The organism is Chloracidobacterium sp. (assembly GCA_025057975.1).
Classification (GTDB): domain Bacteria; phylum Acidobacteriota; class Blastocatellia; order Chloracidobacteriales; family Chloracidobacteriaceae; genus Chloracidobacterium.
Genome location: JANWUV010000016.1, coordinates 1 through 57,671 on the forward strand (window position 1 = coordinate 1; position 57,671 = coordinate 57,671).

The 57,671-nt window shown below is 60.1% G+C and carries 48 protein-coding genes (1 of these 48 running past the window's edge); 32 read left to right on the forward strand and 16 right to left on the reverse strand.

Features of this window, described 5'->3' with window-relative positions:
• Nucleotides 1–166: 166 nt before the first annotated feature.
• The 3 genes from NZ585_13050 to NZ585_13060 are packed head-to-tail and all read right to left on the reverse strand — an operon-like array spanning nt 167 to nt 2,019.
• On the reverse strand, nt 167–391 hold the full coding sequence (locus tag NZ585_13050) for a hypothetical protein (protein ID MCS7080961.1): 225 nt from the start codon (nt 389–391) through the stop codon (nt 167–169).
• Between the two features lie 45 nt (nt 392–436).
• Entirely contained in the window at nt 437–1,507 is a 1,071-nt protein-coding gene (locus NZ585_13055; GenBank protein ID MCS7080962.1) for an SPFH/Band 7/PHB domain protein, read from the reverse strand.
• A 56-nt stretch (nt 1,508–1,563) separates the two neighbouring features.
• Nucleotides 1,564–2,019 carry an NfeD family protein gene (locus NZ585_13060; protein MCS7080963.1) on the reverse strand — a complete coding sequence of 152 codons (456 nt, stop codon included), beginning with the start codon at nt 2,017–2,019 and terminating at the stop codon, nt 1,564–1,566.
• 285 nt (nt 2,020–2,304) lie between these two features.
• On the opposite strand from NZ585_13060, the gene NZ585_13065 reads away from it, so the two are divergent.
• The 3 genes from NZ585_13065 to NZ585_13075 all read left to right on the forward strand — a co-directional run bounded on the left by NZ585_13065 (nt 2,305) and on the right by NZ585_13075 (nt 6,657).
• Entirely contained in the window at nt 2,305–4,170 is a 1,866-nt protein-coding gene (locus NZ585_13065; protein ID MCS7080964.1) for a TolC family protein, read from the forward strand.
• Complete coding sequence (locus NZ585_13070) at nt 4,167–5,477, forward strand: MFS transporter (protein MCS7080965.1); 1,311 nt, start codon at nt 4,167–4,169, stop codon at nt 5,475–5,477. Before NZ585_13065 ends, NZ585_13070 begins: the two co-directional genes overlap by 4 nt.
• Before the next feature lie 358 nt (nt 5,478–5,835).
• Nucleotides 5,836–6,657, forward strand: coding sequence for a CerR family C-terminal domain-containing protein (locus NZ585_13075; protein ID MCS7080966.1), 822 nt, complete (start codon nt 5,836–5,838; stop codon nt 6,655–6,657).
• Here the strand turns inward: NZ585_13075 and lysS are convergent.
• The 3 genes from lysS to NZ585_13090 form a co-directional block, all read right to left on the reverse strand.
• Nucleotides 6,554–8,077, reverse strand: a complete 1,524-nt coding sequence (gene lysS / locus NZ585_13080; GenBank protein ID MCS7080967.1) for a lysine--tRNA ligase — start codon at nt 8,075–8,077, stop codon at nt 6,554–6,556. The genes NZ585_13075 and lysS overlap by 104 nt on opposite strands.
• Nucleotides 8,078–8,105: 28 nt before the next feature.
• Complete coding sequence (locus NZ585_13085) at nt 8,106–8,822, reverse strand: sigma-70 family RNA polymerase sigma factor (GenBank protein ID MCS7080968.1); 717 nt, start codon at nt 8,820–8,822, stop codon at nt 8,106–8,108.
• 160 nt (nt 8,823–8,982) lie between these two features.
• Nucleotides 8,983–12,777: a carboxypeptidase-like regulatory domain-containing protein gene (locus NZ585_13090; GenBank protein ID MCS7080969.1), complete on the reverse strand. Its 3,795-nt coding sequence runs from the start codon at nt 12,775–12,777 to the stop codon at nt 8,983–8,985.
• A gap of 192 nt (nt 12,778–12,969) precedes the next feature.
• Between NZ585_13090 and NZ585_13095 the strand changes: the two genes are divergently transcribed.
• The 5 genes from NZ585_13095 to NZ585_13115 all read left to right on the forward strand — a co-directional run bounded on the left by NZ585_13095 (nt 12,970) and on the right by NZ585_13115 (nt 19,286).
• Nucleotides 12,970–13,374, forward strand: coding sequence for a PASTA domain-containing protein (locus NZ585_13095; protein ID MCS7080970.1), 405 nt, complete (start codon nt 12,970–12,972; stop codon nt 13,372–13,374).
• A gap of 56 nt (nt 13,375–13,430) precedes the next feature.
• Entirely contained in the window at nt 13,431–14,129 is a 699-nt protein-coding gene (gene rpe / locus NZ585_13100) for a ribulose-phosphate 3-epimerase (protein MCS7080971.1), read from the forward strand.
• Between the two features lie 62 nt (nt 14,130–14,191).
• The gene (gene bamD, locus NZ585_13105) at nt 14,192–15,394 is read left to right on the forward strand and encodes an outer membrane protein assembly factor BamD (protein MCS7080972.1); all 1,203 of its coding nucleotides are present in this window, start codon (nt 14,192–14,194) and stop codon (nt 15,392–15,394) included.
• Between the two features lie 40 nt (nt 15,395–15,434).
• On the forward strand, nt 15,435–18,347 hold the full coding sequence (locus NZ585_13110) for a M14 family zinc carboxypeptidase (protein ID MCS7080973.1): 2,913 nt from the start codon (nt 15,435–15,437) through the stop codon (nt 18,345–18,347).
• Between the two features lie 198 nt (nt 18,348–18,545).
• Nucleotides 18,546–19,286, forward strand: coding sequence for an RNA polymerase sigma factor (locus NZ585_13115; GenBank protein ID MCS7080974.1), 741 nt, complete (start codon nt 18,546–18,548; stop codon nt 19,284–19,286).
• On the opposite strand, the gene NZ585_13120 is transcribed toward NZ585_13115, so the two are convergent.
• From NZ585_13120 to guaA, 3 genes are read right to left on the reverse strand one after another with little or no spacing between them, the layout of a single operon-like run.
• Nucleotides 19,283–21,172, reverse strand: a complete 1,890-nt coding sequence (locus NZ585_13120) for a hypothetical protein (protein MCS7080975.1) — start codon at nt 21,170–21,172, stop codon at nt 19,283–19,285. The genes NZ585_13115 and NZ585_13120 overlap by 4 nt on opposite strands.
• Entirely contained in the window at nt 21,169–21,984 is an 816-nt protein-coding gene (locus tag NZ585_13125) for a TatD family hydrolase (protein MCS7080976.1), read from the reverse strand. The genes NZ585_13120 and NZ585_13125 overlap by 4 nt, the downstream gene beginning before the upstream one ends.
• Before the next feature lie 9 nt (nt 21,985–21,993).
• Complete coding sequence (guaA, locus tag NZ585_13130) at nt 21,994–23,532, reverse strand: glutamine-hydrolyzing GMP synthase (GenBank protein ID MCS7080977.1); 1,539 nt, start codon at nt 23,530–23,532, stop codon at nt 21,994–21,996.
• 167 nt (nt 23,533–23,699) lie between these two features.
• On the opposite strand from guaA, the gene NZ585_13135 reads away from it, so the two are divergent.
• The 11 genes from NZ585_13135 to NZ585_13185 all read left to right on the forward strand — a co-directional run bounded on the left by NZ585_13135 (nt 23,700) and on the right by NZ585_13185 (nt 33,794).
• Nucleotides 23,700–24,530: a hypothetical protein gene (locus NZ585_13135; protein MCS7080978.1), complete on the forward strand. Its 831-nt coding sequence runs from the start codon at nt 23,700–23,702 to the stop codon at nt 24,528–24,530.
• A gap of 50 nt (nt 24,531–24,580) precedes the next feature.
• Complete coding sequence (locus NZ585_13140) at nt 24,581–26,572, forward strand: VWA domain-containing protein (GenBank protein MCS7080979.1); 1,992 nt, start codon at nt 24,581–24,583, stop codon at nt 26,570–26,572.
• A 108-nt stretch (nt 26,573–26,680) separates the two neighbouring features.
• A complete protein-coding gene (locus tag NZ585_13145; GenBank protein MCS7080980.1) occupies nt 26,681–27,718 on the forward strand; it encodes a flippase-like domain-containing protein in 1,038 nt (345 codons plus the stop codon).
• 121 nt (nt 27,719–27,839) lie between these two features.
• Nucleotides 27,840–28,103, forward strand: coding sequence for an integration host factor subunit beta (locus NZ585_13150; protein ID MCS7080981.1), 264 nt, complete (start codon nt 27,840–27,842; stop codon nt 28,101–28,103).
• A gap of 31 nt (nt 28,104–28,134) precedes the next feature.
• Entirely contained in the window at nt 28,135–28,875 is a 741-nt protein-coding gene (locus NZ585_13155; protein ID MCS7080982.1) for a serine/threonine protein phosphatase, read from the forward strand.
• 63 nt (nt 28,876–28,938) lie between these two features.
• Nucleotides 28,939–29,940, forward strand: coding sequence for an FHA domain-containing protein (locus tag NZ585_13160; protein MCS7080983.1), 1,002 nt, complete (start codon nt 28,939–28,941; stop codon nt 29,938–29,940).
• 65 nt (nt 29,941–30,005) lie between these two features.
• A complete protein-coding gene (locus tag NZ585_13165) occupies nt 30,006–30,296 on the forward strand; it encodes a hypothetical protein (GenBank protein MCS7080984.1) in 291 nt (96 codons plus the stop codon).
• 176 nt (nt 30,297–30,472) lie between these two features.
• Entirely contained in the window at nt 30,473–31,048 is a 576-nt protein-coding gene (locus tag NZ585_13170) for a methyltransferase domain-containing protein (protein MCS7080985.1), read from the forward strand.
• Nucleotides 31,049–31,126: 78 nt separating this feature from the next.
• The gene (locus NZ585_13175; GenBank protein MCS7080986.1) at nt 31,127–31,945 is read left to right on the forward strand and encodes an SAM-dependent chlorinase/fluorinase; all 819 of its coding nucleotides are present in this window, start codon (nt 31,127–31,129) and stop codon (nt 31,943–31,945) included.
• Between the two features lie 386 nt (nt 31,946–32,331).
• On the forward strand, nt 32,332–33,471 hold the full coding sequence (locus tag NZ585_13180; protein MCS7080987.1) for a hypothetical protein: 1,140 nt from the start codon (nt 32,332–32,334) through the stop codon (nt 33,469–33,471).
• Nucleotides 33,468–33,794 (forward strand): hypothetical protein, encoded by a 327-nt coding sequence (locus NZ585_13185; GenBank protein MCS7080988.1) that lies wholly within the window; start codon nt 33,468–33,470, stop codon nt 33,792–33,794. Before NZ585_13180 ends, NZ585_13185 begins: the two co-directional genes overlap by 4 nt.
• A 10-nt stretch (nt 33,795–33,804) precedes the next feature.
• Here the strand turns inward: NZ585_13185 and mqnE are convergent, their stop codons facing one another.
• On the reverse strand, nt 33,805–34,914 hold the full coding sequence (gene mqnE / locus NZ585_13190; GenBank protein MCS7080989.1) for an aminofutalosine synthase MqnE: 1,110 nt from the start codon (nt 34,912–34,914) through the stop codon (nt 33,805–33,807).
• 208 nt (nt 34,915–35,122) lie between these two features.
• Between mqnE and NZ585_13195 the strand changes: the two genes are divergently transcribed.
• Complete coding sequence (locus NZ585_13195) at nt 35,123–36,154, forward strand: hypothetical protein (GenBank protein ID MCS7080990.1); 1,032 nt, start codon at nt 35,123–35,125, stop codon at nt 36,152–36,154.
• Nucleotides 36,155–36,220: 66 nt separating this feature from the next.
• Nucleotides 36,221–37,717, forward strand: a complete 1,497-nt coding sequence (locus NZ585_13200) for a magnesium chelatase (protein MCS7080991.1) — start codon at nt 36,221–36,223, stop codon at nt 37,715–37,717.
• A 276-nt stretch (nt 37,718–37,993) separates the two neighbouring features.
• Here the strand turns inward: NZ585_13200 and NZ585_13205 are convergent, their stop codons facing one another.
• The 3 genes from NZ585_13205 to NZ585_13215 form a co-directional block, all read right to left on the reverse strand.
• A complete protein-coding gene (locus tag NZ585_13205; GenBank protein MCS7080992.1) occupies nt 37,994–38,770 on the reverse strand; it encodes a formylglycine-generating enzyme family protein in 777 nt (258 codons plus the stop codon).
• A gap of 375 nt (nt 38,771–39,145) precedes the next feature.
• Nucleotides 39,146–40,177 (reverse strand): glycosyltransferase family 2 protein, encoded by a 1,032-nt coding sequence (locus NZ585_13210; protein MCS7080993.1) that lies wholly within the window; start codon nt 40,175–40,177, stop codon nt 39,146–39,148.
• A gap of 16 nt (nt 40,178–40,193) precedes the next feature.
• Entirely contained in the window at nt 40,194–41,987 is a 1,794-nt protein-coding gene (locus NZ585_13215; GenBank protein ID MCS7080994.1) for a tetratricopeptide repeat protein, read from the reverse strand.
• 182 nt (nt 41,988–42,169) lie between these two features.
• On the opposite strand from NZ585_13215, the gene tig reads away from it, so the two are divergent.
• The 8 genes from tig to NZ585_13255 all read left to right on the forward strand — a co-directional run bounded on the left by tig (nt 42,170) and on the right by NZ585_13255 (nt 52,721).
• Nucleotides 42,170–43,561: a trigger factor gene (tig, locus tag NZ585_13220; GenBank protein ID MCS7080995.1), complete on the forward strand. Its 1,392-nt coding sequence runs from the start codon at nt 42,170–42,172 to the stop codon at nt 43,559–43,561.
• A gap of 73 nt (nt 43,562–43,634) precedes the next feature.
• Nucleotides 43,635–44,234: an ATP-dependent Clp endopeptidase proteolytic subunit ClpP gene (gene clpP / locus NZ585_13225; GenBank protein MCS7080996.1), complete on the forward strand. Its 600-nt coding sequence runs from the start codon at nt 43,635–43,637 to the stop codon at nt 44,232–44,234.
• 58 nt (nt 44,235–44,292) lie between these two features.
• Nucleotides 44,293–45,528 (forward strand): ATP-dependent Clp protease ATP-binding subunit ClpX, encoded by a 1,236-nt coding sequence (gene clpX / locus NZ585_13230; GenBank protein ID MCS7080997.1) that lies wholly within the window; start codon nt 44,293–44,295, stop codon nt 45,526–45,528.
• A 64-nt stretch (nt 45,529–45,592) separates the two neighbouring features.
• Nucleotides 45,593–48,052 carry an endopeptidase La gene (lon, locus tag NZ585_13235; protein MCS7080998.1) on the forward strand — a complete coding sequence of 820 codons (2,460 nt, stop codon included), beginning with the start codon at nt 45,593–45,595 and terminating at the stop codon, nt 48,050–48,052.
• Nucleotides 48,049–48,648, forward strand: a complete 600-nt coding sequence (gene yihA / locus NZ585_13240; protein ID MCS7080999.1) for a ribosome biogenesis GTP-binding protein YihA/YsxC — start codon at nt 48,049–48,051, stop codon at nt 48,646–48,648. Before lon ends, yihA begins: the two co-directional genes overlap by 4 nt.
• 116 nt (nt 48,649–48,764) lie before the next feature.
• Nucleotides 48,765–50,099 carry a transcription termination factor Rho gene (gene rho, locus NZ585_13245; protein MCS7081000.1) on the forward strand — a complete coding sequence of 445 codons (1,335 nt, stop codon included), beginning with the start codon at nt 48,765–48,767 and terminating at the stop codon, nt 50,097–50,099.
• A 30-nt stretch (nt 50,100–50,129) separates the two neighbouring features.
• Nucleotides 50,130–51,551, forward strand: a complete 1,422-nt coding sequence (gene glgA / locus NZ585_13250) for a glycogen synthase GlgA (protein MCS7081001.1) — start codon at nt 50,130–50,132, stop codon at nt 51,549–51,551.
• A 57-nt stretch (nt 51,552–51,608) separates the two neighbouring features.
• Entirely contained in the window at nt 51,609–52,721 is a 1,113-nt protein-coding gene (locus NZ585_13255; GenBank protein ID MCS7081002.1) for a DNA adenine methylase, read from the forward strand.
• Nucleotides 52,722–52,747: 26 nt separating this feature from the next.
• On the opposite strand, the gene NZ585_13260 is transcribed toward NZ585_13255, so the two are convergent.
• A complete protein-coding gene (locus NZ585_13260; protein MCS7081003.1) occupies nt 52,748–53,776 on the reverse strand; it encodes an NAD(P)-dependent glycerol-3-phosphate dehydrogenase in 1,029 nt (342 codons plus the stop codon).
• A gap of 407 nt (nt 53,777–54,183) precedes the next feature.
• On the opposite strand from NZ585_13260, the gene NZ585_13265 reads away from it, so the two are divergent.
• Nucleotides 54,184–55,026, forward strand: a complete 843-nt coding sequence (locus NZ585_13265; protein ID MCS7081004.1) for an ABC transporter permease — start codon at nt 54,184–54,186, stop codon at nt 55,024–55,026.
• Here NZ585_13265 and NZ585_13270 read toward each other — a convergent pair.
• Nucleotides 55,016–55,375 (reverse strand): hypothetical protein, encoded by a 360-nt coding sequence (locus NZ585_13270; protein MCS7081005.1) that lies wholly within the window; start codon nt 55,373–55,375, stop codon nt 55,016–55,018. The two genes, NZ585_13265 and NZ585_13270, sit on opposite strands and share 11 nt — an antisense overlap.
• A gap of 67 nt (nt 55,376–55,442) precedes the next feature.
• Nucleotides 55,443–55,661, reverse strand: a complete 219-nt coding sequence (locus NZ585_13275) for a hypothetical protein (GenBank protein ID MCS7081006.1) — start codon at nt 55,659–55,661, stop codon at nt 55,443–55,445.
• A 394-nt stretch (nt 55,662–56,055) separates the two neighbouring features.
• Here NZ585_13275 and NZ585_13280 point away from each other — a divergent pair, with 394 nt between their 5' ends.
• The gene (locus NZ585_13280) at nt 56,056–56,247 is read left to right on the forward strand and encodes a hypothetical protein (protein MCS7081007.1); all 192 of its coding nucleotides are present in this window, start codon (nt 56,056–56,058) and stop codon (nt 56,245–56,247) included.
• Between the two features lie 149 nt (nt 56,248–56,396).
• On the forward strand, nt 56,397–57,671 hold the 5' portion of the coding sequence (gcvPB, locus tag NZ585_13285) for an aminomethyl-transferring glycine dehydrogenase subunit GcvPB (protein ID MCS7081008.1). It continues 255 nt past the right edge of the window; the window shows 1,275 of its 1,530 coding nt (coding positions 1–1,275); it begins with the start codon at nt 56,397–56,399; its stop codon lies off the right edge, out of view.

Genomic DNA, 57,671 nt, shown 5'->3' on the forward strand with positions numbered 1-57,671 from the left:
CCGAATGGACTTTTCACGCACCGCCGCCCGATTGACGGCGTCCAGCGGCAACGCAACTTCAATCAACTTTTTGCGTGGTCTTGTGGGGGTCAGGTTGTCGCTCATCTGGTGACTTTCTTGGTTAGGGGAAATCCACGCGCTAGATATGGACGGCGCGTTCGGCGAGTCACCGCTGGCGCAGGTCAAGGAGTTCGGGCGTCCAGGCTTCCGGCGCGGTCTCGGCAATCTGTCGCGTCAGGGCATAGGCGCTCCGCCGATAGGCGTCAACTTTGACCGCATAAGCGGATGACGCGCGCTTCAGCGTCAGACTGAAGGACTTTCGAGAATGATGGAGCGATACCTGCTCTGGGAGCAGCGTCAAGAAGTGTTTGGCGTGCGGGGGCCACCGCACGCCAAATCGAGGGGCTGCGTCGCTACGTCGTCTTCAGGGAGCGCGCTACCGCGGCGCGTACTGCGGCGGCGGCGCGGTTGGGATGGGTGTTCGGGCTGGGGCGGCTGGGGCTGTGACCGAGACTGCCGTCTGCGGCGGCGGTGCCTGCGGGGGCGCGGCAGTCACCGGCCGGTCGGCAAATAACTCTTTGAACATCCCCACTGACGACAGTACGTTCGACGCCTCCACCGGCATGAAGACCACTTTGCTGTTCTGGCTCTGCGCCATCTCCCGCAGCGACTCAATATAGCGCCCCATAATCAGGTAGTGGGCCGGATTTCCGACACCAGCCAGAGCCTGCGCCACAATCTGAATGGACTTTGCTTCCGCTTCAGCGGCACGCAGTCGGGCCTGCGCCGCGCCTTCCGCGCGGAGAATCTGCATCTGGCGTTCGCCTTCGGCGCGCGCAATCGCTGCGTCGCGCTCGCCTTCCGCACGGGTAATCGCCGCCTGCCGTTCGCCCTCCGCTTGCAGCACCATCGCGCGCCGGTTGCGCTCAGCCGTCATCTGCTTCTCCATCGTGACGCGCACATCCTCCGGCGGATTGATATTGCGCACTTCGACGCGCGTCACCTTGACGCCCCACTTGTTGGTTGCGCCGTCCATCACCATCCGCAGCTTGTTGTTGATCACGTCGCGCGAAGACAACGTTTCATCCAAGTCCATTTCGCCCATCACGCTGCGCATGGCTGTGATGGTCAACTGCATGATGCCGCCAGTTAGGTCGGCAACTTCGTAAACGGCCTTGTAAGGGTCGGTAATCTGCCAGTAAATGACCGAATCCACCCCGACCGTCACGTTGTCTTTCGTGATGACCGGCTGCATAGGGAGGTCGGTGTACTGTTCGCGGAGGTCAATGTACTTCATTCCAGCGGGAAATCCCGTCCAGTTAACCGTACGCGGGGCGTCAAGGAACGGCGTGAGTACGTGCAGTCCGCTGCTGAGAATCCCGGCGTATTTACCCAGCCGTTCGATAACCAGCACTTGCATTTGCGGGACAATCCAGATGGCTTTCGCCAGAATAACAATCAGGAAAAGCACCAAAACGACCAGGCCGAACAGCAAAAGCGCTTCCATAGTCAACTCCTTCAGCGGGATGGGCGTTGGGGTTGCGTGAGAGACCTCGATTCACGTCAGTTAAGTTGCTTGACGGCTTTCCAGTCTGGGATGTGCTGAATTGGGCGTACGTATAGTTGATTGCCTTCAATCCGAATGACTTCACACTCGTCGCCGGTGGTTAGGGGTTCACCATTGACGGGCAACGCCGTCCATACCGTGCCATCCAGTTCAAGTTCGGCTTCGCTGCGGGGGCCGCGGCTTTCTGTAATGACCACGCCCCGCTTACCAATCAGGCTGATGTCGTTAGACGGCAACGTGTCGGCAACAGGACGGTTGAGCCAGCGCAGAAAAATCCGCCGCGTACTCACCGTCAGGGCGGTTGAGACCACCATAAAGGTGAGGATTTGAACCGGAACGCCAAAACCTAGCGCCGCCGCCAGCGCCGCCGCGCCGGCCCCAACCGCAAACCAAAGAGCAATGAAGCTGATGGTGAAAACTTCCACCGCCGCACATGCAGCGGCAACAGTCAACCACACTATCCACAGATATCCGGCTATACCCTGCATTGAAAATTTGGCCTCGCTTTTGCCGCAAGATACGTCGGCGCGACGGAAAAAGTTTTCCGAGATATGACTGAGGAAACCGCAACGGCGTCGTGACGCCAGTGTACCACGTTCGCGCCTTGGCAGGTCAGACCGCCTAGTCAAATCGAGGGCGCGAAGCCGGGACGTTTCCCTTGACGGGCCGGCTGATGGCGGCATAGAAACACACCTTTCAAACAAGTGTTTCAATCAAACGCTTGAAATGGTGAGCTTATGAACATTCGTACGTATCGTCTGTCGGTGTGGGCGGCGCCGGTCGTCATTGGGTTGGCGGCGTCCCTCGTCTCGGCGCAGCAGGACACGCCTAACAGGGATAGTGTGGCACGGCACGCTGTCGCCGGCGTCGTCCGGCTGGCCGACCAGTCCGGCGACTCGTCGTCCGCCGCGTCAGAGCAAGACTTGACCGAGCAAGCGCGCCGCCGAGTCGCTGTCGAGCCGCGCGTCGGCGTCCTGCCGGGGCTGAGTCGGCCGCTGGCGTTGCGCGACGCCGTCCTGATGGCGCTGCGCGCTAACCCCGACATCGAAATTCAGCGCGTCGTCGTTCAGCAGGCCGCCTTTGATGTCAACCGCGCCAAAGGCTTCTTTGACGCGACGCTGACGAACCAGTTCACCTACGCGGCGCTGCGCAATCCGGCGTTCAACCCCTTTGCGGGTGCGGACGAAAACGGCGCAGTTGAGACCCGTCTAGCGCAAAACATCTTCGCTTTTACCAAGCCGTTGATGACGGGCGGCCGGGCAGGCGCGGAGTTCACAACGGCCCGGCAGGATACGACAAACGTCTTCGCGGGCCTCAACCCGCTTTACACGTCGCAGCTGACCTTTACCTTTACCCAGCCGCTGTTGCGCAACTTCCGCACCGACGACGCACGAAGGCAAATTGAGCTTGCCAAAAAACGTCTTACGCTTTCCGATTCGCAGTTCCGTCAGCGCGTCATTGACATTGTGGCGCAGGTGCAGTCGGCCTACTGGGATTTGGTCTTTGCGCGGCGCGAGGTTGAAATCCGCGCCGAAGCGGTGGCGCTCGCCAATATCCAGCTTGAGCAAAATCGCCGTTTCGTCGAAGCGGGCACAGCCGCGCCGGTGGACGTCGTGGCGGTTGAAGCTCAACTTGAACAACGTCAGGAGGAGTTTTTACAATCGCTTGAAAATCTGACGCGCGTGGAAAACGCGCTCAAGGCGTTGATCCTAAACGAGCGCCAGTCGCCGCTGTGGGGGGAAGCCATTATCCCGACCGAACAGATCAACTTAGAACCGGTGGCACTGTCGTTGGACGACGCCGTGCGGGCGGCGCTTGCTAAACGTCCCGAAATGGAGCAGTTCGACATCCAAAAAGCCGCCAACGAGATTGACATCCAGTTTTTCCGCGACCAGCTGCGTCCCCAAGTGGACTTCTTTGCTGCCTATGGCCTGCAAAGCGCCGCCGGTACACCCCTGCCGATTCGCGCCAATCCCTTCGGTGAGGGCTTCAACACCGCTGTTCTCAACCGCCTAAATACGCTGTCGGCTGGGGCGGGTCTGCCGCCCGTCGTCGTCCCGCCGCCAACGTTGCGCCTGCCGGGCTTTTTCATCGGCGGTTTCGGTCAAAACTTGGGAAACCTGTTTTCAAAAAACTTTTATAACGTGCGCGTCGGGCTGAACTTCAGCTTTACGCCAGCGAACCGCGTCGCCCAGAGCGCGCTGGGACGGGCCAGAGCGCAGGAGCGGTTGCTTGACGCCCAGCGGCGGCGCGTCGAAGCCCAGATTGAAAGCGAGGTGCGCAACGCCCTGCAGGCTGTGCAAACGGCGCTCCGGCGTGTCCAAGCGGCGCGTGCTTCTCGCGCCGCCGCCGAAGCGCAATACGCCAGCGAGATGCGGCGGTATCAGGTGGGCGAATCCACCAACTTCCTTGTCCTTGATCGCCAAAACGCCCTGTCGGCGGCGCGCGGACGCGAGATTCGGGCGCTGACCGACTACAACAAAGCGGTGGTGGCGCTCCAGCGGGCCATGTCCACAACGCTAGACGTCAACAGCCTGACGATCAAGCCGTCGGACAGCGCTCACCCGAACGAGGGAGCCCCCGACGTGGAGCCGATGCCATGACAGTCGAGACTATGCCGCGCCCAGCCTTGCTCCGGCAGTGGGCGGCTGACTGGTCGCCCCTGCGTCAATCCGCCTTCCGCATCTACTTTGGCGGCCAAGCCGTATCGCTGTTGGGGACGTGGATGCAGATTACCGCTCAAGCGTGGGTGGTGTGGGAACTGAGCCGCTCAATGCAGGCGCAGGGCGTCGTCGCGTTGCTGGGTTCGCTACCGCTGGTGCTCTGTGCGCCGTGGGCTGGCGCGGCGGCCGACCGCTTTGATCGCCGGAAGCTGCTCATCATCACGCAGGTCGCTGCCATGCTGTTGGCTTTTGCACTGGCGCTGCTTGTCCAGACGGGCGTGGTGCGGCTCTGGCACGTTTACGTACTCTCGTTCCTGTTAGGCGTTGTGGCGGCGGTGGAAATGCCTGCGCAGCAGGCGTTCATTGGCGACCTCGTTGGCATGGCCGAGATTCGTAAGGCGCTGGCGCTCAACGGTGTGATTGTGCAATTCGGCCGAACGTTCGGGCCGACGCTGGCCGGCTGGGCGATTGCGCGTATCGGCGTCGCAGAAGCCTTCTGGATGAATGGCGTCAGCTTTCTGGCCGTCATTGCCGGTTTGCTGGCGATTCGCGCTGCCGCCACCGAGCGCCTGCCGGACGCCGGCAGGCAGGTAGGCGGCTTCACTGAAGCCGTGCGGTACTTGAGTGGTCAGCCGCGCTTGCTGGACCTGCTGGCCTTTGTCACGCTGGCGTCGTTTTTTGTGCTGTCAAACCTGACGATTTACCCGGCCCTAGCCACGGTCGTCCTCGGCGGCGATTCGCGGACGCTGGGCTGGCTGCTCGGCGCATCGGGCGTCGGCGCGTTTATCGGCTCGCTGTTGGTGACGCATCTGAGTCGCGCCACGCCGCGCGTCGGGCTGGCGCTCGTGGGCTGCACGGTTTGGGCCGGCACGATGATTCTTTGCAACTCGCTGAGTCGGACATTGCCCGCCGCCGTCGCCTGCATCGTGGCGACCGGACTGACCGTGCCGTTCATCTTCACCACAGCGAACGGCTTGACGCAAATGCTCGCGCCAGCGCACATGCGCGGACGACTGCTGAGCATCTTGCTGATGGTCGGGTTTGGTCTTCAACCAATAGCTGCGATTGGGATTGGGTGGATTGGCGACCGCTTCGGGCCGTCGCAGGCGCTGTTCGTCAACGGCTTCTGTCTGATCGCAGGCGGGGCGCTGATGATCACCCGACACGGGTTGCTGACTTGGCGACTCAGCCCCGCCGCCGAAGCGCCCGATTCCACCCGCCGAGAAGCATTCCCGACGCAATCGTAAGTCACTCAATGTGGAGAAAGCGAGGTTTGTATGTCGCCATTAGCGCCGCAGATTGAAATCAGACAAGAGCTAATGAGCCGCCGGTCGCATGGCTCATCGGCGCTAATACGAAAGTCACCGAAGTGGTTCTCCCACACCTGTGCTACGGGTGGGATGCTGAGGAACTGGCCTACCAGTTTCCCCACCTGACGCGGGAGCAAATCCAAGCCGCCTTGGACTACTACGCCACCCACAAAGCAGAACTGGATGCCCAAATTAGGTGGGAACTTGAATTTGCAGAAAAGCTCCGAGACAGATTGCTTGATTCTAAGCTTCAGCAAAAACTGTCATTGCTTGCTACATTGCGTTCACCCATTTCATGAAGCTACGGACCCGAAGCCGAACTGAGCTTGCCCCGACTGAAACACAAGCGCCCACACCTGCGTTGGAGGCCCCGGTGCGGCGGCGGCGGCGCGCCGCTGAAGGGGATGCCGACGCCAAAACCCGCTTGCTGACCGTCGCCGAGCGGCTGTTCGCTGAACGCGGCTTCTCCTGTACGAGCATCCGCGACTTGGCGACTGAAGCCAACGTTAACATCGCCGCCGTCAACTACCATTTTCACAGCAAGGAAGAACTGTACCTGGAAACGCTGCGCTATGCGATGCGGCGCTCAAAAGACTTGACGCCGCGCTTCGTCCACATTCTGCGTACGGCGCAGCGCATCGGCACGCCCGAAGCCGCCCGGCGAGGCATTGCGCGATTCATTATGACGTTTATCACGCACCTGTACGGCCAGCCCGGCGAAACCGACTACTCGGTGGCGCTGATGTCGCACGAGATGGTGCACCCAACTGGCGCGCTCGACATCGTGGTGCGGGAGTTCATCCAGCCACGGTATGAAATTCTGACAGCGCTGATCCGCTTGGCGCGGCCGGACCTGAAGGACGATACAGCGGTGGCGCTGCACGCCCTGAGCATCGCCGGCCAGTGTTTGCATATACACTTTTGCCGTCCCATTGCGCTCAAACTGGCGGGCGAGCGCCGTCTGACGCCGCGTTTGGTCAGACAAATCGCCCTGCACGTTGCAGAATTTTCCCTCAAGGGACTGTCGCCGACGGCGCTTCCGCTAAAGGGGCTTCTGGACGCAGAAGCGGAAACAGAATCACGTCCCGAATCGAACGTTGGTTCGTCAGCAGCATAACCAGTCGGTCAATCCCAACCCCTTCTCCGGCGGTCGGCGGCATCCCATAGGCGAGCGCCCGAATGAAGTCTTCATCCAGCGGCATCGCTTCGTCGTCGCCGCCGGCCCGCGCCGCCAGTTGTTGCTCAAAGCGCCGTCGTTGTTCGTCAGGGTCGTTGAGTTCGGAAAAGGCGTTGGCGCACTCCATCCCGCCGATAAAGAGTTCAAAGCGGTCAACAAAGTTTGGGTCGTCGTCGGCATGCCGCGCCAGCGGACTGAGTTCGGTCGGAAAGCGTGTGATGAAGGTTGGTTGAATCAGGTTCGGTTCGGCGACGTGCTCGAAGAGTTCGCCCAGACGTTTGCCGTAGCCGATGTGCGGCGCGACCGGCAACTTGAGACGCTCAAGGGCGCGGTTGACGCCCGCCAAATCGTTCAACTCGGCGACGGTTGGGGGATTGTCGGCCGGCCAGTACGTTACGATGGCTTCCTGCATCGTCATCCGTCGCCACGGACGGGCGAAGGAAATGGTCGCTTCACCGTAAGTGATAGTCTCGGTTTCACAAGTTTGCGCGACAACTTCCGTGAAAAGCTCTTCAGTCAGCGTCATGAGGTCTTCGTACGTCGCGTAGGCCTCGTAGAATTCCAGCATGGTGAACTCCGGGTTGTGGCGCGTCGAAAGCCCTTCGTTGCGGAAGTTGCGGTTGATTTCATAGACCTTTTCAAAGCCGCCGACGATAAGCCGCTTGAGGTACAGCTCTGGCGCAATGCGCGCGTAAAGCGGCATGTCGAGCGCGTTGTGGTGCGTCACAAACGGCCGCGCCGTTGCGCCCGACGCGATAGGGTGCAACATGGGCGTTTCGACTTCGAGGTAGCCGCGCGCGTCGAAGAATCGCCGCACGGCCTGGATGATTTTCGCCCGCTTGACGAACACCGCCCGTACGTCGCGGTTGGCAATCAGATCGGCGTAGCGCCGCCGGTAGCGCAACTCGATGTCGTGCAACCCGTAGTGCTTGTCTGGCGGCGGAATAATGGCTTTGGTCAGGAAGGTCAGTTGCTCGGTATGCACCGACAGTTCGCCGGTTCTCGTGCGAAAGAGCCTACCGGCGACGCCGATGAAGTCGCCCAAATCCAACCGTTTGAAAAGCAGCCATTCGTTCTCTGGCAGGTCGTTTTTCCGTAGGTAGGCCTGAAGCGTCGCTGCGCCGTCGGTGAAGCGAATAAAAGCGGCCTTGCCCATGACATTGACCGCCTGAATGCGGCCGGCGACCCGAACAGTAACGGCGGCGGCGTCCAACGCATCGGCGGTATGCGCGCCGTAAATCGCCACAATGTCGGCGATGCTGTGCGTCCGGCGGTAGCCGGCCGGATAAGCCGGAAACCCAAGCGCCATAATGTCGGCTAAGTTCCGGCGGCGTTGCCGAGTGTATTCATTTTCTTCCATGACGTTCTGAGGCAGGTCGGGAATGAAGTCACATCCCGACGACTTTCATGCGGCGCAGGATGCGCGCCAGTTCGATACGTCCGCGATTGATGCGCGACTTGACCGTGCCTTCGGGAATCTGGAGCTTTTCAACGATTTCCTGATAAGTCATTTCCTCGATGTCGCGCATGATGACGCACTGGCGCAAGTCGGGGGAAAGTTTTTCAATCGCCTGCATGATTTGTAAAGACTGCTCCTTACGCTCGATGGTGCGCTGTGGGTGGTCAGTGCGGCTGTGCAGGCGGTGGACATGCGCCTCAATGTCTTCACTGCTTTCCACCGGCTGCCGTTGACGGCGGCGATAGTCGTCGATGATAAGGTTGCGCGCTAAGCGAAATATCCAGTTGGGCAGATCGCCCACGTCAGGATTGTACTGGTCAAGCGAGCGATAGATTTTGAGGAACACTTCCTGAGTCAGGTCTTCAGCTTGTTCGTGGCGTCCGACAAACTTGTAGGCTAGATGATAAATCCGGCGAGAGTACTGCCGGACGAGGCATTCCCAAGCGGCGGCGTCACCGGCGCGGCAGCGAGCAACAAGCGCAATATCGGCGGAACGGTCACGGGGAGAAGCGCCCGGCGGCGCGGCGTCAGCTTCAAGCGCCGCGAGAACCTCGCGCTGGTCGGCTGGCAAATCGCTGAGGTCGTCGGGACTGTCCGCGGCGGGGTCAGGCGGTGCGACCAGCGGCGTGCTCTCCGGCAAAGACATCGGACAAACCCATGCAAAGCCGAATCGAGGGGTGTTGACAGGCGGGAACTTACGCTTTTTGGCGACGCAAGTCAAAAGTCGGCCGGACTCTGGCGGAGCAAGCAACAAAGGCGATGGGCGGATCGCCCATCGCCGTTATAGCCCCAGCGTTTACCGTGGTTTAGAAGGTGTAGCGCAGCGCGAACTGCATCACACGGGGCGGCCCTTGTGTCGCCGTAAAGCGCCCAAAGCCGGGTCCCGGCTGGCTTGTGGTCGAATCCTGCGGAATCTGGAAGTTGACCGTCTGCGCGCCGGTCAGACACGCCGTGTTAGTGGCGTTGAAGACTTCCCACCGGAACAGCAGTGTTTGCTTTTCACTCCACGGCATGCGGAAGTACTTGCCTAACCCAAAATCCAGTGACACGAAGCCGGGATCGCGTAGGATGTTCCGCCCGCCGGTTTCACCTGCACGGGGATTGCGGAACGACTGCGACGCCGCCACTGGATCGCGGAACAGGTTCGGCCGCCCGTCCGCGCCGTTGCGCGTCGGCGAGGACGAAATCGGACGAATAGGAACGCCGTTGCTCTGGACATTCCAGTTTGTCGCCCATCGCCGCCCATCAAACGGGGCGTCCACCGGCAGGCCCGAATTCCACCGGAAAATCGTCGTCAACTGCCAGCCGCCAATAAAGGCATCCGCCCAGCGCGGAATGTCGGAAGCATAGGTGCGTCCGCGTCCCACAGGGATGTCCCAGATGGCGTTGAAGTTGATGATGTGGCGTGTGTCAAAATCTGAAAATGACCGGTTGTCGCGCGGCCGAATTGGATTGAGGATAAACGCGCTGCCGAACTGCCCGAACCGCTGGAGACCCGACGCTGTGTCCAGCGACTTGGACAGCGTATAGTTGAAGTCCCACGTCAGTTGATCCTTGTAGCGTTGCCGAACCGAAAGCGTAAAGCCGTGGTAATCCGACGTGGCAATGCTGCCCCACGCTGAGAGTGTCCCGTACTGCGGTTGGAAGAAGATCGGCGCGCCGGGCCGGCCGTCGGTGCGGAAGAAGAAGTTGGCGTAATCCAACGCCAACTGGAGCGTTGTCCAGTCACTACCGGCGATGCCGTCAATGACGCCGATGCCGGGAATGGGAATGCGCGCAATGGAAGCGTAAACCGCCTGCGTCGGCGTCATCCCGCGAAAAGCGTCCTCGTCGCCGACAAAGAAATCGCCCAGCGCCCCAATGAGGTCAACTCCACGGAAGAGATTTGTGAAGTAGGCGAGGTTCGGGACAGCCGACAGCGGCGCGTTCCGGTCGCGTAGGTCAGCGAGGATACCGGCCACGGTGTACCAGTCTTGGCCTGACTGCGGATCGCGCAAGTTGTTGAGCGCCACAATGTCGCGTGTCGCCAGCAAGTTCCGCCCGATGCGACCGATGTAAGACGCTTCAACGTAGAGGCCGGCCGGCAGCTTGCGCCCAATCGTTACGTTGAAGACGTGGTTGTAGGGCGCGCGCACCGTCGCGTCAAGCGACTGCTCAATGGCTTGAATCCGGCGGAACGAAGCCGGCTGCTGCCGTGGAAACGTCAACTGTCCCGGGATCGTGATGAGCGGCAAGCCGCGCACCTGCTGGCCGACACCGGTGATAAGCGGCGCAGGGCGTGTCGTGACGTTGAATGAGTTGGCCGGCGTCAACGACTGTGACGAAAAACCGAGCGTGTTGTTGTTGTCAAACTGGAAGGCGATCTGCGTACCGTAGTAGTCGTTGACCAAACCATAGCCGCCGCGCAGGATGGTGTCGCCTTCCCTACCCAGAAGCCGCTTCCAGAAACCGCCTTCGGCGCGGGGCGACCACGCAACGGCGAACCGGGGCTGCCAGTTGTTCCAGTCAGTTTCATAGTTGCCGGGCTTGCCGTTGGCGGGACCGGCCAAATCCACCACGATGGGTTCGTTGAACGGAACGCCAGTTTCCATCCCGCGCAGGCGTCCCTGAAAGTACTCGCCGAGCGGAATGGTCGTGCGCGCCTGAAGACCGTTCTGCTCATAGACCGGACGGCTAACGCTGTAGCGAATCCCGTACGTGAAGGTGAGGTTCGGCCGGATACGCCACGTATCCTGAAAGTAGCCTTCGTATTCTTCGGTCGCCACATCGCGTCGAATCGGTACGCCGCTGTTGAGCAATGAGCCGTCGCGGGTGAAGTTGAAATTGGCTGAGTACTGCGACGCACGCCCGATGAGCGCCGACATGGCGACCTGCACAGGGCTGCGGAAGCCGGGGCTGATTGGAAAACCAGCCGCGATAATCGGGTTGGACAGCACCGCGCCGCTTTGCTGGTAGAACGAGAAGTTGGCCACAATGCTGTCGAACGACCTCGCCGAGTTGAGCACCTTGTTGCGAATGATGCGGACATTGCCGCCGAACTGGAACGAGTGACCGCCTTTGATGAGCGTAAAGTCGTTTACGAAGTTGTACACCGGGGACACCCGCGACAACGACCGCGAAAAGGCGAAGGGCTGAAATACGTCGCGCAGGTTGAGGGAGTTCTGGTTGGAGTCACCGCCCAAGGTGAAGGCGTTGCGCGTGATGCCGAACCGGAAAACGTTGATTTTGTTGCTGGAAATCGTCCACGTGTGGCTTACCGCCAGCCCTGTCGGATGCTCCCAAGCGGTCGGCGTCGGCGTATCGGGGAACTGCTGCGGCGCACGGGCGCTGTTGTCATATTGGTAGTTGAGCCGCGCCGACAGGACGTGCTTGTTCTGGCGGTCCACGTTCCAATCCAGCCGGGCAATACTGGTGTTTTGCCGGACCGGTAGCGGCGCGTTGAAGGTGAACCCACCGGTGTTGAGGCCGTCGCCCACCTGGTCGTTGTTGACCGGATACCGCTGCGCCGCCTGCGCCATGAGTTGCAACGTGATGGGATTGAGACCGACCGCCGGGAAGATGGCTTCCAACTGCGGGCGCGTCAGCGTCGTGACGCCGCCGCTCGGATTGATGAAGCGCAGCGTTCCCTGACCCATGGTGGGACGTGGGACGAGCCGCGTGACCGGCGTCCCTTGCGCCAGCCGTAACCCTTCATAGGTGAAGAAGAAGAAAAAGCGATCCTTGACGACCGGGCCGCCAATCGCGCCGCCGAACTGGTTGCGGATGAGCTGCGGCCGCGGCGTGCCGGCCAAGTTGTTGAAAAAGTCGTTGGCCGAGGTGACGGTGTTGCGGTGGAAGTGAAACAGCGTGCCGTGGTACTCGTTTGTCCCGCTCTTGGTGACGAGCGAAATCTGCGCGCCGGATGACCGACCCTGATTGGCGTCGGCGTTGACGGTGGTGACGCGAAACTCGCTGACCGAGTCGGGCGTCACGCGCAGCACGGGCGTAAAGGCAAAGCCGTTGACTTGGTCGTTGACATCCACGCCGTCGAGCGTGATGTTGGCCTGGTCGCTGCGGCCACCCGCAACGTAGCCATCCGCCGTCACGCCCGGTTGCAGACTCAACAACGCCGCGACGTTGCGCCCTTCCAGCGGCAGTTGCTTGATTTGCTGCTCGACGAAGTTGTTGCCGAGGCTGGCGTTTTGTGTGTTGATGACGGCTTCCAGCGAATTGGCGGAAACCGTGACGACCTCATCCGCGCCGCCGACTTCGAGCGCCACGGAAACGTCCGTGGTTTTGTCCACAAGGCCTTGAATGTTCTCGACGACTTTCTTTTTGAAACCGTTGGCTTCAATGGTCAGGTTGTAGCGTCCGGTCGTCAGGTTGCTGAAGCTATAAGCGCCGTTGTTGTCGGTGGACTGGCTGCGGGACGTACCACGGTCAACATCGGTAAGTGTAACGGTCGCGCCGGCGATGACGCGCCCTTGTTCGTCTTTGATCGTACCGGCAATGCCAGTTGTCCCTGATTGCGCCCAGCTGGGGATGAAACTCCCAGCCAAAAGCGCCAGCAGCAGGGCGAGCCGCGGCAGCCAAGAAAGAGCGTAGTGATGTCGTGTCGACATGCCTAGAGGACTCCTCTCTGTAGTGTGAAGCGGGTTGAGGTAATCAGCCGCAAAAGGGTGAAAAAAACGCCACCCTTTTGCAGGCTGACGACGTATCCAAAACTTGTGTGATTGTTTGGTTTGTAACACACGCTTCACGTGCTGGAAAGGTGGGGTTTGTTTTTCCCTGAAGCTGAGCTGCTCCTGACGCCGATGAACAAACCAATGACCGTTGCCGCTGTTCCCACGCCGGTGGTAGAGTCGCCGGCTATGACGAGCGCAGTCAGCGGCGACCGACCACAACGCGCGACTGGGTCTTGGCTGAAACGCGCCCTGTGGCGGCTCACGTTTATATCCTTGCTCGTCGTAGCTTTCATTGCAGGCGGCGTCGCCACCTGTTACTTCACACGCGGCGAGCGCGTCGTCGTCCCAAACGTTGTCGGCAAAACCGAGCGAGAGGCGAGGGAGTTGTTGGAGAAAAGCGGTCTACGGGTAGTGGTGATTGATGTTCCGAATGCACCAGAGCCAGTCGGTACGGTTACACGCCAGAATCCCAGGGCGGGCAGCATCGTGCGTAAGCCCTTTCCGGTGAAAATCAACGTCAGTCGCGCGCAGTAGTCAGCTGGTGGGCGGCGGCCAAACTGTCCGGTGCGCCCCGCCAAGCAGGAGATGGTATGAACGAAATCAAAATTGCACCTTCCATCCTATCCGCCGACTTTGCCCGTTTGGGCGAAGAGGTGGCGCGCATCGAAGCGGCTGGCGCAGACATGATCCACGTAGATGTCATGGATGGGCACTATGTCCCTAATCTAACGATTGGCCCGCCGGTTGTCGCTGCGCTGCGCAAAGTCACCCGCCTGCCGCTTGACGTGCACCTGATGATGACCAACCCGGATGCCTTCCTCAAAGACTTTCGAGACGCCGGAGCGGACGCCATCTCGGTTCATGTGGAGGTTGTCCACCATCTGCACCGAACGCTTGACGCCATTCGGTCACTGGGCGCACGGCCGGGCGTCGTCCTCAATCCGGGAACATCATTGACGTTGCTGGATGAAATCCTGCCGTTTGCTGACTTTGTTTTAGTCATGACAGTCAATCCGGGGTTCGGCGGACAACGCTTCATCGAGGCCGGCCTGTCCAAAGTCGCGCGTCTCCGGCGCATGATCGAAGAACGCGGGCTCCGGACGGTGATAGAAGTAGACGGCGGCGTCGGCCTGCATAACGTGCGCGCGCTAGTTGAACACGGCGCGCAGTGGCTTGTAGCCGGCTCGGCGGTCTTTGGCGCGCCCGATCCAGGTCTAGCGGTCAAACAACTACGCGCAGCGGCGCTGGGCGCAGGTCATGCCGCCCCGGTCGGCGGCGTCAACACCTGAGGCGCTCATTCGCCAGCACAAAGGCGAGTTTAGATTTTTTCCACTTGTGGAGGGTTTGAAAGTTGCTGAAGTCAGGGTTTCTGGAGCAAACGTCGAAGCGTGGTTGGGCCCTGCTTGTACTAACGGCGTTCATCGCCGCTTCGCTTGCCTGCGGAAGCCCAAAGAAAAAAGTGACCACTGAAGAAATCCGCGAGGGCCGCGACCGCGAACTCTACGCCGAGGGGTTGCGGGCAATGCGCAAGCGACGTTATGAGGAAGGCCGTTTGTTGTTGAGTACGCTGATTGGCAGCTACGACAGTAGTCCCTTGTTGCCTTTGGCGAAGCTGCTCATTGCCGATTCGTTCTATCGTGAAGGGAGCGCGTCCAGTCTCGCCCAAGCGGATGTCGAATACCGCGAGTGGTTACAGTTTTTCCCACAGCATCCCCTAGCCGACGACGTACTGCTCAAAATCGCTCAGATTCACGTCCGCCAGATCGGCCCGGCCAACTTGGACAACACTGAAGCGCGCCGCGCCGAGCGCGAACTGATGCGGCTGGCGCGTGAGTACCCGCAATCGAAACTCCAACCGCAGGTGCAGGAATACCTCAAGTTCACCCGCGAACAACTTGGCATGCACAGCCTTGGCGTGGCGCGGCTCTACTTCAAACAGCAGAAGTACGTCGCCGTCAAAGGACGATGTGAAAGTATCATTCGGAACTACCCGGACTTCACCTACATGGATGAAGCCTTGTTCCTGCATGGCGTGGCGCTGACGCAACTGGAGGACACGCCTGAAGCAGCGAAGTCATTCGCCCGCATTGTTCGTGAGTACCCCAACAGCGAGTGGCGCGACAAGGCGGCCGAGTATTTGGAACGCTTTGGCGTTGAAGTGCCGGCCCCGGCCGAAGGCGCGGAAGTCAAGCAAGTTATCCGTAAAAGCTTCATCAAGCGCAAGTTTGAGGAAATTTTTGGCCCCTCCGCCAGCGTGTCGAAGGAAGGCGTCATCCTGAAAAAGGACGACACGATTGATCCTGAAGTTGAGGAGTTGCTGGTTAGCTTGGGTGTCCGCACTGATGTCGTTACGCCGGAGTCCACCATTACAGGGCAAGGCAAGCAGATGCAGACCTATGGGCAGCGCGCCGCCGCGTCACAGAACGAAGCCACCCGTATGGCGGCGACCCAGACCAAGAGTGAACCGACGCCCAAACCGGCCGCCGAACCAACGCCCAAGGTTGTTGAACCTAACAAGAAGAACAAGAAATCGAAGGCTCAGCCGCCCCGATAAGTTTCACCCCAAGCCCCACCTTAGGACACAGTGAGCGCCTGTGCGACTTCCGCTACGGCGCTTGCGCGTGCTCGGCGTCCGTCTGATGAAACATCTTGCCGCGCTGCTTTGTCTTTTGCTCCTCATGCCGTTGCCGCCCTCGTTCGCCCAGATTCCGGCGCCGCCGCCGACGGCCGCCGTGAGCTTTGATTTTCAGCAGTTTGGTCCCTACTCGCCCAATTTCGTTTCCCCTTGGACAACCTTCGGGTACGAAATCGGCGACTTTCACACCAACTACGCCAATTTCGAGCGTATCCTGCGCGAGTATGCCGCCAAGTCAGACCGGCTGCGCGTTTTTGAACGTGGGCGTACGCCCGAACACCGGACGCTGTACACGCTCGTCGTCAGTTCCCCGAAAAACATCGCGCGGCTGGACGCCATCAGGGCCGACGCCGCCAGACTCGCCGACCCGCGCCGTCTGTCGGACGCCGAAGCTGAACAACTTATCTCAAACATGCCGATTATTGTCTGGCTTGCCTACAGCATTCACGGGAACGAATCGGCCGGCTTCGAGGCGATGCTTGAAGTTCTCTATGACCTTGTGGCGAGTCAGAATCCAACCATCACCGAACTGCTTGAGCAAGCGGTTGTCGTTATCAATCCGTGCCAGAACCCCGATGGCCATGAGCGGTTCGTGACTTGGTACAACGCCGTCGGCATTGGTCGTCCCGAACCCTTTGCTATCGAGCACCGCGAGCCGTGGAGCATTTACGGCCGCCTGAACCACTACCTGTTCGATCTCAATCGGGACCTGGTTATTGCGTCGCAGATTGAGTCGCAATCGGCGATGCAGGCGTTTCTGGAGTGGCATCCGCAGGTCTGCGCCGACCACCATGGGCAGACAGTCAACTACTTCTTTCCACCGGCGGCCCTCCCCATCAATCCTAACATCAACCGTGGGCAAGCCGATAAGTGGCTGGACATCTTTGGGCGGGGCAACGCGGCGGCGTTTGACCGCTACGGCTGGCAGTACTACGTGCGAGATGTGTTTGACCTGTTTTATCCGGGCTACTGGGATAGCTGGTCGTCGCTCAACGGGGCGACCGGTATGACGTACGAAACCGACGGCGGCGGTTGGAAGGGACTCAACTGGCGACGGGATGATGAAACGATTCTCACCTTGCGCGACGGCATTGCGCGGCATGTGGTGGCATCGTTCGCCACCCTTCAGACGGCGGTCGCCCACCGCGTTGAACGGCTGCGCGACTACCGCGCCTTCTTTGTTCAGTCCATCGCCGAAGGACGGCAGGGGCCGTTGCAATGCATTCTGTTTCCACCGGAAGGGGACGCAACGCGCCGGCATCGGCTGGTGCAGACGTTGCTCCACCACGGCGTCGAAGTGCAGACCGCGACGGCGGCGTTCACGCTCAAAGCCGTCCATGACTACTTCGGCGGCGTCCAGCCCGTACGCGAGTTTCCGGCGGGAACATTAGTGGTCAATCTTGATCAACCGCGCGGACGCATCGCCAAGGCGCTGCTTGAGCCGGACACCAAACAGGACAAGGCGTTTATCGAACGCCAACTGGAGAAGGTCAGACGGAATGCGACGCGCGGAGCCAACGCACCAAAGGAAGAAACCGAGTTTTACGACATTACAGCTTGGTCGTTGCCGCTAGCGTTGGATGTCCCGGCCTACTGGGCTGGCGCGCGTCCGACGGTCGCCATGACGCCGCTGCACTCAGTCGTGACGACGCCGCCACCGCCACCGTCATCAGCTAGAACAGCGTATGTCTTTGCCTATGAGTCAGACGCGGCGGCCAAGCTCGCCCTCCGCCTGTTACAGGAAGGGTATCGTCTAGCGACTGCCGTTCGACCGCTGCGCGCCGGCGACCGAGCTTATCCGCGCGGTTCCTTCATCCTGCGTGTCGAGCGCAATCCCGACACGCTTCACGGTCGGTTGTCGGCGCTGGCCGCCGAATGCGGCGTCGAAGTGCAATCAGTCAATTCGGCGTACACCAACGACGGCATCACCGGCGTCGGCTCTGAAGGGGTGTACACATTACGGCCGCCCCGCATCGCCGTCATCGCGCAGGAGGGTGTTAGTCAGACTTCCTACGGCGCACTGTGGTTTACGCTGACCAACGATATCGGGATTGAGTTCACCCCCATCACGGTGGAAACCTTTCTGGAGTTGCGACTAAACGAATTCAACGTCCTGATTTTGCCCGACGGCTCGCCAAGCGCATATCGGCGGGCGTTTGGCAAGGAAGGTATTGAGCGGCTCAAGCTCTGGTGTCGGGAGGGCGGAACGCTGATCTGCATAGGCGGCGCAGCCGCCTTCGCTGCTCACAAAGACGTTGACTTGACCGGCGCACGCCTGCTCGAAGAGGACACTGAAGAGGAGAAAAAGCGCGAGCCGGATTCATCGGCGGACGATAAGAAGTTGCCCCAAGCTGAGACAGCGGCTACCTCCGGCGAACCCTCCCGCTACCGGGAATCAGGCAGCAGAAAGGCCAAGCCGAAAGACAGTAAGCCGGAAGACGACAAACCTGCTTCACTGTCGGCGTCCGACGGGCGACCGCCAACTGATGCGGCTGTCGCTAAAGCGCCGCTCCCGCTGCCGGGCGCTATTTTTCGGGCGACGGTCAACCGGGAGCATTTCCTCACCTTTGGCCACGAGCAAACCGCTATGCCCGTTTTGGTCAGTGAGCGGTTTTTCCGCCCGTCGCCGACCGGTACGAACGTTCTGACCATCGAAGACCCAAAACCGCTGTCCGGTTTCGTATGGGAGGGGAATACAGAACGCTTTCTCCGCCGGACGGCGGTGGTCATTGAGGAACAGCTTGGCTCAGGTCACGTCGTATTGTTCGCCGACGACCCGCACTACCGGGCGATTTGGCACGCCCAGCGGCGTATTTTTCTCAACGGGTTGATTTTTGGCCCGACGATTACGTTCAGCACCGGCCTGCGATAGTCGAAGACTTACACGAAATCGTGTGCTCGCCACGCCGCCGCCGGTGCCAAATCGGCTGGCGGCGCGTTGTTTTCGATTCCAGGTCTTTGAAAAAGGGCAGTTTGGCGTTTCGGAATGATTTTCCAGGAACTTTGGCACGCGCTTTGTGTTCACAGGCCAGCGGCGATTGCCAACGCCACAATAGGAGGCTTCTCAAAGATGCGCCGCATAACTACGGAAGACGCTCTATTTTCAATCGAATTTACACAACCAACCACAGCAACGCCTGTTTCCACTGATTTTGATGACGCGCCGCATTTCTCCGGTGAATTTGGTCTTGAACCGGGTGTGCCCGGGTTGGATGAAGGCTGCGTGGAGGACGCCGAGCTTGAAGACGCCGCGAGCGACGACTTACCGCCCCCAACGGCGGAAGCCGAACCGCCGGCCAACGTCGCCGCCGATACGTTTGAGGCGTTGTACCGCCAGTATTACCGGCGAGTGTACGCTGTGTGTCTGCGGATGACGGGCAACCCCGACGACGCCGAAGACTTGACGCACGACGTCTTCATCCAAGTACTGCGTAAGCTCAGTAGCTTCCGGGGCGAAGCCGCCTTCACGACGTGGCTGCACCGGATCGCCGTCAATCAGGTGCTGATGCACTTCCGTAAGAAGTCAAATCGCGTCGAAAGCGTGACGGAAGAAGGCGATATGCCGGAAGACGTAACGCCGGTGATGATTCGGCAGTCGCAGACGCCGCTGGTCGACCGGCTGGCGCTGCTGTCGGCGGTGAAAAAGCTGCCGCGCGGCTACCGAACGGTGTTCATCCTCCACGACCTGAAAGGCTACGAACACGAGGAAATCGGCGGACTGCTCGGCATCAGCGCCGGTACGTCGAAGTCACAACTCCACAAAGCGCGCGCCCGTATGCAGGAGCTTCTCACCGGCGCACGCGCGGCCTAACGCCGCAAACGAAACAGGGCTAAGCGCCCATCCTGCCGAACGAGCGTTGCATACCGCTGAAGATAGGCTAGGAAGCGCGCTCGTTCGGCTTCGTTTTCAAAGGGCATCGTCTGCGGATCAAGCACGATGTCCAGCGCCATCAACAGCCAGTCCACTTCGAGCTGCGCGATGAACTGCGCCAGTTCGTCCGATGTGCGCGATGCGTGCACAAGCCGCCCCAGCGTGTACCCCTCGAAGGCGTAGTCGGTGACGAAGGGCCGGTCGAGGTAGTAGGTTCGCGCGCCGGTGTTGACCAGCCAGACGCGCGACTGCGGCGGCGTGCAGTCGGCCAAAAAGCGAAACATCCTGTATTCCGGCAACTTAGCGCGAAGGTAGTCCTCCGCGGGGATGCGGCCGAGTCCGGCGGTGACGGCTTGGCTTTCGACCGCCAGTTCGCCTGTACGCAGCGTGTTGGCGGCAATGAACAGCCCGACGCTCAACAGCCCGACGGCGCGCAATCGCCGAGTCCAACTAAGCCATTCAATGGCGAACCACACGACGACGACAGCGGCCGGGGCGAGCGCCGGCAACAGAAAACGAATCTGCTGCGACGAAAACGCCCACAGCCAGAAAAAGAGAACGACAAACCCCGCCAAACTCCGCAGCCGCGCGTCCATTCGGGGCCACAGCAGGAGCGCCGGAACAAAGACGAAGTACGCCGCGCCAATCTCACCGTCGTACCGCCGAATGTCATCGGTTTGCGCCAACCAACAGACGCGCCAAGGAAGCGTCATATAATCTAGCCAGTCCTTTACTTCGCTCCCATAGCCCTGCAAGAACAACAGGTGTAGCCGCGCACGGTCGGCGTCCCAGCCGTCGCTCCGCGTCGGAAAGAGCGTATAGAGCATCGGAAAAACTGGGTTGTGCGTCAGCCAAAGGCTGCGGACATACCACGGCGCGGCGACCGCCAACATCGGCAGGAAGAACAAGGCGAGCGTTTGCACGACGCGCCACAGGGAAGGCGAAGCGTGTCTGGTCGCCAACAGTCCCAACACGACCGGCGTCAGCGCAAGCGCCAACGGGAAGGCAAGGTACTTGACGCTCGCCGCGCCGCCAAGAAAGACGCTGGCCGCGACAAGCGACTGGGACCGTCCCGTCGCTTGCCACATCAGCAGCCGCCGCACCGACTGCGCGACGTAAAACGCTAGGGCCAAGTCCACGTAGGGCCAGCCGGCTTCAAGCCACACCATCGGCGTTGCGGCGACGACCGCCGCCGCCAGCCAACAGCTTGTCGTCGAGAGGCCGCAGTCGCCAGCCAGACGATGGACGGCGACGCACAGTAGCCAGCCGAACCCGTTGTGAATGAGCGCCGCCGTCCGGTCGCTCCCGACGCTCATCCCGCAGGCATACAGCGCCTCAACCAACTGCGGGAAGTAGGCGAAAATGTTGTGCGGCAGCTCGCTGAAGCGCCCGGCCGCCAAGTAGGTCTTCTGGACGGCGAGGTGATACACCAAGGCGTCCTTAGCGACCGGCGGGGCTAGCGCCGCCAACGCTGCCCCGCCGAGACTCAGCGCTATGACGCCCTGCGCAGTGCGCGCCGCCCAGTCGGTCAGCTTTCCGAGTGTCCGGAGTCGCCGACCGACGGCTGCCCACCAAGCGCGGTCAAGCAGCCCCAACAAGCCCACGCCAAGCAGCAGGAAGGCGAAAGGGCGGCCGTAACCGCCAAAAGTTTGCGCGCCGAACGCCAGCCACGCTGCGCCGACGCCGCCCAACGCGATGTCGTCCAGCATGCCGCGGTCGGCCTCCAAATAGAGGAGGTTTCCCATCAGCTTGCCGCCGAAGCGCAGGCCCGAAAACAAGAGGCCGACGACGGCGAGATCGAGAACGACCTGAACCGGCGGGTTCATGCCGTAGCGCGCGTGACAGCGGGCGCAACGGCGCTTTCAAGACGAAAGAGCCGACGGAAGTTGGCCGTGGTCAGCCGGCCGATGTCGGCGATGTCCATTTCATGCAGTTGCGCCAAGCAGCGGGCGACTTCAAGCACGCGCGCCGGTTCGTTCCGTTTGCCGCGATACGGCTCCGGCGACAAAAACGGGCAGTCGGTTTCAATCAGCAAGCGGTCAAGCGGAACGGCGCGGGCGATGTCGCGCAGTTCGTGGTTCTTCTTGAAGGTCAGATTGCCCGAAAAGGAGATGTGAAAGCCCAGCTCGACGCCGGTTTCCATCAGCTTCCACGAGCCGCTGAAGCAGTGAAAAATACCGGGACGCTCCACCCCGACCCAGTGATCGCGCAGCATCGCCGCCATGTCTTCGTCCGCGTCGCGGATGTGCAGAATGATCGGCAAGTCGCGCTCGCGGGCGAGCGTCATTTGCCGCGCAAAAACACGACGCTGCACGTCGCGCGGCGAGCGGTCGTAGTAGTAGTCCAGTCCGATTTCACCCCACGCGACAACCTTTGGATGCGCCATAAGGTCAAGCAGCTTCGCTTCGAGCGGCGGGTCGTAGGCGGCGGCGTCATGCGGATGAATCCCGACCGCGCCGTACACGTCCGGTTCGCTTTTGACGATGCGCATGCCGATGTCAAGCGAGCCGCGCCCAATGTCGCCGCCGCAAATTTCAAGCATTAGTTCGACGCCCGCCGCCCGTGCGCGACTGAGAACTTCGGCGCGGTCGTCGTCATAGCTGTAGAAGTCAATGTGACAGTGTGAATCCACGAACATGACTGCTGACTACTCCCACTCGATGGTCGCCGGAGGCTTGGAGGAAATATCGTACGTTACGCGATTGACGCCGCGCACCTCGGCGATGATGCGGCTGCTGATGCGGTGCAGGACATCGTAGGGCAGCCGTACCCAGTCAGCCGTCATGCCGTCCTGACTTGTCACGGCGCGGACGGCGCAGACGTGCTCATACGTCCGCTCGTCGCCCATGACGCCGACGCTCCGCACGGGCAAGAGCACGGCAAACGCCTGCCAGATGTCGTCGTAGAGGCCAGCCGCGCGAATTTCTTCAACCACAATGGCGTCGGCGCGTTGCAGCAGCGCGACGCGCTCCGGCGTGACTTCGCCGACGATGCGCACCGCCAAGCCCGGTCCCGGAAACGGATGCCGTCGGAGCAGGGCTTCCGGGAGGCCTAGTTGACGGCCCACCGCTCGCACTTCGTCCTTGAACAGCTCACGCAACGGCTCGACCAACTTCAGATGCAGCGTCTCCGGCAAGCCGCCAACGTTGTGGTGGCTTTTGATGACCGCCGACGGCCCTTTGACCGACACCGACTCAATTACGTCCGGGTAGAGTGTTCCCTGGACCAAAAACTCCACTTGGCCGAGCTTGGCGGCTTCCTCCTGAAAAACCTCAACAAAAACGCGCCCGATGATCTTGCGCTTGGCTTCGGGGTCTTCAACGCCGGCCAGCGCCGTCAAAAACCGTTCACCGGCGGCGACGCCCCTGACGTTCAGATGGAGCGTGTCGCGGAACATCGCCAGCACCTCGTCGAACTCGCCCAGCCGCAGCAGGCCGTTGTCCACAAAGAGGCAGGTCAGCCGGTCGCCGACGGCTTCGGCAACCAGAGCGGCGGCGACGGCTGAATCCACACCGCCGGAAAGTCCGCAAACGGCGCGGCCGTCGCCGATGCGCGCTCGGATGTCGGCCACCGCCGCCTCAATGAAGCCCTGCATATTCCAGTCGGCGCGCATACCCGCGATGTTGATGAAGAAGTTGCGGAGGATGTCGCGTCCGAGCGGCGTGTGGGCGACTTCCGGGTGAAATTGCAAGCCGTAGAGGCCACGAGCGGAGTCTTCAAGCGCCCCCAGCGCGTCGTCGGTCTGCGCCGTCACGGTGAAGCCGGGCGGCGGCGTCACCACGTGGTCGCCGTGACTCATCCAGACATCGAAGACTTCCGGCAAGCCTTCAAACAGGCGACTTGGCGCAGTTCGCCGGACGCGCGCCGCGCCGAATTCGCGTCGGCTGGATGGCGCGACCGTTCCGCCAAAGTGCGCCGCGATGGTTTGCAGCCCATAGCAAATACCGAGCACGGGCACGCCAAGCGCGAATACGGCGGCGTCGCACCGGGGAGCGTCGGGGGCGTACACCGACGCTGGTCCGCCGGACAACACCAGCGCACGCGGCGACCGGGAACGAATCTCGGCCGGCGACGTATGACACGGAACAATCTCACAATAGACGCCAAGTTCGCGGGTGCGGCGGGCAATAAGTTGGGTGTACTGCGAGCCGAAGTCAAGAATGAGAGCGAGTTCGGAGTGCGTCACGAAACCTTCACGCTGAATCACGGAAATCGGAAACCGGCAGGCATTCAAACACGTTATATCGCCGAACGCCAAAACGACATGCTATCGTTGCGTACAGCCTTGTGGGGTCTCCGGGTAGTTCACAAGCAAAGTCCATTGTCGGAAAAACGGCTGTGTTGGGAGGGACTATGACACGCTGGATAGCCGTAACCGTGGTCGTCTTGGGCGTCTTTCTATGCTCAAGCGTCGCTCTCGCCGCCGATTGCTTCGTGCTGGTGTTGCGGGACGGAAAACGCTTGGAGGTGCGGTCCGAGTACCGTATTGTCAATGAGGTCGCCGTTTTTACCACCGCCGACGGCCGACGAATTTCCATTGCCCTCGCCAACATTGACATCGCTGCGACGGAACGTGTCAACGGTCAGCGGGACGGTGAGTTTCGGGCAAAGGCCGCTCCGCCGCGCGTGATCGGGGCGGAGGAGCGCGCCGCTGCGCCGGTCGCTTCCGCTGTCCCTACGCCGCAGAAATCATCGCCCGCGCCGGCGCGCAAGGCAGGGCGCATTTTGACCAACGCCGACTTCGGCGGCGGCCTGCGCCAAGTCTCAACGCGCCCGATGTCGGGCGTGTTGGTGGCCAGTCCAGCGGAAAAAACCGCCGAGTCCGTCGCCTCTGTTCCGGCGTCTGCCAATAACAATGATGAGGCGTACTGGCGCGGTCGCGCGCGGGCTATTCTGATGGAAGTCTATACCCAGCAGGAAATCATTCGCTCGCTCAACAGTCAGGCGCAGACGTTGCAGCGCAAGATTGAGGCCCAAGGGACAACCTTCCTGCTGGGGTGGGACGCCTCCGGCAACCGCGTCCTGCTACCGCAGGAGGTGCTGACCGCCGAGAAACAGGAATTGATGCAGGTGCGCGAGCGCATTCGTGACGCGCAGGCACGGCTGACCGGGCTGTACGTGCAATACACGGTGTTGCAGGAAGAGGCCCGCCGTGCAGGCGTCCCGCCTGGCTGGTTGCGCTAGCGACGCGACCAGTGAAGCGCTCTTCGGGATGTGATGTTCAGGGGGGACTTATGACAGCTGGCAGCATGTGGCGTCTCCTCGCCTTGCTTGTAGCGCTGACCTTACCGCCACCGTCAGCGACGGCCCAGCGTGCGCCGACAGGACGGCTCAAGGTGTTTGAGCGGAGTTTTGAAGCCGGCATGGGGCGCACCATTCAGGTGGAAAACACTTTGGGGACGACTAAGGTTGAGGTGTGGGGTGAGGACCTCGTTCACATCATGGCGACGCGCACCGACGGGCGCTGGGTGGATGAACAAGACATCAAAATTACGGCGACGCCGTCACGGGTAACGGTGCGCTGTATGCCGACGATGGGCGGCATCAACCTCAAGCTCTACATCCCAGCGGAGTCGCATGTCCGACTCTCGGCGCAGGCCGGAAGTATTGAACTGATCGGCCCTGTCGCCAGCGCCACAGCCGAAACCGACACCGGTGACATCGCGGTTGAGCTGCCACGCTGGTTCGACGCCGATGTTGAACTGTATTCCGCCAGCGGTACGGCGACCAGTCATCTCAGCCTAACCAGCTACGACGAAAAAAGCCGCCGCGCCGTCAAAGGGCGGCTGGGGCGCGGTGGTCGGGCCGTCATCGTCCGGTCGGGGAGTGGTCACATTGACCTCAAGTCGCTGCGGTCAAGCGTCCCTATTGCCGAGCCGGTCGCAACACCGCCGACAGTGGCGAGCGCTGACGAGATCCCACCTCAGCCGACCCGCTTCCCTCCGCCGGATGATCGCCCGACCGATCGGCCGATGACGCCGATTTTCGGCGGCGGCGCGCAATCGCAGGATGACCTCAGCGCCACGTACGGCGGGAGCAGCGGCGTTGGACGCCGCCAACAACGCCTTGGCGATGAGCTCACTATGTCGGGCGGCATTGGGGTGCGGATCATTCCACCGCCGGGAACACGCAGCGCGCCGACGCCGCCGGGCGCTTCGCCAGCCCAGCCATCAAACAACCGTGACTGGCCACGGGACACCACCAGTCGTGACGACGGACGCTTCTCCGCAGCGGATGAAGCGCTGGCTAACCTGCCGCGTCGTGATCCACTCCGCACTACGCCGGACGGCCGCCCAACGCTCCGTCGGCGGGCGGTAGACCTCCCGCCGGACGACGCCCCCGACGCTGCGGACGCCGACACCATTCGGATTGACGCCCGCTTGGTCAACCTCAATGTCATCGCCACCACGCAGGATGGACGGGCTGTCACGAACCTGACGGCGGAAGACTTTACTATTTTCGACGAAGACACCCGGCAGGAAATCGCCTACTTCAAACCGACCAACACGCCCTTCAACTTGGTGCTGTTGTTGGACCTAAGTGGGAGTACGCGCGAAAAGATTGACGCCATCCGCAAAAGCGCATGGCGCTTTGTCGAACTGGCCGGCCCGCAGGATCGCATCGCCATTGTGACGTTCACCCGCAGCGTCCATGTGCTCTGTCGTCCGACAAACGACCGCACCCTGCTCAAGCAGCGCATTGCCGAGATGCGCGCCACGGACGGCGGGACAGCATACTACGAAGCGATGTGGTTTACGCTCACGGAAGTTCTTGCGCCGTTTCAGGATGAACGCAACGCAGTCGTCGTTATGACTGACGGTGTAGACAACAGCATCAGCGCAGCATATCCGGCCCCCTCCCGCGTGTCATTCCGGCAAATGCTTGAGGCGATCTTGGAGTCCGGGACGCTTGTCTATCCGATTTACCTTGATACCGAAGAGGAAAACTACCGCAATCACTGGGGCGAAACAGCGGAAGTTTACGCCTTGGCGCGGACACAACTCCAGCAAGTGGCGGACGCCTCTGGCGCGACGCTGTACATGGCGTCGCGGGTTGAAGACTTAGCCGGGGTGTACCAAAAGATCATTGCGGAATTGCGTACGGTGTACAGTTTGGCGTACTACCCCTCCAATGCGGAACACAACAACCGGTGGCGGCGGGTGAAGGTCGTCGCTCGGCGTCCGGGTGTGATGATTCGGACGCGACGCGGCTACTACGACCGATGAAGCCAAGCGAAAGCTTCCCTTCCGTGTGTTATGCCTGCGGCGCGCACGTCCGGGTGAATGGTCAGCGGCGAAGCCAAGGGTTGGTCGGGTGACGGGTTGATTACGGGTATGAAAGGCAGACTTAGAACGGCCACAATCTGGCTTGGCGTCCTGCTCAGTATTGTTTTCGCTGGACTCGCCTTTTACGGCATTGACTGGCGCAAGACCGGCTTGGCGCTGCGCGCTGTCCAGTGGCCCTACTTGGGCGTCGCCTTTGTACTGATGTGGGCGGGCTTTGCTTGGCGAACTGTCCGCTGGAAACGCCTGCTGGATGTCGGCCGGCCGCCGAATGACGCGATTCACTTCGGGGATTGTTTTTCTGTGATGACTGTCGGCTACATGGCCAACAACATCCTGCCGGCGCGGATTGGGGAAGTCGCACGGGCGTATTTGGTGGGGCGGAAAACACGTACAACCAAGAGTTTCGCCTTGGGTACGATCGTCACCGAGCGGCTGGCCGACGTGCTGATGCTGTTGTTGCTGATTTCGTTCACGCTCCTGACTTTGAAACTCCCGCCGGAGAGTAAAATCATCGCCACCAGTGTGGCATGGCTAGGTTTTGGGTGCGCGGCTGGGTTGGTCGCCGCCATTGTCCTGCGCCCGACCGTGGTGCGATTGGTTGAACGCAGCCTCACCGGCATCGGCTTCAGCCGGTACGCGGCGCGACTAGCGGACATCGCCGACCGGTTTCTGCGGGGCGTCAGTTGCGGCGGCTCGTTGCGCACCTTGGCGTGGGTGTGGGTGGATTCGTTCGGCATCTGGCTGGCGAGCCTTTATATGACGTGGTTCGTGGCGTTGGCCTGCAATGTGCACGTCAACGTCACCCAGGCGCTGTACGTGATGTGCTATGTCAACTTAGGGGCGATGCTGCCGTCGGCGCCGGGCTACGTGGGCACCTATCAGTGGTTTTGTACGCACAGTTTGGGCGCATTCGGCGTCGAAAAAGAAACTGCCCTGGCGTTTTCCTTTGTCTCGCATGTGGTGTGGTACGTTCCGCTCACCCTGCTCGGTCTGTTGCTCTTTCTCCGTGAGCGCCTGAGTTGGGGGCAGTTGACAGAAAGCGAAGTGGTTGGCGCTGAAACATTGGATGAATCGCTTCCGGCTTGACAGGCCGTGAAGCGCCACTTACGTTGCCATTCAACGCGCCTGACACCGGACGAATGCTTGCTCCGGGAGCTGAACGGCGGGCGATCCCTTCCAACATCGTAACTTTGAGTGTGAACGAGCCGTGATTAAGCTTGACATCGTTAATCGTGTCGCCGGAGCGACCGGCATCGCCAAATCCAAGGCGGAAGTCGCGGTGGAAGCTTTGTTCGATGGCCTTAAGCGGGCGCTTGAGCGCGGTGAACGCATTGAACTCCGTGGCTTCGGAGTGTTCGTCGTCAAACCGCGCAAACGCGGTATCGGGCGAAACCCACGCACCGGCGAGGTCACCGACATTCCACCCGGCAAGACCATTCGTTTCAAACCGGGCAAAGAACTAGCGCACTAACGGGTTATCGGCTGGGTGGAAGTGACGCAACATGGGCAACACGTATGTTTTCGGGGATATTCACGGTCGTGCGCGGCAGTTGCATGAGATTCTGCAGGCGGTTGACTACGATGAGCGCCGCGACCGCCTGATCTTTGTCGGCGATCTGATTGATCGCGGCGAGGATTCGCCGCAGGTGGTTGAGTACGTTCTCCAGCTTCGGCGGCGCAATCCGAATGTGGTGTGCATACGCGGCAACCATGAGCAAATGCTGTTAGATTTGCTCGATTACGGTGATCCGCTCTGGCTGATTCCTGAAAACGGCGGTATCCAGACGCTTCAGCAATACGGCTTTGATATTGATGAAAACACCTCATCATTGGCGATTGGCATCCCCGAAGCGCATGTCGAGTTTTTGCGGAGTTTGCCCTTCTTTTACGAAGACGACCGCGCGTTGTACGTCCACGCCGGGATCGCGCCCGGCAGACATCCGGCGGAGTGTGACCCGGAAGTGCTGATGTGGACGCGCGATCTCAACTTTTTCACGCTGTACGATGGCAAGCCCTGCTTTTTTGGGCATACGCCGGCGCGGCTGCTGCCAGCGGAAGGCGTCCGGCGTCCGGGCGAAATCTATGTGTTCGGCAGCGCCATTGGCCTCGACACCGGCTGCACTGAAGAGGACTGTTTGAGTTGTTTGCATGTGGAGTCGCAGGTCGTCTATCAGAAATACCCGACCCAGCCGGTCTCGGTTTACGAGATTGACATTCCCTGCCTGACGACCGCTGCGGCTTAGCTCTGGTATGGTGCTGCACGCCGCGCCGTGCTGCGTTGTTTCTCTGTTGAAATGGTGGCCCCGATGAACAGCGACACTCGCCGGAGCTTGCTTGAGCTTGAACGCTTTCTGACCGAGGCCGTGCGCGCCAACCCCATTCTGACCCTGGACGACGTGCGGCCGAATCTGCTGGTGCGCCAGATTCTGGATCAACTCTCGCTCAAACGCTTTATCTGGGTTGGAAATCAGACGTTTGTACCCAACCGGATGGTGTTTACCCTACCCAACGCACGTCCGGCCAAGCTTGAAGAGCTGGAAGTGCTTTTTAACTCCGTTGTGTTTACCAAAATGGTGTACGACTACATCACCGGTTCGGGATTCCGATTGCTAGAACCATTGGTGGTGGAGATTCGTCCCACCGTTGGCGGAGTCGGCGGACCGACGTACTGCTCAGTCAGCTTCGAGTGGGCGTCGCCAGCTGAGCCGACCGAAGGATTGAACGTGAAAGTGGACGAGCAAGCCGGTCGGATTGTCGAGGTCAAAGGGTTCAAGCCGCAGATTCCACGGTTGGCGCGTCTGACAGCCCTCAATGGTGAGGTGTACCGTTCGCCCTTTATCGTCACCAAGCGGACGACCTTCCTGGGACGCCTGCGGACAGTCATGGACCTGAAGTCAGGTGAGGTGTTGCGTCGCAACGATTTCGTGTACGCCCGTCATGATCACGCCAACTCACCGAACAAGAGCGTTTCCCGACAGCATGCTTCGATTGTGTTTGACAACGGCGACTTCCACCTGTTTGACACCGGAAGCGCCAATGGAACAGCCGTCGAGCGCGCTGGCCAATCCATTGAAACGCCGTTTGGTGATACGACCGGCATCAAGCTGGAGGACGGCGATATCATCCGTTTAGGAACTGCCTTGGTGCGCTTTGAGCTAGACCCGCCAGCAGCCGAGTTGCTGGATACAGTGTCTGTTGAGTCTGACGCCGTCCCTGAGGACCTGAATCCAACGACTGGCAATGCAACCGTGCGGATTCAGCGTAGTGAGATTCTGTTCGAGACCAGCAAGGTTCTCGATTCCGAGTGAGATGCGGCAACACATGCTTTCAGGAGGTATGTATGATCCGACCCGGCGCTTGTGTTGTAGTCGGTTTGCACAGCCCGCGGGAAAAGCTGTGGGGGATTTTGACTAGCATAGACCCCTCCGGTGTGCACCTACGAGGTCTTGACATCAACGCTTTTGATGACTGGTTAAGTGCCATCAGCAATGGTGAAAACAATATCGGGCTGACGCATAGCTTTTTTCCCATGTGGCGCGTTGAACGCATCCTTCTTGATGAATCGCTGGGTGAGATTCATTCCATGGGACAGCTTTTCGCCAAGCGAATCGGCATGAGTGTGACCGACTACCTTGGGGTTGGGAGCGAGGAATCTATCAGCTAGCGATTCCTTAGCTCAGGCGTCGCCGAACAGCGACGACCAATCCCAAGCGTGGAGCTTCTCGATAAGCAGGGCACAGGGCAAGGCGGAAAGCACTGCTGGCGGCAGGCGTGGTGGTTTGAGGGGCCTGTCACCTGTGCTGTGGCGTATTCGGCGGTCGGCTCACCTAAGCAGTCCCCATGGAAGACGCGACGGCGGTTTTCTGGAAATCATTTGTCAAACACCCCCGGCAGACCGGCGCGATTGTGCCGAGTTCTCGCCAACTGGCGCAGGCGATGCTGGCGCGGACGGATTTGAGTCGCGCGCGTTTTGTAATTGAACTAGGGCCGGGTACGGGCGCATTTACCGAGGCGATTGTGGCGGCTCTACCGCCCGGCGCCGATTTTCTCGCCATCGAACGTAACCCAGAACTCGTAGCCTTTCTGCGGCGTCGGCTGCCGCACACGACGGTTATCTGCGACAACGCCGTCCACCTACGGCGATACACAGCGACGCGCGCCGTTCCCCCAGCGGCTGTGTTCTGCGGACTGCCGCTGTCATGGTTGGCGTCGGACGAGCGCAACGCCATTCTCGACGCCGTGGCTGATGTTTTACCGCCGGGCGGCGTGTTCACGTTGTTTCAGTACATTCATGCTGCATGGACGCCGCCCGGACGCCGGGTGTATCGTGAACTCGCCCGCCGCTTCCAGCGCATTGAGCGCCGTCCAACATGGTGGAATCTGCCCCCTGCCTACGTGATGTATTGCTTCCGGTGACGCCGCCGCGCGTTGGATGATAAAGTCGAACGCGCCAGACAGGAAAATGTCGCCAGCTCATCGGGGAGAATCATCTCTATGTCCAAGCGCCCACTTGTGACGCTGCTGACCGACTTTGGAACGAACGACCACTTTGTGGCCGCCATGAAAGGCGTCATTCTCGACATTCACCGCGAGGTGGACATCGTGGACATCTCACACGACATTCCGCCGCACGATGTTTTCGCCGGGGCGTTTGTCCTCTACAACGCGATGTCCTACTTCCCGCGCTTTACGACGCACGTTGCCGTTGTTGACCCGACAGTCGGCTCAGCTCGCCGGCCGATTCTAGTTATGACCGACAACTACAACTTTATCGGCCCGGACAACGGCTTGTTTAGCTATGTCTATCAGACGGAAACCGTCAATCGCGTCATTCACATTACGGCTGACTATTACTTCCGCCAGCCGGTCTGCCCGACCTTTCATGGACGCGATATTTTCGCCCCGATTGCTGGTTACTTGGCGAAAGGCGTTGACGCTCGCAAGATGGGCGAACCGATTACGGATTATGTGCGGTTTGACGTACCACGTCCCGACGTTTCCGACCCCAAGCGGCTACGTGGCGCAATTCTGCATATTGACCGCTTTGGTAACTGCTTTACGAACTTTACGAAGGAACACATTTCGTTGGCGGCGCTGCGGGCGGGAGGCAAGTTTGTGGTGATTCATCCGCAGGACCCAGCGAAGAGCCGAGAAATCGTCAAGTTTGTTACGCACTACGCCGAAGCGCAGCCGAATGAACTGTTCGCGCTGTTTTCAAGTACCGGCCACCTCGAAATTGCCGCGTTGAAAGTACCGGCGGCGCGCGTCTTAGAAGCGCGGCGCGGTATGGAAGTGCAGTTCATTGTGCCGTAGCTGAAGCGCGTCAAACGATGCGCCTCAAAGACCCCAGCCAACCAGAGTCATCCTGCTCACCAGCAGCCGACACAGGACATCACCGACTGGAAATCGCGCTTCTGGGTTCATCAAAGGCGCGGCAAAGCTACAGGGGCAAAGTCGCCGTTGACTGGCGCTGCGACTGGTACACAAATAAAGCTGAAATTTCAGCGCATTCCTGACACCCAACCGTCAGGCAACTTGCACACGCCTACCATTTTGAGTCTGTGAGGCCGGTGGTTTGACGGGCCAACAAGCGTTCCGCCAAGGGTGGGTAAGGAGTCATTGTTATGATCGCCGAAGTTGGGGAAAACTCTTGACCCTTTCACATAACCTGCCCCAAGTAGTTAGTTTAGGGAGGTGGTATGGCGCACCCGCTTGAAGCACACCAAAAAGCCATTGGCGCGGCTCTACGTTCTGAAGGCGACCGGCTTGTTCCGGCCCAGTATGGGGAACTTGCGGCGGAATATGCGGCGCTTGTCAACAATGTCGGCGTCGTTGACCTCAGTGCGCACGGACGCTTTGCCGTCGGCGGCAAAGATCGGGTGACATTTCTAAATGGTTGGGTGAGCCAGCATGTCAAGCCGCTCACGCCGGGAACAGGCGTGGCGGCGTTGTTCCTAACGGCGCAGGGCAAGGTTATTGCTAATGTCACGCTCGATTGCCTGACGGACGAGTTCTGGCTGACGACGGATTTGGCGGCTGCGCCGGCTATCCAGAAGAAGCTTGCGCCGCTGGCGCGCGCCGGCGATTTTCGCCTTACGGATTTGCGTGACGCCTACGCCGTGATCGGCCTTATCGGCCCGGCGTCAACCCGCGTCATTAAGCAGTTGACCGGGGCCGACCCGGATGCTTGGCGGAAGACGTTGACGGTTGAGAAGGTCGGGGGTGGTACGGAAGAACTACCGGTCTTTGCGCATGAGCGTCTTTGCATTGGTGAGACGGCGGCGCTGGTAGTGCGGCGTCCACGCTATGGACTGCCAGCTTTTGAGCTGTTCGCGCCGCAGGAGGCGGCGGTCGCTGTCTGGAAAACGCTGACGGCGGCCGGCGCAACGCCGGTAGGTTGGGATGCGTTGGACATTTGCCGCATCGAGGGCGGCGTCGGCCGCTTTGGTCAGGACTTTGACGAAACAACCTTGGCGTTGGAGGCCGGGCTGGGCTACGCCGTTAGCTACACCAAGGGTTGCTATGTTGGGCAGGAAACCGTGGCGAAAATTCACTGGCGCGGTCACGACCAAACAGCACGGCGGCTTGTATCGCTCGTGTGTGAAGGCGACGATTTTGATGGGCGGCCCATTCCGGCGCATGGAACACCTATTCTGGCCGACGGGAAGGAAGTCGGGCTGATCACCAGCGCCGCCCGCCATCCGGTGACAAACGCGGTCATCGCGCTTGGGTATGTCCGCTCGACGGCCCTTGCCAATCGCCGGCTGCTCACGGTGGCCGGGCGTCCCACGCAGGTTCGGGAAGCAGGTGAACCACAATCGAAGGGAGACGGACAGTGACGCAACCGCCAAATCCGACGCCACTGGCGGGGCCGCCAAGCACGTCTTCCGAAGCAGCGCTAGACTGGGCGACGGCCGAAGACGCCTATCACTTGATCAACGGCCTTGTCGCGCAGGTGACGGCCGCCAACGACTTGATTGCGTTGCTGGCAACTCTGCTCGGCGAAAGCCAGCTCAAGCAGGTCGTGGAAACGCCGCAGTGGGCGCAGTACCAGTCCGCCCGCCGCCGGATGGAGCGCATCCAGGCTGACCTCGAAAAATTTTCCGCCACCATGCAGCGGCTGGCGGCCGACCGCCCCGACGTTGCCTCAGACGAAGGATGACGCCGCTATCTTAGACGGCGGCAGCGACGGCCTCGCGGACGACTGGACGATACAGCGTATCGCGTTCGACGGGCTCCAGCCCGGCGTCCCGAATCAGCGACACCACTTCTTCACGAGTCGCCTGGCAGCGGCTACGTCCGTCGGCCGAGTAGGTTGCCACGAGCGGCCCGCCACCCGACACTGTACCATCCAAGTCATCCGCACCGAAGTGCAGCGCGAGTTGGGCGGTTTGCCGTCCGAGCATAACCCAGTACGCCTTGATATGGTCGAAGTTGTCCAACATCAAGCGTGAAACGGCGATGGTTTTGAGGCTGTCCACTGCCGTTGGGCCCGGCAAATGAGCAAGCGCCGTGTTTTCAGGGTAAAACGCCAATGGGATAAAGCACTGGAAGCCGCCGGTTTCGTCCTGCAAGTCACGTAGCCGGAGCATGTGGTCAACCCGGTCGGCGTAGCTTTCAATGTGGCCGTAGAGCATTGTCGCGTTTGAACGAATGCCCTTGCGATGAACGGCCCGCGCCATATCAAGCCACCGCTGACTATCACACTTGTGGCGGCAAATTTGAGCGCGGATGTGTTCAGCGAAGATTTCGGCGCCGCCGCCAGGACAGGAGTCCAAACCGGCTTCCCGCAGACGATCAATCACTTCGTCGTCCGAAAGCCGTGTGATGCGCTTGAAATGGTCAAGCTCGACCATCGTGAAGGCTTTCAGATGCAGGTCAGGGTAAGCGCTCTTCAAACCGCGCAGCAGGTCAAGGTAATAGTCGAACTTCAGCGTCGGATGCAGCCCCCCGACAATGTGAACTTCCGTAATACCGGCCTCATAGTAAGGGCGCACTTCCGCCACGGCTTGCTCAACGGTGTAGGTGTACGCCCCCTCGTCGCCCGGCTTGCGATAAAACGAGCAAAAGGCGCAGTCCCAGTAGCACACATTGGTCGGGTTCAGGTGGTGGTTGACGTTGTAGTACACCACTCGCCCATGCCGTGCGCGCCGAACGGTGTTAGCCAAGTGTCCCAGAAACGCCACATCTTGGCTTTCAAAGAGGGCCACCCCGTCGTCAAATGACAGTCGCTCGCCGGCTTGCACCTTTTCGGCAATGCGGGAAAGAACGTCGGTTGACATAAAGGCAGATTCTAAAATGTGAGGAATACACCAGACGGGGGTATGGCACTGCAGCATCCTAACGGAGGTGCAACTTGCAGAGCAACGCAGAACGGCGGGCGCGTTGACGGTTTGAAAAAGCCTGTGCTACCGTCGTCGCTGCCTCTTCTGGCATTGGCGGTATTAACGGCTTGTTCCTTTCAGTTACCTCGCTGAAATACTGAGACTTATGCTTACCGGCTTCAACACCGACATCACGTACGACGGTGTCGTGTACCACGTTCAGACCGAAGACAAGGGGCCGGCTAACCCACTTATTCTGTCGCTTGTTTATGTCGGCGGGCAGGTTCTTGCCGCCAAACGTACCTACTACACGAAGGATTTGGAAGAAGGCGCGACGCCCGCCGATCTACAAAAGAAGCTAGAAAAACAGCACAAGGCGATTCTGGCATTGATTGCCCGTGGGCGTATTAACGAACTCATCGCCAAACGCGAGACCGGCGCTAATGTTGCGCCTCGGCCGCTACCGCCGCCACCGCCGGTGCCGCCGGTGATTGCAGCGCCGGCTTCGGTTACGGAATCGCTGTCGCCACTGCTGGCAAGTTCAGTTTCTGAAGGCGCACCGGCGCGTCCCCTGCCCGCCAGTCTGCCGCCGCCGCCGCCACCACCGCCGCCGATTCCAGGCGTGGCGCGCGTGACATCGGCGCTGGATAGTGTTTTGCCTTCCAGCCCTGAGGTACCGCGTTCCACGCCCCCCACAGTCCCACCCCCACTCTCACCGTCATCGGCAAGGCCAGCCGTCACAACGGTGCTGGATAATCTGCTCTCCTCGCTGAGTCAACCACCGGCATCTGTCGCCCCGCCCTCAGCCTCAACGACCGGCGGTACGCCCAAAGCCTCGATTGACCTCAACAGCATGGTTAATCAGTACGTCGCCCGTAACCTACAATCCGAGAAACCGGTTATTACGCTGCTAGGTAATCCGGAGTTTTATGCTGGGGAAACGGTGGTGATCCAAGCGCACGTCACGCGCGGAGTCGGTGGTCAGCCTATTCCTAATGCGCCGGTGATCGCCAAAGTGTTTGGGACGCACGACCGTCCATACCGCAGTTCAGCTTCAACAGACGCTTCCGGCGTCGCCGTCCTGACGTTGACGTTGCCCAACTTCCATGCCGGTACTGCGGCGGTGGTGATCAGCGTGATGACCGACGCCGGTGAAGCTGAAGTCAAGCACCTCATCCGACGCCGCAAAATCGGTTAGCGGTCCTTTGTGTTCAGCCTACTTTTTCCCTAAAGCAGTTTTTCCACGGTGGTTTGTTTTCCACATATGGCTCTGCCTACGACGTTTGGAGAACTCAAAAACAGTGTCTGGGGTGACCCTGCGCGCCAACGGCGTTCTGTCAAGGACGAAATGCGTGAGAACCTCATCGCCAAACTTGAACGCGGCGAGAAGGTTTTTCCGGGTATCATCGGCTATGAAGATTCAGTTGAACCATACCTCATCAATGCTATTTTGTCCCGCCATAACTTGATTCTATTGGGCCGGCGTGGACAAGCCAAAAGCCGCATTTTGCGGTCGTTGACAAGTCTGTTGGATGAGGTGATACCGGTCATTGCCGGCTCGGAGATCAATGACAACCCGTTTGCGCCCGTCAGTGCATATGGGCGGCGGGTGATGGCCGAACAGGGCGACGCCGCCCCGATTGCTTGGCGAAAGCGGGAAGAACGTTATGTCGAAAAGTTGGCGACGCCCGATGTCACCATTGCTGACATCATTGGCGACATTGATCCCATCAAGGCGGCCAAGAGCGGCAATCTCCTCAGCGATGAAAGCACGATACACTTTGGGCTTTTACCGCGCGCCAATCGCGGCATTTTTGCCATCAATGAACTACCTGATTTAGCTGGCAAGATTCAGGTTGGGTTGTTCAATATCATGCAGGAAGGCGACGTACAGATTAAGGGCTTTCCGGTGCGCCTCAAGCTTGACGTGGCGCTGGTGTTTTCGGCGAACCCTGAAGACTATACGGCGCGCGGCAAGATTATTACGCCGCTCAAAGACCGGATTGGCTCGGAGATTCTCACGCACTACCCGCAGAGCATTGAGGAAGGCGTGCAAATCACTGCGCAGGAAGCATGGACAAACCGTCCCTCCCGCGCGCCGATCCACATTCCGAAGTTCATTCGGGAAGTTGTTGAAACCATCGCCTTTGTCGCCCGTGAAGACCAACGCATTGATCGGCGCTCCGGTGTCAGTCAGCGGTTGCCGATTTCGTTGCTGGAAAACGTCGTTAGCAGCGCTGAACATCGCGCCCTACGCCATCATGAAACCGTTATCGTGCCACGGATCGCCGACATTTACGCCGCACTGCCAGCAATTACCGGCAAAATTGAGCTGGAGTACGAAGGCGAACAGCTCGGCGCGGAACGGATCGCGCGTGAACTCATCCGTACTGCTTGTGGGCGTGTTTACGACAACTACCTTGCTACTGCGGATACCGGGCGCATCATTGAGTGGTTTAACCAGGGGCGCACGCTCAAGATTTCTGAAATGGAATCGTCCACAGTGGTTTTGGAGAAAATGCGTGCCGTTCGGACGCTCATTGAGGTTGCTGAGATGGGCGGTTATGCCGAGGGGCGTACGCCGGCGCATTTGGTGGCGGCTGCGGAACTTGTCCTTGAGGGTCTGCATGCGCAACGGAAGGTCAGCCGTTCGGAAGAGCGGGGTTACGGCAAGGCGGCTCCAGCCGACCGGCGTCGCGGCCGGCGCGAAGACGATGGGGATGATTACGGCAATTGGGGCGGCTTCGGCAGTCTCAACTAGCCACTTTGCCAAGAAAACGCAGCCGTTAGTCCTCGATTTGGCATGCGGGTGTCGTTCCGCCGCTTTGTGGCGGCGCAGCGTTCCGCGCCGGACGGCTTCCGAGCTTGTCTTGCTGCGCGGAACTGCCCTGCCTGAAGGCGTGACAGTGAACTAGCCATAGCAGAGCTTCTCAAGCTTTGGCGTGAAGTACACGCCAAACAACAGTCGCTTTCTCAAACAAGTTGGCGCGTTGTTGCGGTTTGCGGCGCGTTAAGCCACCGCACGCCAAAAAGTGCGCTAGCGACCAAGCGGACTGGCGACGACACGAAAGCCGATGTTGCCGTCGCGTCCTTGGGGTGACTCGCGGTAGCCACTACGCGGGCCGCACCGTTCCGGCGGGCTGTCATATGCGCCGCCGCGTACGACGCCTTCGGCGCACCACTCCCAAACGTTGCCGCTCATATCGTAAAGCCCAAGGCTGTTGGGTTGTTTGCGGCCGACAGGTTGTGGGCGGCCGCCGGAGTTGCGCGCATACCAGCTCTGCGCATCAAGGTTGAACGTCCCGTCTCCAAGCGCGGCGGCCTCCCATTCACCAGAGGTCGGTAGTCGGTAGCTGAGTGAGCGACCGTGTTCCAGTTGATTGAGTTCCCGAAGAAACACGGCGACATCGTCCAAGGAGACTTTGTTCACCGGCAGATCGTTTCCTTTGGGGAAACTTGGATTGCTCCCCATAACCGCCTGCCATTGCTCCTGCGTCACTTCATACCGGCTGAAATACACCACCTTGGACCCAATACGGACTGGGATCATTTCCATGCCGACCAAATTGACAAAGGGTTGCAGCAGGGCAGGTTGTGGCGGCGGCGCAGGTTGGCGTGACACGCGCGGCGCAGCTCGTGGACGAGGTTTCGGGCGCGGCGTCGGCTGCGAGCGCGGTTGTGTCGGCTCTTTCTTGAAGGGGTTGTCTCCTTGCGCGACGCCACTCACGGGCGTCAGCCAAACCAGTAGCGCCGCCAATGCCACGACCGCTGCACTGGAAACCGCGCCCCCCGGACGCCGACCCGTGCGCGCCATCAAATAAACAAACCTTGTCATTGCCCCTTACACGACAGCAAAGCTATGGCGACGATGGAAGTGGTGGTTTTGGTCGCGCCGTCATACCCACCGGACAGCCGACTTCGGGCAAGACGTGCGCCGAGAACCGCGCCCGCCTTCTACCACAAAACAAATTGTTTTTTGGCCATCGGGTCACTCCTTGCCTGCCTCGTCACGGAAGACACTGGGCGGCAACAGCTGTTTGAGCAAACGTCGGAACAGATTTGGCAAACGCCTGCTTGTCTCTCCCTAGGAAGGGCCGCACCCCTAGCACCCCTAGCACGCTCACATTGTCGCACTGACTTCACCGAAGCCGTCTATGGTCACGAGCGTCGTGAGGTCTGTCGTCCTGAGTTATTTAGAACGGCCGTCGCGTCTCACCTGCTGGTCTACCGACGCCGGCGCAGTTGCAGTCCGTTCTAAACCGTAACCGTCCCCGCCGTGGTCGTCGCCGAAGCCGTGGCGCTCACGAATGATGTACAGCGGTCGCCCCTTGACTTCTTCGTAAATCTTCCCCACGTACTCCCCAACAATCCCCAAACTCAACAACTGCACGCCGCCAATTAGCAAAACGGTGATGAGCGTTGAGGTCCAACCGGGCACTGTCCAGTGCAGAATAAAAAACACATAGAGCGCATAGGCGATGTACAGCGCTGCAAAACCCGCCATACCAAAGCCTAGCAGCATTGCCGCGCGCAGCGGCCACACTGAAAACGACACCAAACCGTGAAGGGCAAAGCGCGCCATCCGTCCTAACGAGTACTTGCTTTCACCAGCGAAACGCGCCGGTGCGTCAAACTCAACAGCCGCTGTTCGGAAGCCAAGCCAACTCACCAAACCGCGATTGAAGCGGTGCGTTTCACGTAGAGCGCAGAAACTGTCCACGGCGGCGCGGTTCAGGAGGCGAAAGTCGGCCGCGCCCGGAATGATTGGCGTCCCTGACGCCCATCGCAACAGCCGATAAAACAGCCGACTCGTTAGGCGCTTGAACCATGTGGCGTCGGCGGTTTCGCGGCGAATGGTATGGACAATCTCCGCGCCCTCTTCCCAAGCACGAATCAGCGTCGGAATCAGCTCCGGCGGGTGCTGTAAGTCGCTGTCGAGCGTCACGACAGCGTCGCCCCGTGCGGCGTCTAATCCGGCCAGCAACGCCGCTTGATGACCGAAGTTGCGCGAAAACGTCAACGTCTTAACACGCGCATCCTGCGCCCGCAGTTCGGCGAGGACATGCGGCGTTGCATCCGTCGAGCCGTCGTCCACGTAGATGATTTCCACGGCGTAAGGGAGCATCTCCAAGACGGCGGTGAGCGCCGCATGGAAAGCCCGCAAGCCGGCGGCTTCGTTGAAGCAGGGCGCAACGATGGAAATCAGACGGCGTTCGGACATCAGATGACGCCAACCGTTAGGGACAGTTCCGAGTCAGTTCAGCCCACCGCTGCACGACATCGGTGCGGTCGGGCGCAAGACGCTGCGCCTGCGCGTAGGCGGCGTCCGCTTCCGGGCAGAGCCGCAACGCACGCCGCGCTTCAGCTAGCATGAACCAGATCTGGGCGTCGTCAGGCGCTAGCTTGGCGGCGCGTTCCAAGTAGGCACGTCCCGCCTGCGTCCGTCCGACCGCCAGCAGCGCGTAGCCATAATCGTAACAGGCCCCAGCGTGGTTGACGCTTTCCTGATCGTGCGTCAGCCACGGTTCCAACACCGCAACCGCCCGCTCGAACCGTCCGGCCCGGCAGTAGGCGTTGCCTAACGCGCGCGCCAGCCGTCCTTCGTGGGGAGCAAGCGCATAGGCGCGTTCCAGCGCTGAAATGCCGTCGTCAAGGCGTCCGCGCCTAAGTAAGGCGTCGGAGAGGTTGCCCAGCGCGAAGACGTTGTTCGGGTGAAAGGCGAGGATGCGACCATAAAGCGTCAGATCGTTCCGCCAGTAAGGCACATACTGCGCCGTCAGCCAAGCGTAGCTAAGGCCCAAAACCATTGTGACGGTTCCGGCGACCGCCGCCTGCATTGCGCGCGACGCCAGCCGGCTCGTCAGTGTCGCCAGTCCCCAGCCGACCAACAAAGCGAACCCCAGCGTGGGAAGAAACAAATAGCGGTCGTGAAGAAACTCCTGTGGGCGAAAGTGGCGTAGGTTGAGCGTCGGAAGCAACGGCAGCCAGACCCAGATGAAGCATGTCAGCGCCAATGGCCAGCGTCGCAAGCGCCATCCGGCTAGGGCCGCCAAGAACGTAAGTCCGGCCAACGGCAGCCAGAACACCGAATCGGTCGGGCTGACGACGTAGGTGAGTTCGTATTCGAGCCGCAGACCAACCGGCCACACCAGCAGGCGAAGGTATGTCCACAGCACCAGCGGCGCCGTCAGCGCTACCGTCGTCCACGACAGGTATGGCGTCCCCTCGAACACGCCCGGCAGGGCCAGCCGCCGTGCGGCGAAGTAGGCTGCAACGACCAGCGCGTGCAGCCACAGCGAGCGACCAGCAGCGACTATCCGCGCCAGCAACGAGCCGTCGCGCCCGGCAAGATGGAGACAAAACACCATCGGCCACCAGAAAACGGCGAACTCCTTGGTCAGCAAAGCGCCCGCCAGCGCCAGCGCCGACAACCCGTTACGCCAGTCCCTCGCCGCCGGCGGGCCATCCAGCGGCGTAGCCGGACCAAAACCCTGCTCCGGCCGCCACCCCGTCGCCTGCAAATGCCACGCCAGCGCCGCCGTAAAAAACACCATCAAGAGGGCGTCGGGAAACGACGCAATCCAAGCTACGGATTCCACATGCGTCGGGTGCAAGGCGAACACAACGGTTGCCGTCACCTGTGCGAAACCTGCGCCAAGCAGGCGTCCGGCCGCCCACCAGACGCCCCCCACCGCCGCGAGATACAGCAGCACCGAAGTTGTATGCCAGCCGCGCGGGTCTTCGCCGAACAGCGCATAGTTGGCCGTCATCCAGACCACATACAACGGGCGGTAAGAGTTTGTCTGCGGGTAACCCGGCTGGCCGCTCCAGACATGATCGGTGAAAGCGCGACCGATGAAGGCCCACGAACGAATGTGGAGGTTTTCCTCAATCTGCAGATGGTCGTCGAAAACCCGTTCGTAGCTCAGCGTCGGCGCATAGAGGAGAACAACGGCCAGCCAAACGCCCGCCAGCCACCATGACCGGCGGCGCGGGTCGGTCGCCTTGAGCCAAAAGTCAGACGGCGGCATACACAGTGCAGGGCGTCTTCTGTACGGCGTGGACCAACGGAATTGCGCAGCTTGCGCCCGCAAGACTATACTATTGGCTTGTTCATTGTCGCCCAAGGCGGACGCTGTGGCTCATCCCAGTTAACTCAACTCATGAACGCCGCCGTCGGCCCGGGACTCAACTCCGACTTCGAGGGGTACGCTTGAAATTCGAAATCACCCACCTTTCGTCCGTCAAAAAAGAGCTTCGCATTGAGCTTCCAGCCGAGCGCGTTACCCGCAGCTTCAATCGGTTCTCCAATGAAATTGCCCGCAAGGTTCAGCTCCCCGGCTTTCGTCCGGGCAAAGCGCCGCTAGCGCTTGTGCGCCGCTATTACCAGCGGGACATCTACGAACGAGTTCTGAGGCACTTGAGCTTGGAAGCCATCAACGAAGCCATCACCGCCGCCCAGTTGCAGGTTGTAGGAGAGCCGGTGGTGCGGGACCTGCGTCTGGACGATCAGTCGCCCTTTGTGCTTAGGCTTGAAGTTGATGTGTTCCCGGAGTTTACCGTCGGGCCGCTGGAGGGACTGGAAGGGGTCAAGACAATCACGCCGGTAACGGATGCAGATGTTGACCGGATGCTGGACAATCTCCGGGCGGCTACGGCGAAACTGGAGGAAGTTACGGACGGCAGCCCTGCGCAGCCGAATGACCTAGTCCTGGTCGCGTTAGAGGGCTTCGTCCTGGAAGACGGAGCGACTGCGCCGGATGAGGGACGTCCGCCGACCATTCCACGGCGCTTAGAAAGCGTGGAAATCGGCGGTGAAAATACCCGACGAGAGTTTGACGAAGCCGTACGCGGCAAGGTCGTGGGCGATCGGGTAGAAGTAGAGATTCAGTATCCGGCGGAGGGGGCTCCGAAGGTCGCTTTGCCTCGTCTGCCTGTCGTGGACCTATCCGGCAAGCGCGTCCGGTTTCGGCTCACGGTTGAGAAAATCCTCCGGCGTGTTCTACCGCCGCTAGATGACGCTTGGGCGCAGGAAAAAGCTGGCTTGGATCTGGCGAGCTTGCGGAGGCGGGTTCGGGCGGACCTAGAAGCTAGCTTGGAGAAGCGTGCGACCGAGAGCCTTGACAATCAGTTGGTTGACCAACTGATTGCCCGCACCGGCGTGGAAGCGCCGGAGTCGCTGGTGGAGGAACAGCTCAGTGCACGCCTTCGGGATTGGGTGCGCCATCTCGAAAGTCAGGGCAACAGCCTCCCAGCGGATAGTGAACTCCAAAAGCTAAAGGAAGCTCTGCGTCCTCGCGTTGAAACCGATGTCAAGCGAGTTCTCATCCTAGAGCAAGTCGCTCGCGAAGCTGGCGTGAAGGTGACGGAAGAGGACCTGTCACGCGCTATCGCCGACATTGCGGCTCGCGCCAACTTGTCTCCGGAAACGGTGCGTGCCCGCTTGACAAGAGAAGACAACCTCAATACGCTTCGTTTGCAACTGCGAACTCAAAAAGCCTTGGATTTGATTCGCAATGCGGCGCGCGTCGAAATCAAAACGGCTGCGCCGTCCGACATGCCGACGCCGGAAAAATTGGTTTCATTCCCGCCTAAAAACCAATAGATAGGCGTTGGTCGCTGTGCGCCGGCACCGCACACGGCCCATCTCAAAGGCTTCAAGGTAACGACTAACGGCCATGATTCATCCAGCAGCGGCTCTTGTTCCGATGGTGATCGAGCAGACCAGTCGCGGCGAGCGCGCCTACGACATTTACTCGCGTCTGCTCAAAGACAACATTATCTTCATTGGCACGCCGATTGACGACACGGTGGCCAGTTTGGTAGTGGCGCAGTTGCTCTTTCTTGAGTCTGAGGACCCGGAACGGGACATCTCGATTTACATCAACAGTCCGGGTGGCTCGGTCACAGCTGGGATGGCGATCTATGACACCATGCAGTTCGTCAAACCGGACATTGTGACCTTCTGCATTGGTCAGTGCGCCTCTATGGGCGCGCTGCTGCTTGCCGCTGGGACAAAAGGTAAACGCTATGCGCTGCCCCACTCGCGCATTTTGATTCACCAGCCATCCGGCGGTGCACAAGGGCAAGCAACGGACATTCTGATCCAAGCTGAAGAAATCAAACGCATTCGAGAGTTGACTTCGAGCATTTTGGCCAAACACACCGGCAAGCCGTTTGAAGTGATTGAGGCTGACGTTGAGCGCGACCGGATTATGTCGGCGACACAGGCGATGGAATACGGTATCGTAGATCAGGTGCTGAGAAGCCGCACCTAAGTCCAGTCGCGCCAGCCGAGCCGCCGCGACGTTCCCAACTGCGTCCGTGGAGAGACACGTGAGAGGACGAGACGATATACTGCGCTGCTCTTTCTGTGGGAAGAGCCAGAATGAGGTCAAGAAACTCATTGCCGGCCCGACGGTTTACATCTGCAATGAGTGTATTGACATTTGCAACGAAATCATCAATGACGATGCGCGGCAGGAGGCCGTCACCCAGCGTCCCTACCTGCCGCGCCCGATTGAGGTCAAAGCCTTCCTCGACGACTACGTCATCGGGCAGGACGAAACCAAGAAAAAACTCGCCGTGGCGGTCTACCAACACTACAAGCGCATTGAAATGATGCGCAACCGGACCGCGGGCGATGTGGAAATCTCCAAAAGCAACATCCTGCTAATCGGGCCCACTGGGACAGGGAAAACCCTGCTGGCGCAGACCTTAGCGCGCATCCTCAACGTTCCCTTCGCGATTGTAGACGCTACGACGCTCACCGAAGCCGGTTATGTCGGCGAGGATGTGGAAAACATCATCCTCAAGCTGATTCAAGCGGCGAACGGTGACATCGAACGCGCGCAGCAGGGGATTATCTACATAGACGAGGTTGATAAAATCTGCCGTAAGGACGACAGTCCCTCGATTACCCGCGATGTGTCCGGCGAGGGTGTTCAGCAGGCGCTCCTGAAAATTCTGGAGGGCACTATCGCCAACGTCCCGCCGCAGGGCGGGCGCAAGCATCCCCACCAAGAGTTTTATCAGGTGGACACCACCAACGTCCTGTTCATTTGCGGCGGCGCGTTCTGCGGCCTGGAGCGCATCATTGAACGGCGCATTGGGAAAAAGGCGCTAGGGTTCAACGCCAAAATTGACCGCCGCCCGGCTGCTAAAACGGACGGTATCTACAGTCAGGTTCAGCCGGAGGACCTCATCAAGTACGGCCTCATTCCCGAATTTGTCGGGCGACTGCCCGTCATTGGGACGCTCCACGAACTGGACGAAGACGCCCTTGTGGACATCCTGACCAAGCCGAAAAACGCCATCATCAAGCAGTACCAGCGCCAGTTTGAATGGGACAACATCCGGTTGCGCTTCACAGACGAGGCCTTGCGGGCGATTGCGCGCATGGCGCATCAACGCAAGGTGGGCGCACGCGGGCTGCGGATGATTCTGGAAGAGTTGATGTTGGACGCGATGTATTTTCTGCCCAGCCAGAAGCGCATTCGTGAGTTTACCGTGACCCATGAAATGGTTGAAGACCGGCGTGTTCACCTACCGCTGCCGGAAAAGGCCGCGTAACGCGACTGGGCGCTGCGCTGGCGACGCGCTCTGGCTTTGAAACTGCATAAAAAGAGTTCTTTTCATGGACGAGTTCCACGACAGCTTGCCCGACAACGTGGCGCGCTTCCCCACGGTTCCCGTACGCGACGTGGTGGTGTTTCCTCACACGGCGATTCGCTTCAAGATCGGACGCAAGCCCTCGGTCATTGCCCTCAACACCGCCCTGCAGCGCGACCGGTTGATTTTTCTCGTCACCCAGCACGACCCAACGCTGGAAGAGCCAACGCCGGAGCAGGTCCACCGCGTCGGCACGCTGGCGCGAATTACACATCATCTTCAGCTGGCGGACGGCAATATTAGGGTGCAGCTTGAGGGCCTAGAGCGCGGCCGCGCGCTGCGCTTTGAAGAGGACCAAGGCTGTTGGATGGCGCTTGTCCAGCGCCTGCCGACTGACCGAGAGCAAAGCCCTCGCATCACGGCGCTGGTTGGCAAGCTCACTAGTCTGATTGACCAGTACGTGCGCCAAAGCCCGGACAACCCTGAAAACCTGCACGCCGACCTGCGGATCGAAGAGCCAGCCCGCCTAGCGGACAACGTGGCCAGCCATTTGAAAATCTCCGTCGAAGAGAAGCAGAAGGTCCTAGAGACTGTCCCGCTGGCCGACCGCCTGCTGTTGCTGGTAGACATTTTCGACATCGAGTTGGAGAAGCTCCAGATGGATCGCGTCATTCAGGGGCGCGTCAAGAAACAAATGGAGCGGTCGCACCGGGAGTATTACCTGAGCGAAAAACTCAAGGCCATCCACAAAGAGCTGGGACGCAAGGACGAACGCTCGGAGTTTGAAGAACTCAAGCGGCGTGTCGAAGCGGCGCGGCTTCCACCAGACGCCCACGAGAAGGCGATGAGCGAACTGCGTCGGCTTGAACAGATGCCGCTGATGTCGGCCGAAGCCGCCGTATCGCGCAACTACCTTGAATGGCTCCTTAGCGTCCCATGGCACGAACGTTCTGAGGAAAACTGCGACCTCCAAGCGGCGCAGCGCATTCTCGACGCCGATCACTACGGGCTGGAAAAAATCAAAGACCGCATTCTGGAGTTCTTGGCCGTCCGGCAGCTTGTCAAGCAACCGCCGAGTTCGATTCTGTGCTTCGTCGGCCCGCCAGGCGTCGGTAAAACCAGTCTAGGCAAGTCCATTGCCCAGGCAACTGGGCGCAAGTTCGTCCGCCTCAGCTTGGGCGGCGTACGGGACGACGCCGAAATTCGTGGCCACCGACGTACATACATCGGTTCGATGCCGGGCCAGATTATCCAGATGATGAGAAAGGCCGGTACGATCAATCCCCTGATGCTGCTGGACGAAGTGGACAAGCTGGCCTCGGATTATCGCGGCGATCCGGCGGCCGCGCTGCTAGAAGTGCTTGACCCGGAACAAAACAACGCTTTCCGTGATCATTACCTCGACGTGGAATACGATTTGTCGCAGGTGATGTTTATTGCGACGGCCAACGTGCTGCATACGATTCCACCGGCCCTACGCGACCGATTGGAAATCATTCGTCTGTCGGGCTACACCGAGCGGGAAAAACTCGAAATTGCGCGCCGACACCTGATTCCTAAGCAGCGCGGCAAGCATGGACTATCGGAAACGCAGGTAGTGTTTACGGATGACGCGCTGGTTTCCATCATTCAGAACTACACGCGCGAAGCAGGGATGCGGAACATGGAGCGCGACATTGCGGCGATTTGCCGCAAAGTCGCCCGGAAGGTCCTGCTAACGCCGGAAGCCGACCGCGCCGACTATCAGGCGACGATCACGGCGGAGGCGCTGACGGAATATCTTGGGCCGCCGCGTTATCAGCCAACGCGGCTCAAGGAGCGGAGCGAAGTCGGCATGGCGACCGGACTGGCGTGGACGGAGACTGGCGGCGAAACGCTCTTTGTGGAGACCACCCTGCTGCCAGGGCGCGGCCAAATCATCCTGACCGGCAAACTCGGCGATGTGATGCAGGAGTCGGCGCGGGCGGCGATGACGTATGTGCGGTCGCGCGCCGCCGAGTTGGGGATTGCGCCGGATTTCCACCGGCGGCAGGACGTACACATCCATGTCCCCGAAGGCGCCATTCCGAAAGATGGCCCATCGGCTGGCATTACGATGGCGACAGCGCTGGTGTCAGCGTTGACGGGCATTCCCGTTCGGCAGGATGTAGCGATGACCGGCGAAATCACCCTGCGCGGCAAGGTGCTGCCGGTTGGTGGCCTCAAGGAAAAGCTCTTGGCCGCGCTGCGGCTGGGGATTCGGGTCGTCCTTATACCGAAGGACAACGAAAAGGACATGGCTGACATCCCGGCCGAGGTGCAGGAAGCGCTGGAAATTCACTTCGTAGAACGGATGGAGCAGGTTCTGCCGTTGGCGCTGGTTGAGTCGCCTAACGTGCGACTGGTGGATGACAAAACCCTGCCCGACAAAACTCTGACGGATGATCTGACGCCAATTTGGAATCGAGAGGTGACCGATCATCTGTCATCTGTGCCGGTGGAATGAAAGTCGTTGCGGCGACATTCTTGAAGAGCGCGACGACAGCGGCGCACTATCCGCCGCCGATACTACCGGAAGTGGCTTTTTTGGGGCGGTCAAATGTCGGCAAATCAAGCCTGATCAACTCTTTGTTAGGAGTTCATGGGCTGGCCCGAACAAGCAATACGCCCGGACGAACCCAGTGCATCAACTTTTTTGACATCAACCATGAACTGCGCTTCGTAGATCTGCCCGGTTACGGCTATGCGCGTGTGCCGCAGGCCGTGCGTAAGCGGTGGCGACCGATGATTGAGCACTACCTGCATCACCGATCGGCCTTGGTCCTGTGCATCCTGATTGTGGATGCCCGGCTTGAACCGCAGCCGCTAGACCAAGTGATGTACGAGTGGCTGACGGCTATGCAGCGTCGTTTTTGTATTGTCGCTACCAAGGCCGACAAGCTGGCACGGTCACGACTAACGACACAGTTGAATGTCTTACGCGCTGCTTACGGCGATCAGGTCTTGGCTTATTCATCGCTGACTCGTGTTGGTAGCGATCAGGTCTGGGCGGCAATTCGAGCGGCGGCGGCTGACTGGAAGACGCAGCGCAAACCAGTCTGAGGCCAGTCAGCCTCAAAACACGCCGCCCAGCGCGCCAAATCTCGAAGACCGTTTCAGATGCGCTTCGAACGCATCCAAAGCGCCTCACTTAGGGTATCGAAAATTCACTTCGGTTTATGAAACCTGCCATGGAAGAAACGCTTGAGTCTGTCGAACCGACCACCGGCGGGGGCGGAGAGACTCCGCCTGCCAATAATGGCTTCTACGACATTACAACGCTAAGGGATTTGCCGCTGTCGGAGTTGGTGCGCATCGCCGAAGGCCTTGACGTGCCCGACGCCGGGAGCCTGCGGAAGCAGGAGCTGATTTTCAAGATTTTGCAGGCGCAAACCGAACGGTCAGGCCTTATCTTCTCAGAGGGGGTGCTCGAATGTCTCCCCGACGGCTTCGGCTTTTTGCGCGCGCCGGACTACAACTATCTGCCTGGACCCGACGACATTTACGTGTCGCCGTCACAGATTCGGAAGTTCGACCTGCGCACCGGCGACACCATTTCGGGTCAGATTCGCCCGCCGAAAGAAGGCGAACGCTATTTTGCGCTCATTAAGGTCGAGGCCATCAACTTCGAGCCGCCGGACCTGCGCCGCGAACGAGTACACTTCGACAACTTGACGCCGCTCTACCCAAACAAGCGCCTGCGGATGGAGAGCACGCCAGACAATCTTTCCGGCCGCGTCCTCGACCTGATTACGCCGATTGGACGAGGCCAACGGGGACTGATCGTCGCGCCGCCGCGCACCGGCAAGACGATGCTGCTGCAATCCATCGCCAACTCGATTACGCGCAATCACCCGGAGATCATGCTCATCGTACTGTTGATTGATGAGCGCCCGGAGGAAGTCACTGACATGCAGCGCAGCGTTCAGGGAGAAGTTGTCAGTTCAACCTTTGACGAACCGCCGACACGCCACGTACAAGTCGCCGATATGGTCATCGAGAAGGCGAAGCGGCTGGTCGAGCATGGACGCGACGTAGTGATTTTGCTGGATTCGCTCACCCGTCTGGCGCGCGCCCACAACGCCACCGTCCCGCCGTCCGGTAAAATTTTGTCTGGCGGCGTGGACGCCAACGCCCTCCAAAAACCCAAGCGGTTCTTCGGCGCGGCGCGCAACCTCGAAGAAGGCGGCAGCCTGACCATCATTGCCACGGCCCTGATTGACACCGGCTCACGGATGGACGATGTCATCTTTGAAGAGTTCAAAGGGACGGGCAACATGGAAATCCATCTCGACCGCAAACTCATTGAAAAGCGCATCTTCCCGGCCGTAGACATCAACAAGTCGGGAACGCGCAAGGAAGAGTTACTCGTCCCCAAGGAAGACCTCAACCGAATCTTTGTCCTGCGACGGGTACTAAGCCCGCTGTCAAGCGTCGAGTCCATGGAACTGCTGTTGAGCCACTTAGAGCGAACCAAGACCAACGCCGAGTTTCTGGCGTCTATGAGCGCTTAGCCGTCGCTTTGGCGGGCAACCGCGACTCCGATGAACATCCTCTTTGTGGTTTCCGAACTTGCCCCATACTCGAAGACGGGCGGGTTGGCCGACGTTGGCGCCGCATTGCCTAGGGCGCTGGCGGCGACCGGTCTGACAGTGCGGACAGTGACGCCGCGCTACGGTTTTATGACGGCTGGCGAGTATGTCGGCGAACTGCGCGTGCCGTTTGGATTTCAGACACAAACGGCGTATGTCTTCCGCGAAGTGCGTCAGGGCGTTGAAATCTTTTTTATTGACGCGCCAGCTTATTTTCATCGTGGGCGGAAGCTGTACGGCGAGCCGGACGACGCGACGCGCTTTGCTTTCTTTAGTCGGGCGGTCATTGAGTTGGCGCGGTGGTTCGGCGCACCGCCAGATGTCATTCACGGTAACGACTGGATGACAGGGCTGATTCCGGTCTATCTCCGAACGGTGTTGCGCAGCGACCCGTTTTTCGCCCGGACAGCGACCGTCACCACCATCCACAACCTTGCCTTTCAAGGCTATTTCGACCTCAACGATCTGGCTTACTATGGGCTGCCCACCGACCTACGCAATGGGCTTGATGGTCTGGAGTTCTGGGGCGCGGGTAGCATGCTCAAGGGGGCGATTCTAGCTTCGGACGCCCTGACAACCGTCAGCGAGCGGTATGCACAGGAAATCCAGACGCCCGAATATGGCTTTCGGATGGACGGCCTGCTGCGGATGCGGCGGCACGATTTGGTCGGCATTCTCAACGGTGTGGACTACGACGAGTGGAATCCGGCGACCGACCCGTACTTAGCGGCGCACTACACGCCGTCTGATATGAGCGGTAAGCGCATCTGCAAGGCGGACTTGCTTAAGCGATTCGGGATGCCGGTCGAACTCGACCGCCCGGCGATTGTGATTGTGTCGCGCCTAAGCGATCAGAAAGGGTTAGATTTAGTGCGGGCCGTCGCCTGGCGTATTCTGCACACTGGAGCTTATTTCCTGTTGCTGGGCGCGGGCGACCCGCGTTACGAGGTGTTTTTCCAGCACCTGCGCGACGCCGCGCCACGTCGCATCGCCGTTTACTTCGGTTTCAACGAACCGCTGGCGCACCAGATGGAAGCGGGAGGGGATATGTTTCTGATGCCGTCGGCGTATGAGCCATGCGGGTTGAATCAGATTTATAGTCTCAAGTACGGCACGGTGCCGATTGTGCGCGCGACGGGCGGGTTGGACGACACGATTCAGGACTTCGACCGTGTGACCGGTACGGGAAATGGGTTGAAATTCCGCGCCTACAACGCGAATCGGCTGATGGAGAAAATCTACGAAGGCTTGCTGCTGTATCGGCAGCCGGAAGTGTGGCGCGTGCTTCAGCAAAACGGCATGCGGGCGGATTTTTCATGGGCGCGGGCGGCGTGGAAGTACCGTGCCGTGTATGAGCGTGTTCGTGTGGCGTAGTCGCCGCCGAGGAAAGTGGTCGGAAGTCGCGCCGCGCACGGCCCCAAGGATGCCGCTGTGATCAAGTACATTGGCTCGAAGCGAACCCTGATTCCGGTCATCCTTGAAGTCATCCGGCGGATCGGCAACGTTCGCTCCGTCATTGACCTGTTTTCGGGTACGGCGCGCGTCGGGCACGCGCTCAAGGCCGAAGGGTATCGCGTTTTCGCCAACGACTACCTGACGTATGCCGCAACGTTGGCGCGGTGCTACGTGCAGGCCGACGCCGAGGATGTTCTCGCCGACGCACGTAAGCTGATTGGGGAGCTGAATCGGCTGAAGGGATCGCCCGGTTACTTCACGGAGACGTTTTGCGTCAAGTCGCGCTTCTTTCAGCCCAAGAACGGCGAACGCATTGACGCCATTCGGGAGGCGATCGCCGCGAAGGGGCTGCCGCCGGAACTGGAAGCGGTCCTCCTGGTTTCGCTGATGGAAGCGGCGGACCGAGTGGACTCAACGACGGGACTGCAAATGGCGTATCTGAAGGACTGGGCGCCGCGCGCTTACAACGATCTCGAACTACGTGTACCGGAGGTCTTGCCGCGCGCCCGTTACGGCAAGGGACAGGCGACCTGTCTGGACGCGCTCGTCGCCGCCCGGCGACTTGAAGCGGATGTCGCGTACTTAGACCCGCCGTACAATCAGCATTCATATCTCGGCAACTACCATATCTGGGAAACGCTGGTGCGGTGGGATAAACCAGAGGTCTATGGTGTGGCGTGCAAGCGGAAGGATGTCCGCGAGCGGTCGTCGGCGTTCAACTCGCGTCCCCGGTTTGCCTCCGTCATGCGGGAACTGTTGAGCGCTGTTCGCGCACCGGTGATTATTGTGTCGTTCAACAACGAGGGCTATCTGTCGCGCGCCGAGATGGAAGCGATGTTGGCGGCGCTGTGGGACGGCGCAGGCGAGGTGGTGACGATTGAACGAGATTTCAAGCGGTACGTCGGCGCGCAGATTGGGATTTACAACCCGCAGGGCGAACGGGTCGGGGAAGTGAGCCACTTGCACAACAAGGAATTTATCTACGTTGCTTCCCATCGCCCTATCGCCGGGGCACTGCGTGAACTGACGCGAACCGGCTTTAGTGCGTCCCGGACGGTCAGCCAGAAGCAGTTGGCGTTGTTTGGGTGATCGGTGCTCCGGTCGGGCGGCGGCTTTTAGTATTCACGGCGGAGCGGCCGTCCCATGATTTCTGCCATGGCGTCCTGCACGCTGCGTCCCTCGTAGAGCACTTGGTACATGCCGCGCGTTATCGGCATGTCCACGCCGTGCTTTTGCGCCAGCGCGTGAATCGCCTTCGTGGTTTTGACGCCTTCCGCGACGTTGGTCATCCCGGCTAGAATGTCGTCCAATCGGCGGCCTTTGCCGAGTTCGACGCCGACGTAGCGGTTGCGCGAGAGCGTCCCCGTCGCCGTGAGGAACAGATCGCCGACGCCGGCAAGCCCTGACATGGTTTCAAGGCGCGCGCCAAGCGTCACCGCCAAGCGCGTGATCTCCGCCAAACCGCGCGTAATCAGCGTCACGACCGTGTTGTGGCCGAAACCCAACCCGGCCACGACGCCGGCGGCGATGGCGATGACATTTTTCGCCGCGCCGGCGATCTCGACGCCGGTGATGTCTTGGTTGTAGTAAAGCCGAAACGTAGGAATGCTCAGCGCGCTCTGCACATACTCGCCCCAGCGCGGCGCAAAGGCCGCGACGACCGTCGCCGTCGGGTCGCCTCTGGCGACTTCGTAGGCGAAGTTCGGTCCGGAAAGCGCCACGTAGCGCGGTTCAAACAGGTCATGCCAGACATCAAAGGCGACTTCCGACATGCGCATCAGCGTATCAGTTTCGATGCCCTTCGTCGCGCTGACAAACACCATGGTCGGCGCAATGTAAGGGCGCATCGCCGTCAGGGTCGCACGCATCACATGCGATGGAACAACAAGCAGGACGATCTGCGCGCCGTCCAGCGCCTCCGCCAAATCAGCCGTCGGCGTCAGATTGTCAGGAAACCGGAAGCCGGGCAGGTACTGCCGGTTTTCACGCTCGGCCGCCAGCGCCGCCAGATGCGCTGGACGATGCCCCCACAGCATCACCCGACGCGGCGGACGGTCACCCCCGGAACCAGCGGCGGCGACCAGCGCCAACGCCGTTCCCCAACTTCCCGCGCCAATGACGGCGATACGTTGTGCGGGCGTCATAAACCAACAACCCTCATCGTCGGATTCACTGCCGCTTCCAGTGCAGATACCTCGGCCAGAACAAACGCCGTGGTTTGCGCGTCCATCGCCTCTTGGTGCTTGCGTGGGGCTTTTGCGTGCCGTCTCGGAAAACGACGCCGTACAGAGCGCTCCAGAGAAGCCGCCGAGCCAGCGATAACTTGGTTGCAAGAGGCACGCCCGTATCAGTCGCCTGAACGTCGGATAGGCTTCGACAAAAAGCGCCCGCCGTGCGGAACTATCCTACACGGCGGGCAATGTCGTCAAAGGTGTTGTTGGCCGGGACGTGAAAGCATGTCCAGAATGAGACTTTCCCTTTCGGCGCAAAAGCCCTAATGTCTTCGCTTACCAGCTCATCAAGGTTTTAGGGGAGGTTGTCGTACCCAACGGTGCAACGCTTTGTCTGGCGGGCTGGGCTACTGGCTCCGGCGACCATCTGGTTGTTCGTTCTCAGCTTGCTCCCGCTTGTGATCGTAGGGCGCTTAGCCTTTGCAAGTCGGACGACCTACGGGGCTGTCACTTGGACGTGGACGTTAGCCAACTTTCGGCAGGCGCTCGAACCGATTTACCTCGCCATTTACTGGCGTTCGCTCTGGATGGCTGCCGTAGTTACGCTGGTCTGTGTCCTCTTGAGCTACCCCGTGGCATTGTTTATGACCTTTCAGGCGCGCCCACAGTGGAAGACGTTGTTGCTCATCCTGACAGTTGTGCCGCTTTGGACAAACTTGGTCGTGCGCACCTTTGCTTGGACGCACCTACTGCGCACTGAAGGCGTCATCAACACGGCGCTGCTTGAGTTAGGGGTGATCCGCGAACCGCTGCCGTTGCTCTACAACAACTTGGCTGTATTCATCGGGCTGGTCGCGGGTGAACTGCCGTTTATGATCATCCCGCTGGTCACCAGCCTCGACCGGCTTGACCGACGGCTGCTTGACGCCGCCGCCGATCTGGGCGCAACGCCGTGGATTGCTTTCTGGAAGGTCATCTTCCCATTGACGCGGCCCGGTCTCGTCGCCGGATGCGCGCTCGTTTTCATCCCAAGTCTGGGTAACTTTGTCGTCGCCGATCTGCTCGGCGGCGCCAAGAGCATTCTGCTCGGCAACGTCATCTGGAACCAGTTCTTTCAACGCAACCAGCCGTTTGGTTCAGCCGTGACGCTGCTTCTGATTGGGGCCGTGGGCATTGTCGCCCTGTTGGCGACGCAACTGCGTACAGAACGCGCTACGTCGTGAATGTCACGGTCACGCCGCGCGCCGCCAGCGCCCGCTGAACGCCAACCCGGAGCTGGTTGAGTAGCTCAGGCGGGAACGCCGTTGGGCTTTCGCCGGTCTGCGCCATCGTGGCGAACGCCTCGGCAAGTCGCGCCGGACTGCCGGTTGAAAAAGCGCGCCGTAACGATTGATAACCGGCTACGGCTTGAGCCTGGGACTCGTACGCCCGCAGCGGCTCAATGTCGCAACCCGTCGGGAGAAACCAAAGCTGAAACTTGCCGGTTTGCGGGTGTTGGACGACACCCCCAACAAACGCCCGCTGGTGTGAACACGCCAAAGCAGCGCTTGTGATTCGATCCAAGTTGTTCATACGAAATCCTTTCCATGCGTCTCCGTCCGTCGGATGCGCGATCCGGCCGAACGGCATTTCCATAGATTCACGCAGTGAGAACCGACCGGCCGGCTGGGTGAACATCGCCGCGCACCGTTCGGGCGGGCGCATCCGAGTGTGACGACTTGTGGCGCGGGAGGGCGGCGTACAAGCGACGCACAAACTCATTCGGGGGCAGAGTTTGTCGTTGGTGCCGCGTTTCGATGCGGACATCGCCCCAATCGGTGAGGTAAACACGCACTCCTAGGGCGGCAAGGGAAGGCATGGCGCAGTGATCCTTTTTGTTCTAAGAAATTGAAAACGACTTTCAATATAAGAGTACACTGCCACGCTGCTGCTCGTCAACTAGAACGTTGCCGCAGGGTTCGCAACCGCTTCCACGACGTAGCCGGTTGGACGGATATTCACGTTTATCGTGATTTTTTTTGGTGAAGCGTAGGGTTTTTTGCTGCGGCTCGTGTCTGGTAAGGTTGGCTGCATTCATCAAGGGCACGGCTTAGCCCGGCCGGTGCAACGGCGTTTGACCGTCCCATCCGCCCATATCAGTTTCGCGGATTCCTCCCGCATCACGGATGCCTCATTAACCGTTTGCTTTTTTCGGCAGCTTGTCTGTTTGTTCATCTTCGTTGGGTTGTAGGTGCAGCTAAGCCGCTGTCAACGTGCTGCACCACCGATACGCCGGTTCGGGTGTAGGCCGGACGCGAAGCGCCCGCGTTGAGTATGTGAAGTTCTTGGCTGACCCAGCGCGCAGCTTGACGATTGACCACGTGGTGGCTTCGGAGATGGCGGCGCAGTTCATTCGGTCGCTGTGCCGGACGGCTAACTTCGGCTTCACGCGCGCCGCGCACTAGCTGCGGTATTGGTCAATGGCTTCTAACCTGCCGCTCCTGCGACTTTAGTGGAAAAGCCGGGAAGTCTTCGGATACGATACCCGACATTGCGCTGCCCCGAAGCGCAAACAACCACCTGGAATGAGGAAGGTTTGATCGAAAACTCCCCAATGGCTCTCCCAACCGCTCCGCGTATCAAAAAAGCCAGCGTCCACATCAGCCAGAACGAAAACCTTGTGTTTGAAAACTCACGTCCGGGCAGCCGAGCCTACCATTTGCCGCCGAACGATGTCCCCGATACGCCTGTCACTGACCTCATTCCGCTGCGCCTTCTTCGGCAGGATGATCTGCGCGACATGCCAGAACTGACAGAGCCGGAAGTCGTCCGCCATTACACGCGACTTTCAACATGGAACTATGGCACGGACACCGGGATGTTTCCGCTTGGCTCGTGTACGATGAAGTACAACCCCAAGATCAACGAGTGGGCGGCGCGGCTGCCGGGGTTTGCGCAAACGCATCCACTGGCTCCAGAGGCGACGGTGCGCGGCAACCTGCTGCTGATGAAGCAACTGGAAGAGGCCCTCTGTGAAATCACTGGTCTTGCTGCTGTGTCACTGCAGCCGACCGCCGGCGCGCACGGCGAGCTGACCGGCATGATGATGATTCGGGCGGCGCTGACGGCGCGTGGCGACGCCCGCCGGTATGTCCTCATTCCTGACGCCGCCCATGGGACAAACCCGGCCAGCGCCGTCATGTGCGGCTACAAGGTCATCACGCTCATTTCCAAGAAAAACGGTCTGCTCGACCTTGCCGCCCTTGACAAGGCGATGACGGATGAAGTCGCTGGGCTGATGATCACCAACCCGAACACATTAGGGCTGTTTGAAGAGGATATTGCAAAGGCTTGTGACCTCATTCACGCGCGCGGCGGGTTTGTTTACATGGACGGCGCGAACATGAACGCCCTCGTCGGTGTGGCCCGTCCGGGCGATATGGGCGTGGATGTCATGCATTTGAACCTGCACAAGACTTTCTCAACGCCTCATGGCGGCGGTGGCCCAGGCTGCGGCCCCGTGGCGGTCACCAAAGAACTGGAACCGTATCTGCCCTACCCGACGTTGCGGCGCGTGGACGAGCAAACGGTGGTGTTTGACTATGACCGCCCCCATTCGATTGGGCGCGTCAAAGCCTACTACGGCAACTTTGGGATGATGGTACGCGCGCTGGCCTACATTCGCGCGCTGGGCGCGGAAGGGTTGCGCGCGGCGACGGAAACGGCTGTCCTCAACGCCAACTACATCAAGCACCATCTTCAGGCGGATTACGAAGTGCCGTTTGAGGGCCCTGTCCTGCACGAAGTGGTCTTCAACGATCGGCGGCAGCAAGCTTTTGGCGTTCGCAACGGGGACATTGCTAAGCGCCTGATTGATTACGGCTTCCAT

Excerpts from the sequence above, each read along its gene's own strand:
- NZ585_13055 (MCS7080962.1), bottom strand. The coding sequence starts at position 1,507 with ATGGAAGCGCTTTTGCTGTTCGGCCTGGTCGTTTTGGTGCTTTTCCTG.
- NZ585_13065 (MCS7080964.1), top strand. The coding sequence starts at position 2,305 with ATGAACATTCGTACGTATCGTCTGTCGGTGTGGGCGGCGCCGGTCGTC.
- NZ585_13070 (MCS7080965.1), top strand. The coding sequence starts at position 4,167 with ATGACAGTCGAGACTATGCCGCGCCCAGCCTTGCTCCGGCAGTGGGCG.
- NZ585_13075 (MCS7080966.1), top strand. The coding sequence starts at position 5,836 with ATGAAGCTACGGACCCGAAGCCGAACTGAGCTTGCCCCGACTGAAACA.
- lysS (MCS7080967.1), bottom strand. The coding sequence starts at position 8,077 with ATGGAAGAAAATGAATACACTCGGCAACGCCGCCGGAACTTAGCCGAC.
- NZ585_13085 (MCS7080968.1), bottom strand. The coding sequence starts at position 8,822 with ATGTCTTTGCCGGAGAGCACGCCGCTGGTCGCACCGCCTGACCCCGCC.
- NZ585_13090 (MCS7080969.1), bottom strand. The coding sequence starts at position 12,777 with ATGTCGACACGACATCACTACGCTCTTTCTTGGCTGCCGCGGCTCGCC.
- NZ585_13095 (MCS7080970.1), top strand. The coding sequence starts at position 12,970 with ATGAACAAACCAATGACCGTTGCCGCTGTTCCCACGCCGGTGGTAGAG.
- rpe (MCS7080971.1), top strand. The coding sequence starts at position 13,431 with ATGAACGAAATCAAAATTGCACCTTCCATCCTATCCGCCGACTTTGCC.
- NZ585_13115 (MCS7080974.1), top strand. The coding sequence starts at position 18,546 with ATGCGCCGCATAACTACGGAAGACGCTCTATTTTCAATCGAATTTACA.
- NZ585_13120 (MCS7080975.1), bottom strand. The coding sequence starts at position 21,172 with ATGAACCCGCCGGTTCAGGTCGTTCTCGATCTCGCCGTCGTCGGCCTC.
- NZ585_13125 (MCS7080976.1), bottom strand. The coding sequence starts at position 21,984 with ATGTTCGTGGATTCACACTGTCACATTGACTTCTACAGCTATGACGAC.
- NZ585_13135 (MCS7080978.1), top strand. The coding sequence starts at position 23,700 with ATGACACGCTGGATAGCCGTAACCGTGGTCGTCTTGGGCGTCTTTCTA.
- NZ585_13140 (MCS7080979.1), top strand. The coding sequence starts at position 24,581 with ATGACAGCTGGCAGCATGTGGCGTCTCCTCGCCTTGCTTGTAGCGCTG.
- NZ585_13145 (MCS7080980.1), top strand. The coding sequence starts at position 26,681 with ATGAAAGGCAGACTTAGAACGGCCACAATCTGGCTTGGCGTCCTGCTC.
- NZ585_13155 (MCS7080982.1), top strand. The coding sequence starts at position 28,135 with ATGGGCAACACGTATGTTTTCGGGGATATTCACGGTCGTGCGCGGCAG.
- NZ585_13160 (MCS7080983.1), top strand. The coding sequence starts at position 28,939 with ATGAACAGCGACACTCGCCGGAGCTTGCTTGAGCTTGAACGCTTTCTG.
- NZ585_13170 (MCS7080985.1), top strand. The coding sequence starts at position 30,473 with ATGGAAGACGCGACGGCGGTTTTCTGGAAATCATTTGTCAAACACCCC.
- NZ585_13175 (MCS7080986.1), top strand. The coding sequence starts at position 31,127 with ATGTCCAAGCGCCCACTTGTGACGCTGCTGACCGACTTTGGAACGAAC.
- NZ585_13180 (MCS7080987.1), top strand. The coding sequence starts at position 32,332 with ATGGCGCACCCGCTTGAAGCACACCAAAAAGCCATTGGCGCGGCTCTA.
- mqnE (MCS7080989.1), bottom strand. The coding sequence starts at position 34,914 with ATGTCAACCGACGTTCTTTCCCGCATTGCCGAAAAGGTGCAAGCCGGC.
- NZ585_13195 (MCS7080990.1), top strand. The coding sequence starts at position 35,123 with ATGCTTACCGGCTTCAACACCGACATCACGTACGACGGTGTCGTGTAC.
- NZ585_13200 (MCS7080991.1), top strand. The coding sequence starts at position 36,221 with ATGGCTCTGCCTACGACGTTTGGAGAACTCAAAAACAGTGTCTGGGGT.
- NZ585_13205 (MCS7080992.1), bottom strand. The coding sequence starts at position 38,770 with ATGGCGCGCACGGGTCGGCGTCCGGGGGGCGCGGTTTCCAGTGCAGCG.
- NZ585_13210 (MCS7080993.1), bottom strand. The coding sequence starts at position 40,177 with ATGTCCGAACGCCGTCTGATTTCCATCGTTGCGCCCTGCTTCAACGAA.
- NZ585_13215 (MCS7080994.1), bottom strand. The coding sequence starts at position 41,987 with ATGCCGCCGTCTGACTTTTGGCTCAAGGCGACCGACCCGCGCCGCCGG.
- clpP (MCS7080996.1), top strand. The coding sequence starts at position 43,635 with ATGATTCATCCAGCAGCGGCTCTTGTTCCGATGGTGATCGAGCAGACC.
- lon (MCS7080998.1), top strand. The coding sequence starts at position 45,593 with ATGGACGAGTTCCACGACAGCTTGCCCGACAACGTGGCGCGCTTCCCC.
- yihA (MCS7080999.1), top strand. The coding sequence starts at position 48,049 with ATGAAAGTCGTTGCGGCGACATTCTTGAAGAGCGCGACGACAGCGGCG.
- rho (MCS7081000.1), top strand. The coding sequence starts at position 48,765 with ATGAAACCTGCCATGGAAGAAACGCTTGAGTCTGTCGAACCGACCACC.
- glgA (MCS7081001.1), top strand. The coding sequence starts at position 50,130 with ATGAACATCCTCTTTGTGGTTTCCGAACTTGCCCCATACTCGAAGACG.
- NZ585_13260 (MCS7081003.1), bottom strand. The coding sequence starts at position 53,776 with ATGACGCCCGCACAACGTATCGCCGTCATTGGCGCGGGAAGTTGGGGA.
- NZ585_13270 (MCS7081005.1), bottom strand. The coding sequence starts at position 55,375 with ATGAACAACTTGGATCGAATCACAAGCGCTGCTTTGGCGTGTTCACAC.
- NZ585_13275 (MCS7081006.1), bottom strand. The coding sequence starts at position 55,661 with ATGCCTTCCCTTGCCGCCCTAGGAGTGCGTGTTTACCTCACCGATTGG.